Source organism: Mycobacterium sp. 852013-50091_SCH5140682 (assembly GCF_001665685.1).
Lineage (GTDB): Bacteria > Actinomycetota > Actinomycetes > Mycobacteriales > Mycobacteriaceae > Mycobacterium.
The window spans coordinates 112,822-170,492 of the sequence record NZ_LZTB01000104.1 but is presented as its reverse complement, the minus strand read 5'-3'; the positions used below and the strand labels follow the sequence as shown (position 1 = coordinate 170,492).

Sequence of the window (57,671 nt, the reverse complement as noted above, 5' to 3'; positions counted from 1 at the left end):
CCCGAGGATGCTCCAGTCTCCAGCATCATCGGCGATTACCGCGCACGCGGTGATGACGATGTCGCAGACTTACTCCTCGCGGCACGCGAAGACCTTGAGAGGGGGCGTGTTCCAGTACACCGACCCCACAAGGCCGAGGTGGACGACATTCTGGACCTTCTGTGACCGAGTACCCACACGGTCTCCGATCTCTCACACTGAATGACCGGTATCGAAGCGACCGAGAAGACGTCGTCCGGAACTTCTTTGTGCCCTCATTCACTGCAGCATCGAGCTACAGCCGAGCAGTGGGCTACTTCACGTCGACGAGCCTGGCACTTTACTCCCGCGGCATCGACATATTTGCAGAGCGCGGCGGATCCATGCGGTTGATTGCGTCACCTCACCTCAACGATGACGACATCATCGATATTGAACGCGGCTATGGCGTGCGCGAAGTTTTGGAAAGGACAACGCTGCGGGAACTCGAGATCGAGGATCAACCGGAAATGGTCCTGAACGGACTCGGGCTAATCGGGCGGCTCATTGCTGACGGTCGGCTCGATATCAAGCTTGCATTCGTCGAGCGGGAAGGCCGGGTCGGCATCTATCACGAGAAGATCGGGATCTTCCGTGACAATCTTGGTGACTTGATTGGGTTTACAGGCAGCAGCAACGAAACGTACGGCGGCCTGATGGCGAACTTTGAGTCGGTCGAGGTCTATCGGGGATGGGTCGCGGGAGACGGCACACGAGCTCTGCGATTGGAAGCCGACTTCCAATCACTGTGGTCGAACGAGACACCTTATCTCAGCGTGGAACGCTTCCCAGAGGTCGCGCGTGAGCGCCTCATCAAGCTAGGAAATGAGAGGCCACACCGTCCACCGCCGGCGATCGACATAGCGTTCGCGCCTGCGCCCGTGGAGTTCAGTAAATCAAGTCGTCTAAGGATCCCCGAAACACTCGAAGTCCGGCCCTATCAGCGTGACGCCGTGATGGCGTGGCTTCGACAGCAAGGCCGCGGCATTCTCAAGATGGCAACCGGCACCGGGAAGACTAAGACCGCCATGATCGCCGCTACGAAAATTGGCGATCTGTTGCGTGAACGCGAAGAACCGCTGGTTCTTCTAGTCTTGGCTCCGCTGACACATCTGGTTGACCAGTGGATCACCGAGCTAGAGGACTTTGGCGTCCGACCAATCACGATATATGAGTCGAGCGAGAAATGGCTGCCGGTCGTCGAGGAACAGCTAGCAGCAGCGCGCATGGGACAGCGACCCGTTGTGGCGATGATCGCCACAAATACTTCGTTCTCTGGTCAACGATTTCAGTCCATCTTGTCGCGCATTACACGAACACTCATCGTCATCGCTGATGAAGCACACAACCTGGGATCCGAGACTTTTCGATCATCCCTGCCTGAAAATGCGACCTACCGTCTCGGACTCTCGGCAACACCCGAGCGCTGGTTCGATGATGAGGGCACAGACGCCCTCACCGAGTACTTCGGCCCGGTCTGCTTCGAACTCGGGCTTGGTGAGGCGATCGCAATGGGTGCGCTCACTCGATACGACTACATCCCCAGACTCATCGAACTCAATGAGGCTGAGACCAATCTGTATGTCGATCTGTCCGCGCAGATCGCGCAACGCATCGCAGCGGGCGACGATTTAAGGGATGCCGATCCTAATTCGCCATTGGGATTCTTACTTCGGCAACGAGCCGGTGTGCTTGGGCACGCCGAAGGCAAGATCGCCGCTCTGCGAGCCGACCTGGTAATGCGACGCGATCAGTGGTTCCAACTCATCTACTGTGCCGAGGGCAGACGACCATCTGAGCCAGGCGAGCCTCCAGGTCCAAAACAAGTCGACGAGGTGATGCATCTCGTCGGCAACGAACTTCATTTATCAGGGCATACCTACGTATCGGAGACGCTGCGGCGTGAACGAAGGGTCCTCTTGCGACGATTCGGCAGCGACCGCGACCTCCGCACCCTGATCGCAATGCGTTGCCTCGACGAGGGAGTCGACATTCCGGACGCCCGAGTGGGCTATCTCCTCGCAAGCAGCAGCAACCCGCGACAGTTCATCCAGCGACGTGGCCGGCTGCTACGCCGTGCGCCCGGAAAGGAGCGTGCAGAGATTCTCGACTATTTGGCGATCCCCCCAGCGGCCGCGCCGGTCAACTTCAACATCGAGCGTGCGCTCCTCATCCGAGAACTCAAACGAGCCGACGAGTTCGGCAAGCTATCCGAAAATTATGAGATGACGCTGCGGGCTCTCCGCCCGTTAAAAGAGCGCTATCAACTAATGGATATGTAGGAGACGGACAGCGTTGAGAACGCCAACCATAAAGGAGGCAGCGTGACGGCCAAGCGTACCGAACGGCAGGTACTAGAAGAGCTGAGCCCGGAAGAGTTAGCGCTGCTCAAACGAGTGCTGGAGATCGAGCGGGCCAAACTTCACATCACCGCTTATGACGCAACAGACGATCTACTGGCGGCGGTAAAGGAGATCCTCCCGTGAAACTGCAATCCATCACGCTAACGAACTTCCGACAGTTCAAGGGGACACAGACCCTCGACCTCACATCGGATGCGATCAAACCGGTTACCCTCGTCTTCGGTGCCAACGGTGCTGGGAAGACGACGTTGCTAAACGCCTTCACGTGGGGGCTCTACGGCAACATGTCCGAAGATGTCGAACAGCAACACCGCATGATCACCGACAGCGTCTGGAGGGCATTGCCTATCGGCGATTCGATCGAGGTAGCGGTGGAGATCAAATTCGATCACGAGGGTCAAGATTTCCAGCTCCGACGAAGCGGTCACCTCCGAAAAGAGTCCGACCATCAGGGCCCTCTGACACCCGCCTTGCAACTCTGGACGACCAGAGCAGACGGTTCGTCCGAGGTCGTCGATGCCCCACAGGAGAAGATTCTCACCATCCTGCCGGTCGGCGTCAGCCGGTTTTTCTTCTTCAACGGCGAGCGAATCGAGAACCTGGTCAAGAAGGGTGCCTACGCCGAAGTTCAGAAGGATATCAAAGTATTGCTGGACCTGGAACAGGTAGAGCGCGCCATCACCCATCTGCCGAAAGTAAACCGCAAGCTCACCGACGAGCTCAAGAAGCATGGTGGCGAAACTGCAAGCGCCATACAGGATGCGCTCGATTCACTGACCGATAAGCAGTCAAAAGCCAAGGACGAACTGACATTCATCGAAAGCGACATAGCCACTCTGACTGACGAGCGCGACGGCACGTTGGACCTCCTGCGGCAACATAATGAAGCCGCGCCTATCCAGTCCGAACGCGATGCCGTTTCAAAGGAACTTGCCGAGGCGCGTACGTCCCGCGACACGGCCCTCACCGAGCGATCAATCCTGGTGGGGACAAGAGGCTTCCAGGCGTTCACTGAAGAACTGGGCGAGAAGACGAAGGCGATGGCCGACAACCTGTATCAAAAGGGAGCGCTACCTGCGCCGCTCAAGCGGGAATTCGTCGATCAGCTATTAGAAGCGAAGGCATGTATCTGCGGCACCCCCCTGGCCGAGCACAGCGCTCCGTGGGGCCATGTCAAGGAATGGCGCCAGAGAGCCGGCCTTCAGGCAGTCGAGACAGCTTGGCAGCGGCTCAGCGGCCAGATCGCTCCACTTACGGATGCTCGGGGAACCCTCAAAGATGCTCTTAGCGCGCTGCTGAATCGTATTGACACTGAGCGAGAACGTGTTTCACGGCTTGAGGCACGTAAATCGGAGCTCGACGGCAAGCTCAAGGACAGCCGGATGGAGGACGTCCAGCAGCTCGAGTCGAAACGAATCGATCTCGATGCGCGCATCGCCGCCAAGAACCAACGCAAGGGATCGATCCTGGCCGAACTAGATTCGGCGATGAGGGAGATCGAACAGAAGTCAAGGGACCGTTCCAGGGCAGAGGTGAAAGACGAACTGGCACAAAAGGCCCGGTCTCGTTCCGAGTTAGTACTTGCCGTAAAGAAGGCGCTCGAGGAGATCTTGGCCTTTCGCGAGGAGGACATGCGCCAGCGACTCGATGCCGAAGTCAAGGAGGTGTTCAAGGGCATAACCTTCAAGCCTTATGTGCCCACCCTCAACGAGGGTTTCGAGCTGACCCTCCATCAGAATGTCAACGGAGTAGAGCTCCCAGTGCCGAAATCTACTGGCGAGAACCAGATTCTAAGCCTCAGCTTCGTGGCTGCCGTCTCCAAGCTTGCTCGCGAAATCCGGAAGGGTGGGCGAGCTGAGGGCGCTGCAGCAGCAGATGCAGGCACATACCCGATCGTGATGGATGCTGCATTCGGCTCGCTCGATCAGGACTACCAAGAAGCAGTGTCACGAGCGCTGGCCAAGATGGCACCCCAACTCGTCGTGCTGGTCAGCAAGAGTCAAGGACTCGGCAAGGTAGTTACAGAGTTGCTGCCATACGTCAGCCATCTCGGTGTCATCGAGGCACACACCACGGCGGCGGGCGACGTCGTTGAAGATATCGAACTCGAAGGCATGTCATATCCCTACATCCGGTCCAACGATTCCGATCACTCCGAACTGAGGGTAATCAAGTGACAACCGCACAGGGCGAAGTTCGCGCGCGACGGCCGCAGCAACATGAAGCACTAATGCAGGAAATGCAGAGCGAGGCCAAGTTTCCAACCTATCGCGACATCCTTTTATTCGCCGCAGCAATAGGGTTTCACCAGCAACGTCGAGTGCCATTTACGGCCAGCTCAGGTGACCCCATCCGGTACGAGGTTCTGACGACTCCGGGATTCAGCGACACATTGATCAACATGATCGCCGCGAATGTCGTTTCTGACGATCCCGAGATCATGGATGGCACACGATTGGAGGAGCGCATAAAGATCTTCGAAGAGTTTGCGAACGGCGGTCTTGAGTACATCCAGGAACAGATCAATGTCAGGCGCCAACCGGTCGATCTGGTCGTAATCAACCTCGTGACCGAAGTTCTGTCTGACGAGCGGGGCGCGAAGCCGCTGTCGGTCGATGAGCTGCTTGGTGGGGTGACGTGGAGCTAGGCTCGGATCTCGAGGTTTTGCCATAGTAGACAATTACAAGAGCTTCGAGATTTTGTCCGGACGCTCGCAGCCGAAGTGGCTCGGCTTCATATGAATTATTTCGTATTGACGGCGTCGCGACTACTGTCGACGCTTCGGAGGAAAGGCATTGATCAGCCATGAATCGAACGTATCCGGCCGTGCGGCTCCGACAAACCGCGAGCTCAGGCGATCTCGTACTTTTCTCGGCGCCCGCAACTGACATCGATCATTGGTCCGGCGTGCCCCAGCGAGAACGCCTCGGAACCAACACAGAGGCGATCGGCTTCCAACGCGAAGAGAGCCCGAAACGGCTGCAAGAACTTGCCTCATTCTTCGGTAACCCCAAAAACGTAATCCAAAATCCGCTGCTGTGCGCAAGTCGGGACAGTGCGCGAGTGGTGTTCGAACCAAGTGACGCAGAAGCGGAGACATCAGCTGGCGTATTGACAATCGAATGGGACGACCTTCGCGAACTGCGCCTCGTAGAGCTCCTGCGCCGGGTACGCACATCACTCGAGCAACGATTGCCAGACCTCGCTCAAACCAAGGTTTCTGTCGACAAACTGGCCAGACTTAAGGAGCGCGCGAACATCGATCACCCCGACGTTGGCGTCATCGGATCAGACGTCGAGGTCGAGACGTCTACCGGTTTGTCGCTAGATGAAGAACCCGAGGGCGACGAATCCGCGCAGCCTGCAACTTCGGTGCTGTTTTCCGGTGAAACGCATATCGCAGATTTCTGGGAAGAGGTCGCGGCCCGGGTTCAGCTGCTCGAGGAGTCCGGCTCCGACTTCGACGGCGATAATTTCCTTGGCTTTTCAAAAGACGCGATGATCTCCTATCTCCAACCAGTCGTTGTTGTTGATGGACAGCACAGACTACGCGGTGCGATACTGGCAGCCGAGTATGCCGTAAATTCTGATGCTCTACAAACAGAAGTGGAAACCGCGATCGAATCGGGTCGCGATGCCGACGAAATTGTACAGGAATTAAGGCAACGAGAAGCACGGCTGCTGCCTGTGTCAATGCTTATGGAGTCTGCACCGGCGGAACATGTTTTTCAATTCGTAGTAGTGAATCAAAAGGCGACGCCTATTGGTCGCGCATTGCTAGGGACGATAGTATCTACAAGCTTGTCATCGGATGAGCTTGCCGGAGTTTCCGAGCGCCTCGAAGCGGCCGGTATCCCGCTTGAAGATTCTCAAGCCATTGCATATCTGACTCGACATCCCGATAGCCCATTCAAAGATCTTGTAGAAAAAGGGCTCACGAATGAAGGGCGCCCAGACTTACTGCAGTGGAATGTGCTGGGTGCCCTTGTAAAGATCTTCCGCGAACTGAAAGGTGGACGTCTTTTCGGCGAGAAGGTCGACTATGCAGATAAGTGGCGACGAAACCATCTCGATGCATCCGGAATTGTGGCAGACGCGCCGCCCGAACAGCAAAAGTTCGAATACTGGAGCCGGCAAGACGGTCCATGGAGGGATGTATTCATTGCATTCTGGGAAGCCGTCCGCGACCGATTGGCGACAACCGAGGATAAGGACGCCGGAAATTACTGGGGATCGCCCAGAAATTCCAACATTTTCAACAAGATCACGCTGACGATCTTGGCCGCAGATTTCTTCCAATACATCACGGATACCCGGCGCAGCATCGACACTCTTGAGGACGTAAGGGACTACGTTGCCGAATGGCTCGACGAAGTGAAGACAACGTACTTCTCCCGCGACTGGAAATTGGGCGGGATCAAGAAAGATGCACCAGGAACGAGAGCTCAATGGGCATATCTTTGGGTCCAGTATCGCAAAGATCCCCAACAGTTACCCGACGTCCGGACCTTTCGTCATCAGAAGGTGGTCTGAACGACGGTGGATGCGTCGATCCTCGGTTTTACTCAAGGCGCAGTTGGACAGAGCGCAGCACTTTGGGACGAATCATTGGTTCGTGAGCTCGCTACCAAAGTTGCACCGGAGGCGCTCGGAGGGAAGACGAGCTGGCTGCTCCACGGCGACGCCAACTATCTATGGGCTAGATGGTTCCTTGAAGGCCTGGCCGATCCGTTGCCCTACCTCGCGGGGAAGCTACAGTATCCGCACCTCTACCAGCGTGTGAGGAGTGCGCTTGCCGCCGACGCTGGTCAACTGCCTGCGGACGAACGCTCTAAACTTGCACGTGGGCTCGCGCAATTACTTTGGACAGAAATTCGTCGACGGGCCGTCGGGCGACGTATAACCGCCGACCGCGAGACCCGACTCTCTCTGTGGGAATTAAACCCCCGGTGTTGGATATGCGGAGCCGCATTTAGCGACTGGGCTAGGACAACATTTCTTAAGGAAGACATTGACGTCGACCCTCAGCCGCCACTATTCGTCGATTTCTACAAACCTCGTGGGGTCCACCTCTCCGATCTCAGGATCGAGGTAGAGCACGTGGTTCCCCATTCAGCCGGCGGTCGTAGTGAGATTCACAACCTTCGGCTAGCCTGCGGTTGGTGCAACCGGGCAAAGTCGAATCATGCGCTGCTTTATGATACTGAAGGGACTCCACGCACACGTCAGCATCCAATCCTTGGGATCGTAAGCGTGCCGCAGCCCTTCTGGGTTGTCCGCTTCCTGGCTGTGCGAGGACGATGCGAAGACCTCACTGGGTGTACCGCACGGACCAGCTCCGAGGAATTAACTGTCGCACCACGCCGGGCCAACGGTGCTCCCAATCCAGCTAATCTCGTTGTCGTCTGCCGCGAACACGACCCACTCCGAGAGGTGCGGTTAGTCGCACCTCGCTTTGCGCGAGACTATCGAGGTGCGTCTTTGTCCGATGTCAAAGACGCCTACGCCGCCGGTGAACGAGCAGGATAGTCATCCTGCTCTTCATCCACATACGCTTGGTCTTGGTGGGTGGCCTGACGCCTATCGACGGACGATTCGATGCCCCCGAAGACTGATGCCCGCCGAAGTTAGGATCGCCTGCCAGCCCTTCAAGTTTCCAATTTGCTCAGGATGTCCGTATAGGCCGGCCCGCATCTCTGCACGCGTAAGCCGTTCGTACAGAGGGCGTTTAGGATCATCAATGCCTAGGAACTCTTCTTTCCGATGAAGCAACGGAGGGTTCTCGCTGCGGCTATAGTCGCGCCAATCGACGCTGAGCTTGCGGAGGTTTACTGTGACTGCAGAGTGCAGCGTCGGGTGAGGATCCCTATCGAAAGTCGGATACGTCAAGTAGGAGACCTGGGGCTCAACAACTGACAACTTGATCATGTTGGCGTGTTCGACCGTGCCGGCAAGCACGCGGGCGCAGCCCTCGTATACCTGCAGCATCGGAGGAATTTCTCCCATGGCCGAACGATGGACGTATAACGCGCTTGGTGTTTGCTTGCCGACCTTCGAGCTGCGTGCGTTCACTAGGAGCAGCGCCTGGTCACCGCATGCTACGAGCATGCGATCCGCTTCAAGGCATACCTGCTGATAGGTGCCGAATAGCGTTCGGATATCCGTCGCTAGCACACGGTCCAACTGCGAAAAGCGCGGGCGTCGTCGGAACCTGGACAATGCGACGTAGATCAACAGCTCAGCTCGACGCTGGACCGTGACCTGATCCCAATAGCTGGCATCGGTAATTTGCCGGATCAATCGCTCGGCGCTGCCGATCCCGCCCAGCGCCTTACGGATTGGCTCCGTCACTTCCACGGGTAGTTCACCCGTCCGCGGTGCGCGCGCATGTTTACTCATGAAGGTGACGAGCGGCTCCATTACTTCGCGGTTGGTCTCGTACAACGCCTCCGGGGAAACACTAATGCGCGGACGGTACGTGTAGACCCGAGAAGCCAAGAATCTCTGCGCATCCGCTTCGTTCCGGAACAGATAGAAAATTCCAGGCGCAGCGGCGTGAGGATGCACTCCAACTACTTCTTCAATCCAAGCCGCGAGTTCGGGTTGCTGGTAGAACTTTTGAAACGTTCCCGAGCGGGTGAGCAGCCCGTCGCCCAGCGGGCGACCAACCAAGTCGCGGGCATCCCATGCCATCCGAGCCGAGACAATGAGAATTCGCTCCGCCAACCCCCAAGCGGTGCGTAGGGTTTCGACCCTTTCGGTTGGATTCTCGATCACGTTGATTACGTACCCAAGGTTCACAATCGATGCGGCCTTGCGAGGCGCAGTCGGCCGGTGCGTCGGATCCCAACCGTCGGCATCGTAACCAAGCGATCGCAGGTGGCGTACGTCGTCGCCCTTACCGCAACCGTAATCAAATACGGCACAGCCACTCTCCAACAAACCGTCAGTCATTGCCCGAGCAATCGGACGCGAGAGTGCCGTACGCGTCAGAGCGGTCTTATACCGAGCAACATCGGACACGCTCATTGCCGTGCCGGCACGCCCAATCCCACGCTCGCCAGGCCAGCAACGTCAGTGACACGTGGATCACCGATGAGATAGCTGATTCCGCGGTGAAGGTGAAGCCGAAACTGCTGGGTCAAGGTTTCTTCATCCAGATCCAGTCCATCTTCGTGACAGCGTAAACGAAGCAGCGCCCACAGAACATCTCCGTGATCGCCCCCAAAGGTCCGCCAATCCATCTCAACCGTGCTATCAAGAGTTAGCTTCGTGATGGGCGGCGGCGCAGCTTCCGCCAGAGATCGACATAACGCCCACCGGCACAGCACATTCCAATGTGCGACACCCGTTCTGCGTTTCAGCGTAATCAACTGGTCACGTGCCGTCTGTGACACGCGGATATGGTCAACGGGCATCACTTACCCCCAGAAATAACCGTTCTCGACGGACGTTGCGTTAGTAGCGGAATCGAACACGAGCTGATACGAGCGACCGACGTTCTTAGCAATCCGACTTAGCGCCTCATCGTCGATCTCTGTGTCAGTCGACAGCAGTACGACCTGGTGGCTCGCCCGTGGAAAGTAGCGTTCGAGCAAGTGCCTACGGTGCGTACCGTCCAATCGCCCAAGCGGCGTATCGATTACGACGGGCAGCGGCTGGCCGGCTGCTCTCGCCAACCCCCACAGCAGCGCGACAGCCAAGAGCTGACGTTCACCTGCCGACAAATCAGTCGCAGGCAACAGATGACCGTCCGATCCTGTCAATGAAACCGAGTGTGTCTCCGGGTCGATCTGGACATCTGCAATCAGGTTGTCCTTGCGCAGCAAGGCGTTTAATGCCTCCAAGACTAACTGGGAAATACGACCGAGGTGGTGCCGTGTTGCGGCCACTCGTAGGTGGTTCAGAGTTGCGCTGACCCGATCAGCATGGTCAACGAGTCTCCTGCCGTCATCTGCAACAAGATTCTCATTAGCCGCGTTGTCGAGCGCTGTCTCATACGCTGCGTGCGCCTTAATTGTCGCGTTGCGAGCAGACTCGAGTGACTCGCTAGCCAACTCTAGCGCCGCCTCCGCGCGATGTAATGCGATCCGCGCATCCTCGCGTCGTGCCAGCAGCTGAGCTATCGCCTCGCGATCGGGTATTGCGGCGAGCATCCGCTCCGTTTCGTCCACTTCACACACGAACTGGGAACGCCGTCGAACCAGACCTTGCAATCGGTTCAATGTGTCGGGGAGGACCGTTGATAACAGGGACTCGAGCGCAGGGGGGCCACCAAACCCAACGATAACGTCCGCCGTTGCTGATAGACCGCGTTCTACACGATCCGCGTCCAGATAGCGCTGGACTTCCTCGACTGTCGCAGGCTCGACTTGCGCTGCCCTCAGCTTGCCAAGTATCTCTTCATCCCGAGGGCGAAGAGCATTAACTACGAGAGCAGCCCGCTTGGTCTCCTCCTCAACCCTCACCTGGTCCAGCAATCGGTCTAGAAGGCTTCCCAGTTGCAGAAGCGGTGCAGCACCAGCCATTTCCTGACGGATTTCGTCTTCACACTGCGCCAAGTTGATGCGTGCTTGCACCGCGACGGTTTCAGAGGATTCGCGCATTTCCAGAAGATCTCCGCCGGCGGAGCGGAACTCCTCTGTCGCCTCGAAAAACAACTTCTTACAACGCTCGACATCGCCGCGTCTAGATGCTTCATCTTCAAAGCAAGCCTCCTCGGCTTGACGAAGAGCGGTGACGCGCTGCTTCTTCTCCTCAATCTCACGCCGTACGTTCTCAGTAAGCTGTGCACTTCGATGCCGCCGTTTGAGCACCGTCAAGTCCGTGGCAAGTCGATCAACGAGGTCAAGTCCCAGAAGAGCCGCGAGCGCCGAACGGAGCACTTGCCGTGAGCGTTCTAGGTCTGCGAGGGCTTCGATTTGCTCACCATCGAAGAAAAACAGTCCAGCGATGCCTCGGGGCAAGAACGTCTCGACATGTTCGCTCCAGGTCGCGGTCAGCGATTGGTTGTGCCTTCCATCCACCGAGACGTTCAATAGCTCACGTATCGAAGCCCCCGTGCTTTTCCAGCTGCGGCGCAACCAGTACGTGTGCGCGGTACCCTCCTGATGCGCCGTGAAGGTGAGTTCGATTGCCGCACCCTCGCTGATCGGCACACCGCGATGGACGAGACCTCGAAGGTAGTTGTCGTAGCTGCCGTTTCGTCGTGCCGATCCTTGCGCCAATGGGCCGTATAGGGCAAGCTGGATCGACTCCAAGATGGTTGTCTTACCTGCGCCGTTTAGTCCGCCGATCAGTATGATCGGCCTCTTAGCAGAAGTGGGAGTCAGGTCAATTTCATGTCGACCTGCGAATGTTCCGACGTTGTGGAGTACGAGTTTATTGAGGATCATGCGTCGGGGCCTGACGTGATCCTTACGTAACCATCTGCTATATCGAGAGGGTCAGGCTCCTCCGGAACCCGCTCCAAGGCTGCTTTGCGTTTCCGAGCTCGTGCAGCCGCATCAGCTTCGTCGTCATAGAAGCCGCGGCGAAGTGCCTTCTCCAATGATTCGAACAATCCGGCGCGACGGACCTGTGCTCGGTGCCGCTGTTCGATGTCCAACAGCTCACGCACCAGTTCAAAGTGCAGTCGATCGTCACCCGCCACTTCTCGAAGCGCACTGATCATGTCTGCTCCAAGCGGAAGGTGTTCGTCGAGTGGCCTTCCGGGGTAGCTATCTCCTATCGCTGACTCATAGATACTCGGGAGGTGATCTTCAAACTCATGCTTGTCGACGACCCAGATACGTCTGATCTCTTCTAGCTCAGCAAGGGTTATAAGGTCTAACCTGCGCACATAGTCTGGACCGTTCTCGCGAATCCACGCTTGGGCTTCCAGCAGCCGGCGGAGCCAGTCCTCGCGCGCTGCCTGCGTGTACGGTCCAGGAATCGGCTTGTCGTGAAACAGCTGAACGGACCCGTTCATCCGGCGAAAATCTCTTAGATGCCGGTCGTCGGCCACATCGAGTGCGTTGCGAAGGTCCAGGAGCGGCAGCATCCATTCCTTCTCCTCGTCGTTCTGGATCATCGCCGCCATCGACTTGTCTTGCTCGACGAGAGTGCATGTCCAGCAGCCGAATCGGCTGTCTCCGCAACTCGGGGTGCTGGCGTCTACGACCAGCGGGCACTCGCCGTCCGGCGACGCACCCTGGTACATCGTCAGGAGTTCTTTATTTGAGTACCCCCAGGGATTCGGCGACTGCATCAGGAAGGTCCAAACATCGTCGTTCGACCAGTTCTCGACTGGTGAGTAGACGAGTGCGTTTGGCAGGGATTCGTTCGGGCTCAAAAGTTCTCGAACGCGGCGCGATTCGAGCGCCGTCATCCGGGCTGACCGTCCAGAGCTTTCTGCCTTGCGCGTGCCGAGGACCAAAATAGCTTCGCCATGTGCACGAACCATCTCACGAATGAATGTGTTCGACGGCCTGATCTTCAAACGCTCCGTGCACCAACGGAACTTCGGTCTTGGAGCGGGATAACCCTTGCCAATCAGGTTGACCCAAAATGTGTCGGTTACTGCTGGTGTCAGGCGGTTTGGCGTAATCGGTAGACCTTGAGCCGAGGCTGCTTCCCCCATCACTTCAAGAGAATGTGTGACCCAGGCTGCGACGACCGGATTCTCAACGAGCGTATCTGTGCTGATGACATGAACCTGCTTGGTCCGTTGCCCTGGATCTAAACCCGCCAGTGCAAGCCAAACAATCTGTAGAACGGCGGTTGAATCCTTGCCGCCTGAGTAACCGACGACCCACGGCACACCATCTGCGAGATAGAGCTGCTGGGTTTGCGATACCAATGCATCGACGCTCCCAGCGAACCCCAGATCGTCGAATGCTGACCGTGGGCGAATCGGCAACTTGGTCATCATTTTCCCCCTTGAGTGAAGCTGTCTTCGGCGCGCTGTTCGTCGGGAGGTAGCGGCATGCCTAGCGCCGTCCTGATATAGGCGGTTGTCAGTTCGACGTTCGTGCGACTCTTGCTCACCTTGCCGGCCGTGGTGGCGCGGCCTTCCCACGTGCCAGCGTTGTTTCGATGCCAGTCAATGTTGCGCAACTTCTTCAGCCGCTTCTCCCAGGTAGAAGGCTCTGCACTGGTACGGATGAGCGAGTTGCCAACCCGGCCTAATGCGTGGAGGGCGATGCTGTGGGTGTGGATAAAGTCCTGGCGCACTTCACCTGCTGAGATCTCGCCGCGATAGACCTGCTGCCACGCGGGAAACTGATCAGCTATCACACGCCAGTATTGAGTCGCCAAGTCGACACGCTCAGTCAGTGACTCGATCTCAATCTCGTTTAGGAGCGCTGCAGTAGCAGTGTGTAGAGCGGAGAGTGTGAACAGCTTGCGTGATCGCGGCGCCAAGTTGCTCGTTTCCATCTCTGTCAGATCACTGAGCAGCGGGTTCTGCGAGACAACAAGTCGCGAGATCGCAGCCAGCGGATCGCGGTGATCGTAAAGAACGCCAATGGACTTTGCCGGACGAATCGCGTACCGGTTGAGGTCGGCGAACATCTGCTGGCATCGATCCAGCCCAATGTCGACATACATCACGATGGCGATAGTCTCGTCGCCAAGCTCCGGATTCTCGGCAAGCGCTTGTTGTATCGCGGCGCGTCTGTGTTGACCGTCATTGATGACGAAGGTCGCAGACCACGGAATCGTAAGTGTTCCGACACGTTCCGCGGGCCCGTTGCCTCCCGCAATGGATTCAAACCGCACATCCGCGTTCACTGACGCAGTCAAGGCGGAGAAGATGTAGCTCGTTGGGTTGTCGATGATGTAGCGCGCAATCTCGGGTACTCGCGCCTTATTGAGCTGACGCTGTGCACGCATCTCTGGAGGTAGCTCTTCTTCGTTGAACAGGAAGAGGCGAGGGATAAGCCGCAACGGACACATCGTGACGTAGTACTCGCGGCCAGCTTGGACCCCACGGATCGCCGGAAACACGTACTTGAACTCGTCGAGCGCACCGGTGTCCGTCGACTGTTGCGGAGCTGATGCCTCAGCCTGAGCCATGCTGTTGTCCTACCATGTATGGATAGAAACTTCCAAACAAAACGCGGAACTAGTTCCGAACTATTGTCCGTACTGGAAGCTACGCTGCTTGGCATGACGGTAACGATCGCCACCGACAAGTCCGCTGGCATGGCGGGTCAGACCCCTGCGCGACCGGTCTACCTGGACTTCAACGCCACCACGCCGGTCGACCGACGAGTCGCAGAGGAGGTGATGACCTACCTCTCTAATGAGTTCGGAAACGCGGGCAGCCGTACACATACCTACGGTCAGATCGCGAAAGAACGAGTGAACCGTGCGCGCACGGAGGTCGCGACAGTCGTGTCTGCGAAACCCGATGAAGTTGTCTTCACAAGCGGCGCGACCGAGAGCGATAACCTGGCACTCCTGGGTCTCGCCGCACATGGCATCGCAACGGGCAGGCGCCACATCATCTCAACGCAAATCGAACATAAGGCAGTGCTCGAACCACTTGAGGTTCTGAGTCGAAAGGGTTTTGAGGTCGAGCTGCTTCCGCCACACGAAGGCGGCTGGGTCTCGGCGGATCAAGTCGCGATGTCGCTCCGCCCAGACACGCTACTGGTCTCGGTGATGGCGGTGAACAATGAAACCGGTGTCATCCAACCTCTCAATGAGATCGCGGCGATCCTCGCTGGCCATGAGGCGTACTTTCATGTCGATGCCGCTCAGGCTTTCGGCAAGCTCGTCGACCTTCTCCGCGAGCCTCGTATCGACCTAATGTCCTTGTCCGGGCACAAGATCGGCGCACCGAAGGGAATCGGGGCACTTCTCACCCGCCGACGGGGCTTTAAGCGCCCGCCGCTTGAACCGCTCATGCACGGAGGCGGACAAGAACGCGGCCTGCGGCCTGGGACGCTTCCCGTCGCGCTGATCGCTGGCCTCGGGATGGCCGCAAAATTGGCCGCGGAGGAAGCCTCTGAGCGCACACGCGTTTGCCAGGAAACTAAGCGAAACCTGCTCAAGGCACTCGAGCCTCTTGACATCGTCCTTAACGGCGATCCTTCACGTACCGTCGCAAACGCACTCAATTTCTCGGTGCCCGGGATTGACTCTGAGGCCGCAATCGTTGCCCTCAAAGACGTTGTCGCTATCTCAAATGGCTCAGCCTGCACATCTCAGACCTACGAACCAAGCCATGTACTCACTGCGGCGGGACTGCCAGAGGCTCGAATCGCTGGCGCGCTCAGATTGTCATGGGGGGCCGAAACCACCGCCATTCCGTTCGATGAGGTCGCACGTCGCCTAGCTTCGCTCCAGGTATAGCGTAGAGAAACCCCGTCCCCGAGAGGTTGTCGATTCCCCTCCGTAGATCGAGATCGCCCTATCGCCACCCTTCGTCGTAATGCTGAGGACAGAGCGTCGATGCCCGTGACGTCGTAGCGGCGTTGCTAATTCGCCGTAGCTCCATTCGCATATTCCTTCATTTTTCGGAAGTCCCAAGTCTCAAACGGCACCCCAACAAGCTCAAAGAGCTCAGCAGCCAATATCGGATGCGCCTCTCCACCCTTGCCCCAATCACTCTTTTTATCTTCCGTAATTAGAACTGCTAACTCGAATTTATCGCCGCTGTCGCGGGCTTCGACCAGACCCAGCAGGAATTCAGCCCACACATATAAATCGCCGTCGCCCGCATCTTTGAAGCCAGGAGGCGTCTTCGTGGATTGACGTGCGTGCGCCAAACGTTCAATCAGTTCCTTTGGAAACTGTGGCTCTACTGCACGCTCTGCCAACGAATGGAATGTATCGGCAACCTTGGTTCTAAACGTTTCCGTCCAGATGTGGCCCGCCTCTTTTTCGAAATCGTTCAATATTTCCTGAAACCGCATTTGAAATTCTGCATGCTCGTCTTCGAGGTCGCTAACGACCTTGCTGAGTTGAGCGAAGGCGCTCTTGACTGGCTCAGCTACGCTCTGCATTTTCGATCGATTATTCCAGAATTCTTGTATTGCTTGCCCTGGGAGTATGAGCGGGCCAGTATGGAGGGATGTTAGATAGTCGGATACGACTACATGCTTGTACATCAACAGAATCACGTTCGCATCGAGACCAAATGCGATCTGACCGACTGAGCGCGATGTTCTCCTACCGCTCTCTAATGCACGTACAACAGAGGAAAGTGAATCGATTCGGGTTTCCCTAGTCAGAATTCGAACGATCCTGTCTAGCGCTTGATTTCGCGAATCAGTACCAGACATCCGCCGCCTCCTCAGCGAGACGAGACCCCCACGCGGCTATTGTTGCGGACGTCCACCGTTCGTGTTTTTCGAGGTATGACTTATGATGGTCGTCGATTACAGTTGGAATGAGGTTTCGTTTAGTTTCATCCCACCGCGCGCTGTTGCGGGGGCGCCTGAGAACTGACGTTAAGACCGTATTTCCTATTGTTCTGCCGAGTGCACCGAAGTCATCATCGGTAATATCGATCCAGTCATGGGCCACCTTGGGGCGAATAAGCTGCAAGTGGCCTTCTGGGAGCGTTATAATCGATTTCTGAACTATCGATCGCTGAATCAACTGAAGCGTTTGCTTTCGCAGCGCCCGTCTTGGCAGATCGTTGATGAAGGTATCTCGATCTGGTACTAATTGCACCAACTGCGTCTTCCAGTCGGAACCTTTTACTGCCTTGGCGGCAGCTTCGCTAAAGCGACGCTCCAAATTCGCTGAGCCGAGCGAAGTTACCGCTGCGATCTTAACCGTGCTCCGGAACACCTCGAGCAGTGGTTCGTCTTCGTCATGCCCAAAAGCTAGGAGTAATGGCCTTACAGCTGTAACGCCGAGTGCATTGAAGCCTGCATATACAGCAGCGGCAACTTCAGACGCCGGACCGCCGGTCGTCGGGTCAGCGATTTGGAGATACAGCTCCAAATGGGCTTCGAGCTCCGGAAGCAGATTGACCATTCCATTCGGGGCCTGCGACGTACGCGCCACCGTTCGATACAAGTCTCGCGGCAGAATGTAACCGCGCGTTAAAATTGCCACGTGGCGGATGTACTGAACAAATCCCTCGGGGGGACCGTCATCGAATTGGCGCCCTAGGAGCTGCCAGCGTTCGTACACATTGCGCTTCTGGTCGTCCGGGGTGTTTGCGATCAGATTGTTCTTTAGCAGATCAGCAGGTGTTAGTTCTTTCCCACGGTCGTTGATTACTTCGAATACTGTATACGCGGACGCCGGGTCTGGATGGACAAATACGGCAAAGTACAGTCTTTCGCGTAAGAATTCGACCCACTGCCCCAGCCGCTTAAAGGCGTCTTCGTCAATATCTTCTTGCAACTTCGAACGAAAGTACTGGTATGCCCTTTTCATTTGGTGATCGTCAGGCTGCAGTGACGACATCTTCGAAGTGATTATTGCCTCGAAAACCTCGCCATCGCCTTGATCGCTGAACTCGATTCTTGGTCGCTCAATCTCTGTCTGATAGTCAAGAGCGAACAGGAAGGTTGTATGTATCTGGCTTGCAAGAGCCGACCTCCTCCTGTCGTGAGATTCATCACGCAGGGCCGCTGAGAGTATTGAGATCGTGATGAGGCGTTGTTGTCCATCAACTACCTCTTTCTTGCGATCTGTTCTAGTTAAAATAATCAAACCCAGAAAGTACGACTGATCAGTGAGCGAACTTCGAAGATCGTCCCATAAGGCTTCGTATTGGGAACTACTCCACGCGTACTCGCGCTGGTACATGGGAATCGTAAATGTGGAGCTGCTAAATAGGTCGCCTGCTGAGCTTGAGCTAGCCGCGAGAATCTCGTTCATTCGGTATCATTCCTGAAGTCGGACCTTATATCTATCTCATAGTTCGCTCGTGCAATCTCGCGCGACCGTACTCGCGGAAAAGGCCGTGGCAGCGTTTTGGGCGAAGCAACAGCTGCACTCGTAGTATGCGTAAATCCGATCCTTTCCCATATCCCGCTGGTTAACGTGCAACGGTCATCGACCAGTCGGGAATTGTTCGGTGAATCCGCAAGACAAGCAGGCATATGAATGGTGGGTTTACTGAGTCCCAGGAACAGTACATGGTAGTCCGAACTAGCCACGCCGAGGGCTGCTATCATGCTGTTTACACTATTTGGTGATCGCCGCGCATCGCAATCGCCTGAGGCATGCCGACAGTCGTACCGATGCGTGGGTGGTAAAACGCAAAATGGGGACAGGGCAGTCCCGAGCACTGGCTGTGGTGACCCATCGGGGTGGGCACGAATCGCTCGCCTCTAGGCAAGAGGCGGTCCTACTCGCGTGCCCTCTCGCCGACAGGTGAGCCAGCAGTGCCGCGCACGTCGAAGCCGTCCCGCGCCCGAGTGTTTCGGCCGGCCGGACCACATCCGGCCGGTAAATCTTGCTCCGATGAATCTGACGCAAGTTCTGTTGCAGTTCCTCCTTGTCGACGCGCCCCTCAAGGATGTTGCGGACCAGCTCCTCCCGCGCTTCCGCACTACCGACGGCTTTCTGCTGCCGCTCAATCAGTGGCAGGAGGTGCCGAGCAATGCTCAACGCTTGTTCGGCGTCGTCGACCGTGCTGAAGTTGGGCTCCAGATCTGGACGTTCCAACAGAGCAGCATTGAGCCGCTCAGTAAGCAAAGATTCGTACAGTCCAACGTCCACGCCGGGAGAGTAACGCGGTGCACTGACGTTAGTGGTGCTTGTCCACAGGCGACAAGTCTTGCCGTCGCCAACCCTGGCACTGATCACCAGAAGGAAAGGCCCGAATCCCATCCCGCCCAGCAACGATTGCGCTTAGCCTGAGAAGGCCCGGAGCACACGCCCGCCGAGGATGTCAGTACCCCGCGCTACGTTCGCCTGTTCGCCAGTCGAGGAGGCTCAAGATGGTTGACAACAACACACGCGTGGGCACCACGTTCGGCAAATACAAGCTGACCGCGTTACTCGGCCGCGGCGGAATGGGTGAGGTGTATGAGGCGCACGACGGTGAGAAGGATCGAACTGTTGCCTTGAAGATCCTCCGTGAGGAGTACGCGGAGGACGAACGGTTCCGGGCACGGTTCCTCCGTGAGTCGCACGCGGCCGCGAACCTGCAGGAACCGCACGTCGTGCCGATTCACGACTGGGGTGAGATCGACGGCAACCTGTACATCGACATGCGTCTGGTCCGCGGGCAGACGTTGCAGGACCTCGTCAACGCATGCCCCCTCGACCCCCACCGCGCAGTAGCGATCATCGAGCAGGTCGCCGCCGCGCTGGACGCCGCGCACGCGCAAGGGCTGATCCATCGCGACGTCAAGCCCCAGAACATCATCGTCACCGACGCGGACTTCGCCTATCTGCTCGACTTCGGCATCGCTCAGGCACAAGGCGATTCGAGTCTCACCCAGGCAGGCATGCAGATCGGCTCCTTCGGCTACATGGCCCCGGAACGGTTCGGTGAGACGCCGTGCACGCCTGCCTCCGACATCTACTCCCTGGCCTGCGTGCTGTACGAAGCGCTGACCGGAGACTCACCTTTTCCGACCAACAGCTACGAGCAGCTGATCACCGCTCACCTCACCGCCCCACCACCGCGGCCGAGTCTTGTCCGCGCCGGCGTCCCCACCACCCTGGACGCGGTCATCGCCCGCGGCATGGCCAAGGAACCCGACGAGCGCTACGGCAGCGCCGGCGCCCTGGCCGCGCCGCCCGGCGCGCCGTGCAGACAAGCCCCGCAGAGGCGATCGAGGCGAGCGCCAACACGATGCTGGCGCCGAACACCGCACCACCCTTGCTCACGGCAACACCGACCGTCGCGCCGCCCGCGCCTGAACCCAGGCAACAATCGCTGGTTCCGTTGGCAGTCATCGGGCTGGTATCAGCGCTCTTGCTCGGCGCTGTGGGCCTCGTCATCGGACTCCTGGTGTCGAAGAACTCGACGCCGTCGGTCAGCTCCACACCGGTCGGAGCGACGACCGTCACCCCGCCACCGACCGTGACCGTCGCCGGCCCGACCGTCTACAAGACGGCGCCGACGGCGAAACCGTCGACGCCGACGTACACACCTACGGCGGTCCGCGATCCCGAGGTCTCGAGCGCTACCCAGCTACGCCAGATCGCCGGAGGCGACTACACCGTGGTCAGCACGCAAGGCGTTGACCTCTGGGTGCCGCAGTTGAGTTCCAAGCGCCCCGGCGTCGTCGATGAGGGCGTCGTGTGGAACAACGCCCTGACTTTGGAGGAGCACCTGCGGCTGCGCCAACGGTATGGCGCCAAGCTGCTGTGGTCGGGTGACTGGTCGACCTTCGACGCGTCCAACTTCTGGGTGACCATCGCACCGTTCACCTTCCCGACCGCGGACGGCGCCTTGGCCTGGTGCAGTGATCAGGGCTTCGACCGGGACCACTGCTACGCCAAGCTCATCAGCAAGACGCACGCCGTGCCGGGCAGCACCGCATTCAATTAGTCATAGATGACATCGAGCCCGCGCCGCCGAAGATCGGCCAACCCGTCGCGCATGGCTTGCAGTTGCTCGGGAGAGTGCCCTACCCAGTCGGTGATCTCCCCGACGATCCGCACCGGCTCGCGGGTCCGGTAGGAACGGGTCGGGTTGCCGGGGAGCTTCTTGTCCGTCACGTTCGGATCGTCTTCGAGCGGGCCTTCGGGTTCCACGATGTAGATGCGGCCGCGGCCCTTGCCGACAGCAAGCTCGGCACCCCACACCGCGGCATCCAACGTTTGAGTGACATAGACGTGATTCATGATCCGCCCCGCTTCGTAATTCGATTCGCGGCCGGGCACCAGCCGATCCCCCACCGCAAGATCAGCTTTGGTGCCGTGCAGGTAGGCACCCGACGGATGCACTTCAAAAGGCTTCGGCGTACTCGTCACAACATCCCCCATCAGCGGTTACTTCGCAGCCGGACGATTGTGCAGCAAGCACGGGGCCTTGCCGCAAGCCCAACCCCCGGCCCTATAGTGAGAGTGGGAACACCGTTTCCATTCGCCATGGCACCCAGCCAATCCCCGTGATCTGCTGATAACTCCCCCGTGCCCTGGATACGCTCCGAAGAGTCCTGACCGCCCTGTCGAAAGGACTCGATGGCCGAACTCGTGCAAGCGCTTGTCGGCGGAATCCTCATCGGTGGCCTCTATGTCGCGATCAGCATCGGGTTTTCGCTGTCGTTCGGAGTCCTGGACGTCGTCGATCTCGCCGTCGGAATGTGGGTGGTCATCGGCGCCTACGCCGCGATCGTGGCCAGCGAAGCGTTGAAGGTCGACGCGTTCGCCCTGCTCCCAGCGGTGTTCGTGGTGTTCGGCGTGGTCGGCTGGCTCATCGCGCCACTGATCTACCGAGTCCGAACCAGCAAGTACGCGCTGCCGGCGTTGATGGGGCTGGCGTTCACGTTCGGGCTCGCCACGCTGATCCGCGGCGGCCTGCTCACGGCGTTCGGGTACGACCCACGCACGGTGCGCACCAGCTTCTTTCCCGGCAACATCGAGCTGCTCGGCATCACGGCACCGGCGATCCGGGTGGCCGGCTTCGTGTTCGCGGTGATCGCGACGGGCCTGTTCTTGGCGTTCCTGTTCTATACGCGAACGGGTCTGGCCATAAGAGCTACCGCGCAGAGCAAAGAAAACGCCGGGCTGATGGGCATCGACGTCAAGCGGATCAGCAGCCTGGTCTACGCCATCTACACCGGCCTGACCGCGATGGCCGGAGCACTGCTGGGCGCCATCTACGCGATGACACCGGAAGTCGGTCTGCGCTATACGTTGTTCGCGTTTTTCGTGGTGGTGTTGGCGGGCCTGGGCTCGGTGGTCGGCGTGCTGGCGGCAGGCTTGTTCCTGGGCGTGCTGCAGTCGGTGGTGACGACGTACGTGGGCGCCAACTACACCCTGCTGGTGGTGTTCGGCGTCTTGTTCCTCGCGCTGTTGCTGTTCCCGCAAGGCATCTCGCGGCGGGGCCTGGCATGAGAAACAGGCCGGCATCCGGGGGCAACCCGTACCTCAACCTGGGTGTGCTGGCCGTCGTCGTCGCGGTCATGTGCCTGCTGCCGATGCTGACCTCGCCCTACTACATCCGCGTAGCCACGGGTGTCGCGTTGTGGGCCGGGATCGCCTTGTCCTGGAACGTGATCTGCGGCTACGCCGGCTACATCAGCTTCGGCCACGTCGCGTTCTTCGGCATCGGCGCCTACACCACGGCGATCCTGATGCAGCCGCAGCACCATTGGAACTTCTGGGCGACGCTGCCGGTCGCAGCCGTCATCGCCGGTGCCGTTGCGGCACTGGTCGGGTGGCCCGCGCTGCGCCTCAAGGGCGCGTACTTCGCCATCGCGACGTGGGCCCTGGCCGAGGCGGTCCGCGAACTCACCACGGTCCTCGGGTTCACCGGCGGCTCCGCCGGTCTGACCACACCCATCCGAAACGACGACAACTTCTTCTTCTACACGATGCTGGCCGCCGCGGCGATCGCCTACGCCGTGTGCTACCTGCTGCTGGAAAGGTCCCGCTTCGGTTTCCAGGTGAAGGCGGTGCGCGACAACGAGACTGCCGCCCGTGCGCAGGGCATCAACACCACGCTGGTGAAGATCGAGGCCTTCGTGCTCAGCGCAATCATCCCGGCTGTGCTCGGCGGTATCAACGCCTACTGGATCACGTTCATCAACCCGGCCAGCGTGCTGAACACCCTGATCACCGACCAGCTGGTGGTGATGGTGCTCGTCGGCGGCCTGGGCCACGCTTGGGGTCCCGCACTCGGCGCGACGGCGTTGTTCCTGCTGCAGGAACAGCTTCGGGTCAGCTACGGCGAAACCACCGCCTACATCATCATCGTCGGCGCCCTGGTGATGGCCGTCGTGCTGTTCCTGCCCGATGGCCTGGTCAGCCTGGTGCGCCGGGCCCGACGAATGCGCTTGGTACGCCAGCTGCTTGGCCGCGTCGTACCTCAGAAGGCCCGATCGTGAGCGTATTGCAGGTGAACGAGCTGTTCCGCGCCTTCGGCGGCATCCGGGCCGTCGACGGCGTCACGTTCGCGGTGGAGCAGTCGGAGATCGTCGGCATCATCGGCCCCAACGGCAGCGGCAAGAGCACGCTGTTCAACCTGCTCACCGGCGCCGTCAAACCCAACGCAGGCACCGTGACGCTGTTCGGCAAGAACACCACCCGGCTCGCCCCGTACAAGATCGCCCGGGCCGGGCTCGCCCGCACGTTCCAGATCCCGGCGTTGTTCGTGAATATGACTGTGCGGGAGAACCTCTGGACCGCCGCGGTGCAGTTCGACTGGGACAACGCCCGCGCCGACGCCGACGCGGTGCTGGATCGCCTCGAACTCACCCACGTCGCCGAGGATCTCGCGAGCAGCCTCTCCGGTGGTCAGCAGCGGCTGTTGGAGATGGGCCGGGTGCTGATGCGCAAACCCAAAGTCGCGCTGCTCGACGAGGTGGCCGCCGGCGTGCATCCGCGGCTGCGCCAGATCATGCTCGACGCGATCCGCGCTCTCCGCGACGAGGGTACGACGTTCCTGATCATCGAGCACGACATGGAACTCGCGCAGGACATCTGCGACCGGATCCTGGTGATGGATGCCGGAAAGATCGTGGCGCAAGGCAGCTTTGACGAGATCTCGCACGACCCGCACGTCATGGAGGCGTATCTGGGGGTGCCGACGAGTGAGTGAGATTACCGTCGAGAACCTCGACGCCGGCTACGGCGCCGTGCAGATCCTGCACGAGGTGTCGCTGACGGCGCGCACCGGCGAGGTCACCTGCATCTTCGGCCCGAACGGCTGCGGCAAGAGCACGCTGCTCAAGGCGATGGTCGGCGTGATCGACCCGTGGGCCGGCCGGGTCGCCATCGACGACGACGACATCACGCATCTGCCGTCGCACCGCACGCTCGGGCGCGGGTTGGCGATGATGCCGCAGGGCGGCGGCGTGTTCCCTCATCTGTCGGTACGGGACAACCTGCGCATCGGCGGCTACACGATCCGCTCCCGCAAGCAGCTCGACGGGCGCATCGACGAGCTGCTCACGGAGTTCCCCCGGCTGCGGGAGCGCTATGGCGTCCCGGCAGGCCAGCTGTCGGGCGGCGAGCAGATGATCCTGTCGATCGCGCGGGCGCTCATCTTGAACCCGCGGTTCCTGCTCTTCGACGAACCGTCAGCAGGCCTGTCCCCCAAGCTCGTCGGTGACGTGCTGGCCCGCGCGGCCGAGCTGTCGCACCGCGGGGTCGGCGTGATCATGATCGAGCAGAACATCCGCGAAGCCATGCGCGTGGCCGACCGGATGTACGTCCTGGTGGCGGGACGCAATCGCTTCGAGGGCACGCCCGCCGACGTGAAGGACGATCGCGAACTCATGCACCTCTACCTGGGGGGCCGCTGAAGAGAGGAATCACCATGTCCCACAACATCAACCGTCGAGTCTTCCTGACCCGGGCCGGCCTCGTCGCAGGCGGCGTGGTGGTCGGCCCGAGCGTGCTCGCCGCATGCGGCGGTGAAAAGGGCGGCGGCGGTGGAACATCGGACACGTTCAAGGTCGGCGCCGTCCTCGAACTCTCCGGGGAATCCGCGACCGGTGGCCAGATCGCCCAGCGCGGCTACCAATTCTGGGCCGACACGGTGAACAGTAAAGGCGGCCTGGCGATCGGCGACAAGAAGTACAAGGTCGACTTGATCGTCCAGGACTGTAAGAGCGATCCGGCCACCGGTGCCGACTCGGCATCGCGGTTGATCACCCAGGACGGCGTCAACGCCGTCTTCGGCGCGTACACCAGCGGCGTGCAGCTCGCGATGGACCCGATCTGCGCCAAGTACAAGGTCCCCTGTATCGCGGGCTCGGCGGAGTCTCCCAACATCTGGAAGAAGCAGCCCGCGTTTACCTTTGGCGTCATCCCTGCTGTCGATCTGACGGCGGCCCGCTCGATCCAGTCGATCGTGGACACCGCGAATCCCAAGCCGGTCAGCGCAGCCGTCGTCGGCGCCAACGAACCGTTCTCCAGCGACACCGCCAACGGCTTCCGCTCGGGCGCCGAGGCGGCGAAACTCAACGTGCTGCATTTCTCGCTGTTCCCGCCGAACGCCGACCTGGCGCCCGTCGCGCAGGTGGTCGCCGCGCAGAAGCCCGACATCGTGGCGGTCGGCGGCCACGATGTGCTGCTGGTCGACTTCGTCAAGGCCATGGCGGCGACGGGCTACACCCCCAAGGCGATCATCGAGCACTACGGCATCACCGATGCCTCGTTCGCGAAAGCGCTTGGCCGCCAAGCCGACGGCGTGATGGGCATCTCGGTGTGGCTGCCCACGGCAACGTTCAAAGATGACCTGTTCGGCTCGGCCGGTGACTACGCGAAGGCCTTCGAGCAGAAGTACGGCTCACCGCCGGACTACACGGCCGCCGGATGCAGCGCGGCCGGGCGCGTACTGCAGGCCGCCGTGGAGAAGTTGGGTGAGTCGCCGTCGCTGTCGGAGGACGCCCGTGGCAAGCTCAACGACCTGATCGCGGGCACCGATCTGCAGAGCTTCTACGGGCCGATCAAGTTCGCCACCGAGGGCGACCACTTCCACAACAACACCGCCCTCAACCCGATGCTGGTGCAGATCCAGGGCGGGCAGGTCAAGGCGATCGCGCCGCCGGAATCCGCTCAGGCGCCGATCATCTACCCGCTGCCGCCGCTGGGCTGAACGAACCGCCACGGCGGTGACAACATTGATATCAGGAGGTGGTCGGTGTGCCCGATGTGCTGATCAGAGGATTGTCCGAGTCGGCAGTCGCACGTATCGATGCCGATGCAGCCGCAGCGGGGCTGTCTCGAAACGAGTTTCTGCGGAGGAGGTTTGAAACCGAACGGTCCCAATCGGGAAGCGACGCGGATATCACGCTCGTGGATCTGCGCCGCGCAGCAGATGCGGCGAAAGACCTCGATAAACGCCAAGTGATGGAGAATGCGTGGCGGTAACTACCTGGCTGATCGACAAGTCCGCATACACCCGTCTCGCCGACTCGAGCGACGTCGAACAAATGGATCGACCGCATCAGGCGGGGCCTCGTGCGCATCAGCACCGTCACGCGGCTTGAGACCGGCTACTCGTTTCGAACCGCACACCAGGCCCGCTCCGAGCCGACCTCCCCACCGTTGGCGCTCATGCCAGTCGAATACGTGACTCCGGCGGCAGAAGGCCGGGCCATCGAGGTCCAACTCGCGCTCGCTGATCGCGGGCAACACCGGTCGCCGTCGATTCCCGATCTCCTGGTCGCTGCGGTCGCCGAGACGTCGGGGCTCACAGTGTTGGCCCTGGACAAGGATTTTGAACTTATCGCACAGATCACTGGCCAGCCGATCGATCGGCTCCAGATCAGGTCTTAGCTTCTTGGGGAGGACCGTCAAGAATCTTGACGATCGCCGACAGCAATCACCCAGACTGCACGCGGATCGCATCGTCGACGCAACGGCCGGATCGGCCGGCGGGCGAGGCCCAACACCTGACGAGGTCAGGACGCGTCGGCACCAACCCGGGCATACGCCGGGCGCAGGATCTCCGCCAGCCCCCGTCCGCGCACAACGACCGGAATCTCGGGCAGCTGGTCCAGCAGGGCTGTCGGCGACGTCTTCGGCGGACTCGACACCCGCACGTCGGCCTGCCGCACGAAAAATGAGCCAAGACAATCGGAAAGCTGTAGCCCCGTCGGCTCGGACCGGTCGGCGGCCGGGCTTGCGGACCGGGCGGCGGCCAGATTTTCCAGCAGCTCCTCACGGTGGCGGCCCCGCCATGCCAAGATCTCGAACGGATCCTCGTCGAACGCCTCCGCTAGCAGGTAAAACGTCGCGGCGAGATGCTTGCACGGCACGGCGATATCCGGGCACGAACAGTCCAGCGACAACTCCCGGATTTCGTTGGGAAACAGAGATAATCCCGCCGAGCCGAACACGTCCTCGATATCCGACGGCATCTCATTGGACAGCAAAGAGGCGGCATACCAGGCATTTTCAGCCAATACGCCCTCTACCTGCGCCCACTCACTCTTCCCGAAGGCGGCAATGCCGATCCGTACTCGATAGGGTCGGACCCGGCTCCCCTGTACCTGCGCGGTCACGAGACCGGGACCGACATCGAGCGAAATCACCTGTCCCCGGCGGGCATAGTTGCGGCCCCGCTGTAGTCGGCTGCCGATACCGATGGCCTCCAGCACCTCGATGAACCGCTGCGACCACCAGGTCTGGCCGATGTCACCACGCGTGCTGCGGGCCTTGACACCGCCGTCGACCTCCAGCGGCCGCGACGCCGGATACCAGTTGTTACTCACCGACAGCCCCTTCCGACAGGGTGAACAGCGTGCGCAGATCGCCGGTGGACAGTTCGGTCAGCCACCCTTCGCCGTCGCCGACCACCAGGTCGGCCAGCGCCTTCTTCTCCTCGATCATGTCGTCGATCTTCTCTTCCAGCGTGCCGGTGCAGATGAACTTGCGAACCTGCACCGAGCGCTTCTGGCCGATCCGGAATGCCCGGTCGGTGGCCTGGTTCTCGACCGCGGGGTTCCACCAACGGTCAAGGTGCACAACATGGTTGGCGGCGGTCAGATTGAGCCCGGTACCGCCTGCCTTCAGCGACAGGAGAAAGATGGACGGACCGTCGCCGGCCTGAAAGCGCGTGACCATCTCGTCGCGGCGTTTCTTCGGCGTGCCGCCGTGCAGGTAGGCCACATCCTGACCGAACCGCGCAGCCAGATGCGGCACCAGCATCTCGGCGAACTCGGTGAACTGGGTGAAGCACAACACCCGATCGCCTTCGGCGAGAATCTCTTCCAGCACCTCTTCGAGCCGAATCACCTTGCCCGAGCGGGAACCGATCGACGAGCGGTCGTGCAGCAGTTGTGCGGGATGGTTGCATACCTGCTTGAGCTTGGTCATGGCGGCAAGGACGTTGCCGCGCCGCGCGATTCCGTCGGTGGTCTCGATCTTCTCCATCATCTCGTCGACGATGGATTGATACAGCGACGCCTGCTCGGTGGTGAGCCGGCAGTACTGCTTGACTTCGATCTTGTCGGGCAGATCGTCGATGATCGTCGGGTCGGTCTTGAGCCGCCGCAGGATGTACGGGCGGGTGATCTTGCGCAGCCGCTCGGCCGGCTCGGTGTGACCGTATTTCTCGACCGGAACGGCATACCGGGCCCGAAATCGCTCCGAGGAGCCGAGCAGCCCCGGGTTGAGAAAGTCCATGATGGACCACAATTCGGCCAACCGGTTCTCCACCGGGGTGCCGGTCAGCGCCACCCGGTGATCGGCGTCAAGGCGCCGCACCGCCTTGGCGCCGCGGGACAGGCTGTTCTTGACCGCCTGTGCCTCGTCGAGCACGACCCGGTTCCACCGGTACGAGGCGAGTTCGTCGATGTCGCGGGTGGCGGTGCCGTAGGTGGTGACCACCAGGTCGACATCGTCCAAATACGCGCGCAGCGCGTCGTCGCGCAACCGGCCCGTCCCGTGGTGGGCGTAAACCCGAAGACCTGGAGCGAATTTCGCGGCCTCGCGCTGCCAGTTGCCGACCAGCGACATGGGGCACAGCAACAGCGTGGGCACGGTATCGGGCTGCTCGTGACGCTGCGCGGATTCCAGAGCTAGCAACTGCACGGTCTTACCCAAGCCCATGTCGTCGGCCAGACAGCTGCCCAGACCCAACGACGACAGGAAGGCCAGCCAGGACAGCCCGCGCTGCTGGTAGGGCCGCAACGTCGCTGCAAAGTCCGGTGCCGGCTCCACCGGTGAAAGTGATTGTGCTGCAGCGCCGTTGAGCAGATCGCCGAGCCAGCCATCGGCACGTACCGCGGTGACCTCCAGTGGGGTGTCCGCGTCCTCGGGATGGGCGGCCGCCAACGCCAGGATCTCAGCGGTGCTGGCCTGCCCCGATGGGTTGCGTTCAAGGAATTCCAACCCGCGGCGCAGCTGTTCAGGATCCACCGCGACCCACTGACCCCGCAGCCGGACCAGTGGAGCCTTGGTCTGGGCGAGCGCCGCGATCTCGTCATCGGTCAGGGTGTCGTCGCCGACAGCGAGTTCCCACCGGAAATCCACCAATTGCTCACGGCCGAACCGTCCAGCCGACGCCACCACACCGTCGACGGGGGTGGACGCCGACACCGCGAGGCCGAGCTTGCGGCGCCGGTCCCACCACGACGGCAGCAACACCCCGAAACCAGCCTCGTCGAGCAGCGGCGCGGCGGTAGAGAGAAACCGATATGCCCCCTCGGCGTCCAAGTCGATCCCGCACGGGCGGGCTGTGCGCAGCCCGGGCGCAAGCTCGGGGTAGATCCGTACGGCGCGTCCGAGTTCACCGAGCAGCAGCTCCTCGGGACGATCCAGCCAACGGCGCAACCCGCCGCCGTCGTCCCAGGTTTGCTCAGCGGGAACCAGCAGGCTCGGATCGGCGACCGATTGCAGCAGGAACTCCAGCCGCCAGGCCGGTTCATCCGCCTGGAGCTCGGTGAGCCGAAAGGTCGCCCGCGCCGGGCCTGGCTCGTCGACGCCGAATTCGTTCCACGGCGCCAACGCGTCGGCCAGTGCGTCTAGCTCATCCGGATCGGCGTCGACCCTGCCGTCCGGCGCTGTCAATGCCGTCAACCAGGCTTCCTCCGGCGGGAGCCGTTTCGGACGGCGGCCCCGCCGCGGAGGAAGCAGATCGTCGGCCACGGGCATCACCGCACGTCCGGCCGCATCCACGAATGCCTGCAGCGCAGACGTCGCCAGGTCATGGGCGCCCGGCGCGTCCGGCTCCGCGCGGCAAACCGGCGGCATCGCTGCCACCAGCGCATTCAATGTCACAATGTCGGCGCCCTGCACCACCGGCCGCCAGAACGCGAGCGGCCCGTGCGCGTCGTAACCCAGCGCCGGCAACAGTCGCCCTCGCTGTACCAACTCGTGCGCGAAGGACGCCACATCGGCGAAGTAGCCGACCGACTCGCCGTAGCGCACATCGTCCGCGGGCTCGTCGAACACGCTCAACGCCGCCGCGGCCGAGAATGACAGCACCGGAACGGTCCACAGCAGCAGCGCGGGTTCGCTGCGGGCTGGTGGCCGCGGTGTGATGCGGAGCAGACTCGGCGAGTCCAGCGGCGCGCTGCGCAGCGACGGCAACAGCAGCACGGCACTTCCGGGCTTGCCGGCATGAACCGCGGCGACCACGTCGGTCGACGCCGCGAACGGGTGCGGCCGCGCTGCCCGCAGAGCCTGGCTCGCACTCTTGACCGGTCGCGCGGAGTCCTCGCCCCACAGGCACAGGCCACCGGAGGACCAGAATCCGTGCAGAACCAACATGACCGTGTCACTTTCCACTCAGTCCGGGCCAGACTAATGATTTCCGATGGCAGCCGTGTGCCGCCGCGCCGCCTGACCGACTTTCGCCACCACAATTGGTGACTCCTGAGACACCTGATACAGCTGGGAGCTTTGAGTCAGAGTTGGCCCACGAGCCGATCGACGATTCCGCTCAGCTTTGCGAAATGTGAACCACGCCAGTAGATCCGCCCGCAGTCGATGCAGCTACTGAATTCGTCGTAGTAGCGCCGGGTCAGCGGCTCGAGCTGGTCCAGCACCTCCTCCTTCGGCACCGCGGCCAGCGTGCCGTTGCACCGCACGCACCGGGTGAACGGCGCCAGCTGCTGCTGCAAATCCAGGCGCCGGATCACCGAGAGGGTCTGCTCCTCCGCCTGTTGGGAATGGACGAACAGGCCGTGGGTGATCGCGCGACGTTTCAACAGCCCACGGTCGCGGGTCAGCAGGATGCGGTGCTCGGACAGGCTGATGTCGGCGAGGGTCTGATCGTCAGCGTCGTTCGACCACCACACGTCGAAACCCAGCAGCCGGAGCAGCCGCGCCAGCCGACCGAGGTTGACGTCGACGACGAACCGCGGCTCCCGCAACGGCACGGGCCGCAGCCGGGCCGTCGTCCCGATGTCGAGGGCCTCGAACATGGGGTACACGGCGATGCGGTCGCCGGTGGCCGGGCGGTGCTCGAAGCCCGCTGGATTCCCGTTCACGAGGATGAGGTCGACCTCGGTGTGCGGGATGCCCATGGCCTCCAGCACATCCTTGACCGTCTGATGGCTCCGACACGGGCGGCGCACCGTCAGGCCCCGGGACTGTGATCCCAGGAAGTCGTTCAGCTCTGCGTAGGCCCGGACCGTCACGAAGCCGGTCATACCGCCATGGTCCCATCCGGCATTGACGGTCTGGGCAACCTCGAACGATCGGCCTACCGTGGAGTTATGACAGAACAGTCATTCGCGGTCACCCCGGCTCACCCGTCAGCCACGATGCTCCGCGTCGTCAATCCCGCCATGCGGTTGCTCTTGCACACACCGCTCGCCGGCCCCATGCGCAACGAGCTGATGGTGGTGACGGTACACGGTCGAAAGACCGGTCGGCAGTATGCGATCCCGTTGAGCGCCCACCACGTCGACAACACGCTCTACGCCTTGACCGAAGCAGCGTGGAAGAACAATTTCCGCGACGGCGCACCCGCTGAGGTCCTCTACAACGGCAAGACCACGACCATGCACGGCGAACTGATCGAGGACCGCGCGACCGTGGCCGATTTGTTCGAGCGCTGCGCCCAGTCCTACGGCGCCAAACGTGCCCAGCGGATGATGGGCCTGGCGTTCCGCGACCAGCGGATCCCCACGCTGGAGGAGTTCACCGAGGCGGTGGACCGCTTGCACCTTGCCGCCGTCAAGCTGACGCCCGCCGAATAGTCCCTCTGGTGCGCACCGCCTTTCGGACGGTCGCCATACGGTAGTGCCCGGGGAGTGAAGTCCTAACCCTGCGCCGTGCGCTCGTCGACGAACGCCCGCAGCGCATCCCGGTCGACCGGCTTACCGTCGAGCATCTCGGCGAGCGAGGCGCCGCCGATCACGTCGTAGACAGCCAGCCGCGCCAGCCGGATACCCGAACCGACCGCGGCGATGTCGCGCATCACGTCATAGAGTGCGCGCTGCTTCCAGCGTGGCGAGCCGGCACCGTCGAGCATGCGGGCGGGCCCCGCAGGCCCGAACAACCGCTCCGTCGCAATGCTCGTCCAATAGCTGCCCCAGCCCCGCTCCGCGGCGCATGCGCTCTCGTACTGCACGCAGTACCGCATGTAGGTCTCGCACCAGGGAAGCCGCTGCGCCCACGCCTGTTCCAGCGTTTTCCTGCGGTACCTGTTGAAGTGCTGACTTTCGTCGAGCTCGACGATCAGGCCGCCTTCTAAGACACAATCCCACGGGCCCGGCCGCAGCCGCGGCTCATCGAGAGTGCCACCGAGCGCGCGATACAACCGCAGGATCTCTTCCTGATCTTGCGGTCGCAAGCTTTTCAAGTGTGGGCGCATGGATCGCGTCTCTGCCCGCGTATAGCCCGCCTCGACCAGAATGTGTGCCAGCGCATCCTGCCGAGCTCCCATGCCGATCACCAAACCTCAATCCATCACATGAACCCGACCATCGTTTCAATACCCACCGACAAGTGGACGCAACCGTCCACTTCGGATTTTGTCCCAAGCCTGCCGCGTCGTCCCACGCGTCAATATCCGCCGTTCGGACGACCCGTTATGCAGCGCTGATCACTTGGCGTGGTTGCGCTGGTGGTGGTGATGCACCGCGGTACCCGGCTTCGGGGTGTTGTCCTGATGCGGGAAGGCCTCGTGGTGGCTGACCGACGGGCCGTGGTTGGCCACCGACGCGTCAGCGTGGGCCGAGGCGGCACCAAGGAAGATGACCGCGGGGGCGGCGACGAGGGTGAAACCGGCGGCGATGCGGCGGGTGATGGTCATGTCGACTCCTCTGTCGGATAAGGCTTTTCGGATTTCATCCGGTGTGTTCCGGCGTTGACACAAGAATGCCGCCACCCGAGGCCGCCAACCATCGACCGACCGGACCATGCACCAGCCGAATCCCCTGTCCCCCGATCGGGGGAACGACTCGCGTCGGCGCCGTACGTGCCCGGAATTGCCGCGTCGACGGGCCGGCAGACGGGCATAGGATCGGGCAACAGATCTGAGGGGACCCGTGACGGGAGATCAACACCACCATGGGCATCAGCAACACCGTCCGCCCCACGAACACCGCCAGCCGTAGCACCCGGTGAGCGACAACGACGAGGTGCTCGCACGCCTGCGCCGGGGCATCGCCGACATCGAATCGACCGGACCGGTCGACAAGGACGCGGCCGCTGCGGCCCGCAAGGCACGCAAGGAGAAGCCGAAGCCGCCACCGGATCCGCAGCCCTATCCCGGAATGCCCGAAGGCGATGACTGGATGGACAACCTCCCGGCCTGGCTACGTGACGGCGAGAATGGCTTCGACCGACGCTTGATGGCGGACCTCGCCGCCGTCGGATACCGCTGTTACACCATCAACCGGCTGCCCGGCCGCACCGTCCCGAAGGCCATACCCATCGTGCTGGACTGGCTGGAGAACCTTGAGGAACGAATCCCCGGCGCGGAAACACGTCACCGCGAACTGATCCGTGGCGGGCTGGTGTGGCGCCTCTACGATCCGGCAGCACGCGGCAATCAGCGCGCCATCGATCTCGTCATCACGCAGATACGCCGGCAGCACCCGCCCCTGCCGTCACCGTTCTCGGACGGCGCCGGTCAAGTGCTGGCCCGCATCGCGTTGCCCCCGCACTTCGACCAAATGTGCGAACTGTTCCATGAACTCGACGACGACAACAGCGCAAAGTTCTTCCTCACCGAATACTTCGGAAAGGTGAAGACCACGCAGTCCCGCGACATCGTCCTTCCCTATCTCGATCGGTGGCCGAGCATCGTGATACCCACCCTGATCAAAATGAAGGCCACCGGTGTGCGCCACCTGATCGAACCCCACCTGAAAGACAGCTGGCCGCCGACGCGCAAGTACGCACGCCGCGCAATGGAACGGCTCACCTGACCAAACACAGTTGTTCACAGCACTTTTCACCAGCTTGTGAGGAAGGCTGGTCACCAGACAATTAGCGGAGTAATGTTCCGAAGCGGCGTATGAAGAAGCGGTACGTCAGTCAGCTATCGGATCCTGCCAATAGACGGGCGGCGGATAGTGACAGCTACCCGATGCGATAAAACCAGAACACCTTTCATCGGCGCACGTCCCGGCGAGCGGCACGGTTCGACGGCGGCCGAAGTCCGCTCTCATTACGACTTGTCCAACGATTTCTTCCGGTTGTGGCAAGACCCCACCCAGACCTACAGCTGCGCCTACTTCGAACGTGACGATATGACGTTGGAGCAGGCACAGATGGCGAAAGTCGACCTGGCCCTTGGCAAACTGGGCCTGAAACCCGGGATGACGTTGCTGGACATCGGTTGCGGCTGGGGCTCGACCATCATGCGCGCGGTCGAGAAGTACGACGTCAACGTCATCGGATTGACACTCTCACACAATCAGCTCGAGCATATCGAGCAGCGTTTCGCGGAGTCTGACAGCAAGCGCAGCAAAGAGGTTCGGCTGCAGCCGTGGGAAGATTTCACCGAACCGGTCGACCGAATTGTGTCGATCGGGGCGTTCGAGCACTTCGGCTTCGAGAAGTACGACGACTATTTCAAGAAGACATATGACTTATTGCCCGACGACGGTGTGATGCTGCTGCACACCATCGTCTCCACCAGTAAGGAAGAGGTCGCCGAACTCGGGCTGCCGACCACGATGTCGCTGATGCGGTTCTTCAGGTTCATCGTCACCGAGATCTATCCGGGCGGTCGGATACCGTTGATCGCGATGGTCGAAGACCACGCCACCACAGCAGGTTTCGCCGTGACCCGCAAACAACGCCTGCGTCCCCACTACGTCCGCACCCTGGACACCTGGGCCGCCAATCTGGAAGCCCATAAAGACGAGGCCATCGCGATCACCTCCGACGAGGTCTACGAGCGGTATCTGAAATACCTGACGGGCTGCGCGGACCTGTTCCGCAAGGGCTACACCGACGTGTGCCAATTCACCTGCGAGAAAACATAACTCAATCACAGAGGGGGTCATCCGATGGCTGAGAGCAGCACAGCTACGGCGCAGATGCGGCCGTACTTCGAGGATGTGCAAGCCCACTACGACCTCTCGAACGACTTCTTCGGACTTTTCCAGGACCCGTCACGGACATACAGCTGTGCGTTCTACGCGCGCGACGACATGACGCTCGAAGAGGCTCAGCTGGCCAAGATCGACCTCGCCCTCGACAAGCTCGGCCTGCAGCCCGGCATGACGTTGCTCGACATCGGATGCGGCTGGGGTGCGCTGATGAAGCGCGCCCTCGAGAAGTACGACGTCAACGTCGTCGGCCTGACCTTGAGCAGGAACCAGCACGCGTACACGCAAAGCCTTTTGGACACGGTCTCCACCGATCGATCGCATCAGGTGCACCTGCAGGGCTGGGAACAGTTCGACGGTCACGTCGACCGCATCGTCAGTATCGAGGCCTTCGAGGCATTCGGAAAGTCCCGGTACGCAGCGTTTTTCGACATGGCGCACCGTGTTCTGCCCGCCGCAGGATCGATGGTGCTGGAGACCATCTTCACTCATCCGATCAACTACTGGCGCGAGCACGCGATCCCCGTGACCATCAGCGACATGAAGTTCACGCGGTTCATCGGCAAAGAGATCTTCCCCGGTGGCCAGCTGCCCTCCGACGAGGATGTGCTCGAATACTCGTCCGGTTCCGGCTTTTCCACCGTTGAGCTGCAACTGATGAATCCGCATTACGTGCGCACACTCGACACCTGGGCGGCGAATCTGGCCGAGCACCGGGACGCCGCGATCGCCACCACCTCAACCGAGGTGTACGAGCGCTATATGCACTACCTGACCGGATGTGCCGACTTCTTCCGCCGCGGTATCGCCGAGGTCGCGCAGTTCACGCTCGCCAAGCGAAGCTAGTACGCGCCGAAGGCCAACGCGACGTTGTTGCCGCCGAACCCGAACGAGTCGCTGATCGCATAGCGCAGGCGGCCGCGGCGCGGCTGGTCGGCCACCACGTCCAGATTGATCTCGGGATCGTGGTTCTTGTGGTTCAAGGTGGGCGGGATGACACCGTCGCGCAGGGCCTGCACCGTCAGCACCGCCTCCACCGCACCTGCGGCTCCCAGCGAGTGGCCCAGCGCCGCTTTGGGCGCGTACACCGCGGGTGTCTGGGCGCCGAGGGCGCGGTGGATGGCGTGCGCCTCGGCCTGATCACCGGCGACCGTTCCGGTCGCGTGAGCATTGACGTGATCGATGTCGGCCGGGGTGAGGCCGGCCAGTTCGATGGCCCGGCTGATCGCGGCGCCGGCCCGCTCCCCTTCGGGGTCCGGTGCGATGGCGTCATGGCAGTCGCACGTGATACCGACTCCCATGAGGCGAGCAAGGATAGGGGCGCCGCGCGCCTTGGCATGTTCCTCGGTTTCGATGAGCATCAACGCGCCGCCCTCGCCGAACACCATGCCGTCGCGGTCGGCGTCGAACGGACGGCACGCGGCAGACGGATCCTCGTTGTAGGTCGACAGCATGCCCAACCGGCAGAACGCCGCGATAGGCACCGCCTCGATCCACGATTCGACGCCACCGCAGATGGCGATGTCGGCGTCACCGAAGATGATGTGCCGCCACGCATGACCGATGGCCGAGGCTCCTGACGCGTCGGCCATCAGCGGCGAGATGACGCCCGCCTTGGCCTGCCGCTCCAAACCGACCGCGGCAGCCGCGCCGTTGGGCATGTACTTCGGGATCGCGGTCGGAGGCACCGCACGCAGTCCCTTTTGCAGCCAGGTGTCGTACTGGAGGGTGAGTTCTTCGGTCGAACCTAGCGCCAGACCGATCGAGACGAGCAGCCGCCGCGTGTCGACGTCGGGCGCACCGGCGCTCTCCCAGAGTCGCCGGCCGAGCACCGTCGCCATCTGCCCCGTGTACGAAAGCCGCTTCCGCTCAACACGACTCAGAATCTCGTCGAGATTCTCGGTGAGCTGCCCACCGATCCGTACGGGCGAATCGAATTCGGTCACGAACGGACTGTCGAGATCGCGAATGCCGGTGCGGCCCTCCAACAACAACTGCCAGGTTTCCTCGGCGTCGGCCGCCAGCGCAGTCGTCGATACCGCCGCCGTAACTACGACGTCGGCCAATCCATCGCCTGTAGTCTTTGCACCCATCATGGCCCCTTGAGGTGACAGCAATAACTGTAGGACTACCCAGACCAGCGTGGGTCCAAATCAGCACAGTCGGGCATTCATACGCCAGGCTGAGTTCAGGACCGAACCCGCCGCCCGCCCCGACTGGACGCAACCGCGCGAAATAGGCCGCCTGGGCGCCTCAGCTTGGCATCTGCCGAATGCCGGAACGCCAGCTTGTTCGAATGCCACTCCAGCCGCTGTCCGGGAGCGCGAGCTTGAAAATCGTTCTCAGTGTCTGCAGGTACTGATGAGTGAGCGGTCCGCTGGTATACGGCACGCCGTACTTGTCGCAGAGGTCCCGTACCCGCACGCTGACCTCGGCGAGTCGGTTGCTCGGCAGGTCGGGGAACAGGTGATGTTCAATCTGATAGCACAGGTTGCCGCTGGAAAATGCCAGCACGGGACCGGCTTTGAAGTTCGCCGCACCCAACATCTGACGCAGATACCACTCGGGTCGCGTCTCTTCCTGCAGCGTCTGCGGTGTGAACTTCTCGGCACCATCAGGGAAATGGCCGCAGAAGATCACCACATACGCCCACAGGTTGCGCAGCAGGTTGGCGGTGAGATTGGCGGCCAGGGTCCGCCGCCACCGGCGCAGGCTCAGCGCGGGCAACACCACGTAGTCCTTGCCCAGCTGTCTGCCGATCTTGGCTCGCAGCGTTCGCCGTACCGCGTTCTTGGCTGCGTCGGTATCCGCCCTGTCCCGCGCGGAATAGAAATCGTGCAGGGCGATGCCCCACTCGAAGATCATGGCCAACAGGAAGTTTCGCACCGGCTGTATCAGATGCTGAGGCTGCCATTCCTGGTCGCGGCTCATCCGCAGGATGCCGAAGCCGAGGTCGTCGTCCACTCCGAGCACGTTGCTGAACACGTGGTGGCGGTAGTTGTGTGAGTAGCGCCACTGTTCGGACGGGCCGACCATGTCCCATTCCCAGGTGGTCGAGTGGATCTCCGGATCGTTCATCCAGTCCCACTGGCCATGGCATACGTTGTGGCCGATCTCCATGTTCTCGACGCACTTCGCGTATGCCAGCGATATCGTCCCAGCCAGCCAACCAGCCTTGGAACGGCTACCTGCGATCAGTAGCCGAGCGGCCACGTCGAGCGTTCGTTGAAAGATGATCGTCCGCCGGATGTACGCCGCGTCACGCTCACCGAGCGACGCTTCGATATCCCGACGGATTGTGTCGAGCTCGGCCCCAAACGCGTCGATGTCGGCCTGACTCAATTGCGCGTATGCCGCGATGTCGCTGATTGCCACGTGTGTTCCCGGTCCATTCATTGCGGCGGCATTGTCCGGGCCACCTGAGTCGTGATGCCTGCCAGCGTAGCGTCCACCCCGATTCGTGCGGTTTCCGAGGTCGATGGACCAGACTGGGCCCATGACCGAACCTGCTGCCCCTCGCGTCGCGGTCTACCTCGACTTCGACAACATCGTGATTTCACGGTACGACCAGGTCAACGGGCGGAATTCGTTCCAGCGCGACAAAGCCAAGGGACTCGACGCAGACCGGCTGGTCCGGTCCACCGTCGACGTCGGCGCCATTCTGGACTTCGCGTCATCGTTCGGGACACTTGTCCTCACCCGGGCGTACGCCGACTGGTCGGCAGATGTTAACGCCGGGTACCGGCAACAGCTGGTGGGCCGGGCGGTCGACCTGGTGCAGCTGTTCCCGGCCGCGGCCTACGGCAAGAACGGCGCAGACATCCGCCTGGCAGTCGACGCGGTCGAGGACATGTTCCGGTTGCCGGACCTTACTCACGTGGTTATCGTCGCCGGCGATTCCGACTACATTCCGCTGGCCCAGCGATGCAAACGGCTCGGACGCTACGTAGTGGGCATCGGTGTGGCCGGATCGTCGAGCCGGGCACTGGCCGCGGCGTGCGACGAGTTCGTCATCTACGACGCTCTGCCAGGTGTGCCGACCGTGGAACCCGAACGCTCCGCCGAGCAGGAGCCGCCGAAACGCACCCGACGGACCAAGGCAGCCGAACCCATAGAACCCGAGGAGCCCGACCCGCAGGCAGCCGCCACCGCACTGCTGACGCGGGCGCTACAGATCGGGCTGGAGAAAGACGACGTCGACTGGCTGCACAACTCCGCGGTGAAGGCGCAGATGAAACGGATGGACCCTTCGTTCAGCGAAAAATCCTTGGGATTCCGGTCTTTCAGCGATTTTCTGCGGTCCCGGTCCGATGTTGTGGAGCTGGACGAGAGTTCGACGACCCGCATGGTGCGGTTGCGTCACGATGAGTGACCACCGTCGGGCCAACCAATTCACCAGTACCGCAGTGGAACTCGTTTGTCGCGCGGGGTGCGCTGATCGCGCCACGCGTCGGGATCCGGATCGGAACTCAACGCCCCGGGTCGCATGACCCCGCCGGCGTGCGGCATTGCCGCCTGGACCGGCGACATTGCAGCGCGGTGGGGCGGCGCGTAGGGTCGAGGAACTGGGACCACTGCAGGCCCCCACATCAAAGAGGCTAACCATGCCCGATAAGTCGCCACGCCAGAGTATGACCAAGAAGTGCGGTAAGTCTCTCAAAGAAAAGCGGGCAGCCAAGCGCGCCAAGACAACCGACATATCCACCGACAACGTGTTGCATTCCAAGAAGCGCTGATTTTCTAGTTTCGCTGCGGCGGTCGTCAGCAGCCAGTAATCGTCGGCCCCGCCCCACTTCCCGCCTGCGTTCTGGTGATCGTCGGGTCTTGATAGCCCGCGTCGGCGATCGCGCGGCGCACCGCGTTACCGACGGCGTCGGCCCGCTCGTCGGGTACGAGCGCGATGACGCACCCACCGAAGCCGCCACCGGTCATCCGCGCCCCGAACGCGCCGGCCCGCACGGCGGTCGCCGCGATGAGGTCGAGATGGCCGGTGGTAATCTCGAAGTCGTCGCGCATCGACGCATGCGACGCGGTCCACAGCGCACCGGCTGCGGCGAAGTCCGAAGCAGCCAGCGTCGCAACGCATTCGAGTACACGGTGATTCTCGGTGACGATGTGCCGGGCACGCCGCGCGTCGACGGGATCCTTGACGGCCTCGAGCGCCGAGACAGCGGAGACTTCACGCAGCGACGCCACGCCGAGATCGGCCGCTGCGCGTTCACACGACGCGCGCCGGGCCGCGTACTCGCCGCCGGCGTGGGCGTGCCGGGCCCGCGAGTCGATCAACAGCAGCGCCGTGCCCGACGCTTCAGGGTCGAACGGCACCGACTGGACGGTGACGTCACGAAAGTCGATGAGCATGGCCTGCGCGGGCTCTCCGAACAGGGATGCCAGTTGGTCGAGCAGACCTGTTGGCGCGCCGACGTACTCGTTCTCGGCGCGCTGGGCGATGCGGGCCTGCTCGATACGGTCGAGTTCGATCCCCGCTGACGTGAGGAGGGCACCGAGGACCGCGCATTCCAGCGCCGCCGACGACGACAGCCCCGAGCCCACCTCGACATCGCTGGTGATCGTCATCGTCCCACCCGGTACCGCATGCCCGGCGCAGCGCAGCGCCCACACCACCCCGGCGACATAGCCGGCCCAGTCCGAGACCTCGCCGGGCGTCGTCGCGAGCGGAATCCGCACCGCGCCGTCGCCCAACGCACTCGAAACCTGCAGCACGTCAGAGGCATCCGGGTCGAACACCACCGAGGTGCGCTGCGGCAACGCGATCGGCAGCGCGAACCCCAGGTTGTAGTCGGTGTGCTCGCCGATCAGGTTGACCCGGCCCGGCGCGGAGTATCGGACGGTCATGCCAGTTCCCGCAGCCGCTGCGCCACGCTCTCGGGCGTCACGTCGCCGATGAACGCATCCATCGCCGATTCGGAACCGGCCAGGTATTTCAGCTTGGTGGCGCTGCGGCGGATCGACATCAGCTCGACGTGAAAGTAGCCGTCGCCCTGCACACCGGCGCCCGAATACTGGTGCAGCGCCGATATGTACGGCAGTGGCGCCGAGTACATCCGGTCGAAGCGGCCCAGCACATCGAGATAGATCGCGGCCAGCGCGTCGCACTCAGCGGCGGAGAGTTCAACGGCGTTGGGCACCAACCGGTTCGGATAGATGTGCACCTCCACGGGCCAGCGGGCCGCGAACGGCACGAAGGCGGTGAACAGGTCGTTCTGCGCCACCAGCCGCTGGCCGTTCGCCTGCTCGGCGGCCAGCAGCGACGCAAAGAGGTTGCCACCCTGCGCCTCCCGGAACTCGGCGGCCTGCCGCAGCATGGCCTCTGTCCGCGGCGTCAGATACGGGTACGCGTAGATCTGGCCGTGCGGATGGGTCAGCGTCACGCCGATCTCCTCGCCGCGGTTCTCGAAGCAGAAGACCTGCTCGACACCGGTCCGCTTGAGAAGGTCGGCGGTGCGGTGCCGCCACGCGTCGACCACCAACCGGGCATGCGGAAGAGGCAACTCGGCGAACGACCCGGTGTGGTTGCTGGTGAAGCAGATCACTTCGCAGCGCCCGTAGCCCTCTGCGGCGACGAATCCGGCGCTCGCCGGCGGTGCCACCACGCCATCCCCCGACAGGCTAGGGAACCGGTTCTCGAACACCGCCACGTCGTAGTCCGCCGCAGGGATCTCACTGGTCGACCCGGTCGGCCCGGGACACAGCGGGCATTGATCCGGCGGCGGCTTGTAGGTGCGGTCCTGGCGCGCGGCTGCGATGATCACCCACTGCCCCGTCGTCCGGTCGAACCGCAGTTCGGTCGGGTGCGACCCGCCCGGGCCGAGCGGCCGCTGATCGGGCACCGGGGCCGGCACATGGCCTGGCAGCGCGAAGAAAAACAAGTCGCGCCCGTCGGCCAGTTTCCAATGTGTCGGCTCTGTCACACTTCCGAACACTAGTATCTTTCCTGACCTCTGGACGAAGGAGCGAAAACGAATACCAGCGTCCTGCACTTGAACGTCGGCATACTCGACTATGCGCTGATCGCGATCTATTTCGTATTCGTGCTCGGCATCGGCCTTCTGGCCCGCAGCCAGATAACATCCAGCCTCGATTTCTTCCTGTCCGGCCGCCGGCTACCCGCGTGGGTCACCGGCATCGCATTCGTGTCGGCGAACCTGGGCGCGGTCGAGATCATGGGCATGTCGGCCAACGGCGCCCAAATCGGCCTGGCCACAATGCATTACTACTGGATCGGCGCCGTCCCGGCGATGCTGTTCCTGGGCGTCATCATGATGCCGTTCTACTACGGCTCCAAGGTGCGCAGCGTCCCCGAATTCATGCGCCGACGCTTCGGCCCCGGCGCCCACCTGGTGAACGCCATCAGCTTTGCCGTTGCGCAGGTGTTGATCGCCGGCGTCAACCTGTTCCTGCTGGCGACAGTGATCAACGCGTTGCTCGGTTGGTCGCAATGGGTTTCGCTGATCGTCGCCGCGGCGATCGTGCTGACCTACACCGCCCTGGGCGGGCTCTCGGCGGCGATCTACAACGAAGTTCTGCAGTTCTTCGTCATCCTCGCCGCACTCGTGCCGCTGACGATCTTCGGGCTCATCAAGGTGGGCGGCTGGAACGGTCTGCGGGACAAGGTGATCAACACCGTCAAGGCCGACGGCTCGGTGACCGCCACCACCCACGAGCAGCTCACCACCTGGCCCGGCCAGGCGCTCAGCGGTTTCACCAGCCCCGTGTGGTCGGTGATCGGCATCGTGTTCGGCCTCGGGTTCGTGCTGTCCTTCGGCTACTGGACCACCAACTTCGTCGAGGTGCAACGCGCCATGGCGTCCAGCTCGATGTCGGCGGCGCGCCGCGCGCCGATCATCGGCTCCTTCCCGAAGATGCTCATCCCGTTCGTGGTGGTGCTGCCCGGCATGATCGCCGCGGCCACCATCGGCGACGTGATGCAGCTGAAGTCCACCGGGAGCGGCCAGGTCACCTACAACGACGCCATCCTGCTCATGGTGCGCGACATCCTGCCCAACGGCCTGCTGGGGGTGGCCGTCACCGGCCTCATCGCGTCGTTCATGGCCGGTATGGCCGCCAACGTCTCGGCGTTCAACACGGTGTTCAGCTACGACATCTGGCAGCAGTACATCGTCAAGGATCGGCCCGACCACTACTACATCCAGGTCGGCCGGTTCGCGACCGTCGCCGCGACAGTGCTGGCGATCTTCACCGCGCTGATCGCCTCGGGCTACTCGAACCTGATGGACTACCTGCAGACGCTGTTCGGCTTCTTCAACGCGCCGCTGTTCGCGACGTTCATCCTCGGCATGTTCTGGAAGCGGATGACAGCGACCGCCGGCTGGACCGGTCTGGTGGCCGGAACACTCTCGGCCATCACCGTTTTCGCGCTGTCCAAGGCCGGGGTGATCGACTTGCCCGGGCAGGGCATGCCGTTCCTGGCGGCCAGCGCCGCGTTCGTCGTCGACATTATCGTCAGCGTCGTGGTGAGCCTGGTGACCGCACCCAAACCGGAGGCGGAGCTCACCGGGCTGGTGTACTCACAGACCCCGGTGAAACTGTTCGGCGATCCCGAGGATGCCGGAAAGCCCTGGTACCTCAAACCCGTTCCGCTGGCCAGCGTGATGCTGGCCTGCGTCGTCGTCCTCAACATCGTGTTCCATTAGGAGGTGCCCGTGTTTGCGCGTCTGTTCGACATCCGCAACATCGTGGGTGCACTGCTGGGCATCTTCGGCGTGCTCCTGACCATCGCCGGATTCGCGCCCGCGATTCTCGGTCCGCACGAGCCGTCCACCGCGCACAACACGGTCGACCTCTACGTCGGTACCAGCGCCAACTGGTGGGTGGGCCTGGTGCTGATCGCCGTATCGGCCACGTTCATCGGGTGGGCGCTGCTGCGTCCTGTCCCTGCCGAACAGATACCGGCCGAGACGCCTACCGACACCCCGGACTGACCTTCAGCAGCGTCACCGTGTGCGGGGGCACCGGTTCCCAACCGATGACGTCGAGGGTGTGGGTCTTGGTGCGAGCCCACAGATCTCGTACCGCGTAGCAGGTTGCCGGGCCCATCCCGATCTGCACGGCGGTCGTGGAGATCATCTGCGGGGTGTCGTCCGAGTTGTACAACGCGACCGCCACCGTGCCGTCGGAGAGCGGCTTGACCAGGACCCGGGGGTCGGCCATCGGCCGTGCAGGCCCGACCGCGGGATCTTGGTCGATTGCGATCACGTCGGGGTTGATGAGAATGTCGCGCGTCTGGGCAGTGATGGACCGAACGTCGTTGCCCGCGATCAGCGGTGCCGACAGCATGGCCCACAGCGACAGGTTCGCCCGCTGTTCGTCGGCAGTCATGTCGGGTTGCCGCAGCAGCAGTCGGCTGAGCTGAGCGTCGGGCAGCTGGGTTGGGCTGAACTTCAGATGGTTGCGGACCGAGGGCAGGTGGTGTGCGACGAAATCGCTCCAGCTCACCCCGACGACGAGAGCGTCGGGATCGGTCCAGTACCCGCGCTTGCTCGGCCCGACAACCTTTGCAGCAGCTGCGAATTGGTCGGGTGCGCCGAGGAAGGCGTGGTCGTCGAAAGGGTCCGCCGGCCCGAGCGAGGGCATGCTGTCCCGCCATACCGGCACCAGATCGGTTGTGGTGCGGGCCATGTCGGCGACGTCCGACCAGTCGTAGCGTGAGCCCGCGGTCGGATCGTCGGAGCTGTTCGGGTTGATGCTGTACAGGATGGGACGGCCGGTGGCGCGCAACGCGTCCCGCATGGCGGTGAACACCTTCACCTGGTGGGTGTGATCGGCCTCGTCGCGGCACCAGTCGTACTTCAGGTAGTCCACACCCCAGTCGGCGAACTCGTGCGCGTCGGTGTCCTCATGCCCGACGCTGGCGAGTGCGGGCTGGGCGCTGCACCGTTCGTCGAACGGGCTGGCGTAGAGCCCGAGAAGCATGCCGCGGTCATGAGCGTGCCGGGCCACCGCGGCCATACCTTCGGGGAACCGTACCGGGTCCGCTTGCAACTCGCCCTTGGAATCCCGTTGCGGCGCCGCCCAACCCGCGTCGATGTTGACGTAGCGATAGCCCGCCTCACGCATCCCCGACGACACCATCGCATCGATCGTGTCGTCGATGTTCTTCTCCGTGAGCACGATGCCGGAGTTCCACGAGTTCCACCCCATCGGCGGGGTCGACGGTATCGGCGCCGCCGGCGCCGACGGGTGAGCCGTCGCGCAACCCGCCTGCAGCGCAACGATCACGCCCAGCACGACCATCGCCCCCGACAATCGGTGCATCGCAGGTCAGCTTCCCCGATGATCCGCGCGGAAGCGCTCGATGTAGGCCGGCCAGTTCCAGGTGGACAGGAAGTCGGTGGCCGCCTGATACCCGTTGTCGTAGAGCACCTCGGCTTCGTCGCGGGTGATGTCGAAGTCGAGCACCCCGGTAGCCGTCGAATCCACCTGGATGGCCCGCACCTTCACCCACGGTTGGTTGAGGTAGGTCTGGTCGTGGCCGACCAGCATGGTGGTGATCAGGCTCTCCAGCAGCGGCGGCCCGTGCAGGGGCGCCAGCCCGGGAATCAGCTGCTCGATGGTCGGCGCAGGCAGGTACGGAATCACGGTCGCGCCGAACGTGGGCCACCGCGGCACCTTGCCGTCGGTCCGGTCGAAGGAATCGATCGGGAAGTTGGACAGCACGCCCCCGTCAACGAGCGTGTACCGCTCCCCGCCGACGCCTTCCAAGGTGACGGGCTGGAACAGGAAAGGGATGGCCATCGAGGCGCGCACGGCGTCGGCTACCAACTGCTCATCAGGGTCAAGACCGTAGAGCCGTCGATAATCCCAGGGCAACCGCACCAACTGACCCGACGTCAGGTCGGTGACGGTGACGACCAGGCGGTAGCGCCGCTCCGGCGGCAGTTGGTCGTCGTCGATGGCCATGTCGCCAAAGGTGCTGACGCCCAGGTTCTTCAGCTCGGTACGCATCCAGTCGTGAGCGAAATCGCCTCGGTAGATCCCGGTCTCACGCAGCAGCCCCCAGGCCGGCCCCAGGATCGGGATGCGTTCGATGGGCCCGCTGTCGCGGAACTTCCGATAGGGCACGCTCAGCGCCAGTTCCCGCAGCTGATCGCTGGTCAGCTGATCGCCCTGCGTCGCCGCTGCCACCACCGCCCCGACCAGCGAACCCGCCGACGTGCCCGATATCCGCTGGAGCTCGTATCCCGCGTCCTTCAGCGCGACGACGGCACCCACCAGTCCGATGCCTTTGACGCCGCCGCCGGACAGGACGAGGTCGGCGCGCAGCGGCGAACGGCGCGCAGTGTGATTGGCAGCCATAGCCCCAGCCTGGCACGCAATGCTGGGGATCTGCTCAGATTCGGGCTGCCGGAATGAGAAGAGCCCGGACGATCGTCCGGGCTCCTCGGGCAACGCAGATCAGGCGTGGTTGTTCTGGTGGTGGTGATGCACCGCGGTGCCGGGTTGCGGGAAGTTGTGCTGACCGGGGAACGCCTCGTGATGGCTGACCGAGGGACCTGTGTTGACCGCGGAGGTCTCGGCCTGGCTGGCGGAGGCGGCGCCAAGCGCGATGATCGCGGGAGCGGCAGCGAGGGCGAAACCGGCGGCGATGCGGCGAGCGATGCTCATGATCAAATCCTTTGTGTCAGTGTGCTTTTGAAGTTCTCATCCGGTGTGATCCGGTGTTGATACAAGAATGCCCCGCCGCGGCGCGCATCAGTATCGGCTGACCAGCCCACGCGTCGGGTGAACCCGTTGTCCCCCGATCGGGGGAAGGCGCCACCCCAGCGCGAGCAGCCACCGCGGTACCGGAAACTCGGCGTGTCGCGGACTTGTGTGTCTGTTCGCGAGAAAAGGCAGGCGCCCGAGGGCCCGCCGCTACGCAGGACCGGGCCCACCAACGACAAAGAGCCCGGGCAGATGCCCGGGCTCTTGGCGACGTGCGGTTACGACCCGTCGACCTCTGCGGCGTCGACGCGTTCCCCGACCGGGACCGTGATCCGATCGCGGCACCTCACGTACACGGCCACGCCGAGAATGCCCAAGCTCACCAGGGAGATGACCATGCTCCAATTGACGAACCACGGCTGCCCAGGCTGCATGCGCGGCCACAACACGTTGAGCACCTCGAAGGCCAGCCACGCGGCGGCCGCGTACGTCACCGGAGCACCCCAGCGCCCCAGCGTGAACACGCCGGGAACCCAGCGCCCGGCGAGCCGGGTCAGTGCGGCGGCGAAGACCGGCACGGCGAACGCGATGTAGGGACCCATCACCGAGAAGTTGACCAGCACGTTGTACAGGTCGGAGCCGGCGAACAGCAGGAAGAACGCGGCGACCACCGCGGTCAGCCCGATCGCGCGGATCGGCATCCGCTCGGGGCCACCCAGCTTCGACAGGAACGCGGCACCGGGCAGAGCGCGGTCACGCGCCATCCCGTACACGGCCCGCGACACCGCCGACTGCACCGCCAGGCATGCCGACATGAAGCCGATGACGAACATCAACAGCAGCGGCTTGGCGATCGAGGAGCCCAGCTGCGCCGTCAGGGTCGCCGACACCGGATCGCCGCTCTGCGCGCTGAGCACCGCCGACAGGTCAGGGATCGCGAGGATGACGGCAGCCGCGGAGTACATCACGATGATGCCGACCAGCAGCAGGGCGAAGACGATGGCCTTCGGCACGTTGCGTTCGGGGTCTTCGACCTCCTCGGCGATCGACCCTGCCGACTCGAAGCCCAGGAACGCCCAACCCACGAAGGCGACCGCGACGAGCATGGTGCTCAACGTGCTTCCGGAGCCGTCCGGGAGTCCCTGGAAAAGCGTCGACACCGGGTTGACGCGATGGAACAGCAACAGCACAGTGCCCAGCCCGACCGAGCCGACGATCTCGCAGATGATGCTCGCGACGATCATCACCTTGAGGACCTGGCGGCCGATCATGTTGGCGGCCGCGGTGAAGCAGATGACGCCAATCGAGACCGCGGCAAGCAGCCAGCGGCTGGGCGACTCGACTCCGAACACTTCGAGAATGAACCCCGCGGCGGCATAAGCCATCGTGGAGAGGGTCAGGGTGAGGCCCCAGATGTAGGCCCACGCCGCCGTCCAGCCCCACGTGGTGCCCTTGGCGTGCCGCGCCCACTGGTAGACGCTGCCCGCGTACGGAAAACGCGAGGCCAGTTCACCGAAGACCAGCGCGACGAGCAACTGCCCGCACAGCACGATCGGGAAAGCCCAGAAGAACCGGGGGCCTGCCGCGAACAGGCCGAGCGCGAAGATCGCGTACAGCGCCACGATCGGCGAGATGTCGGCGAACGCGAGGGACAACGCGGCACGGAAGCCGAAGCCGCGGTTCAGAACATCGTGACCGGTCGTGCGCGACGGCGTCACCGGATCGTCGGCAACACTCTCTGGGCTTCCAAGCGCCACATTTCCTCCTTGAGCCGAAGTGGCCCAATCGTGACGAGCGGCGTGGCTGCGCGCCAGCCGCATCGCGGCACATCCTCGCTCGGGAAGTTTGTGCGAATGTCTAAGAGAGGGCGCGCGGGGACCCTGCTCAAGGGTGCCCACACAAGTGAAGAGCCCGGACAATGTCCGGGCTCCTCGGGCAACGCCTATCAGGCGTGGTTGTTCTGGTGGTGGTGATGCACCGCGGTGCCGGGCTGCGGGAGGTTCTGCTGGCCCGGGAACGCCTCGTGGTGGCTCACCGACGGGCCGGTGTTGACAGGCGAGACATCGGCGCGGGCCGAGGCAGCACCGAGGAAGATGAGGACCGGAGCGGCGACGAGAGTTACACCAGCGGCGTATCCGGCGGCGATGCGGCAGGAGATGCTCATGATCAGATCCTTTGTCTCAGTGGGCTTTTGAAGTTCTCATCCGGTGTGATCCGGTGTTGAGAAAAGAATGCCCCACTGCGACACGCGTCAGTATCGACCGACCGGCCCACGCATCAGGTGAACCTGCTGTCCCCCGATCGGGGGAAGGCCGCGAACCCGCGCGAACAGACACCGCGGTACGGGAAACGCGGCGTGTCGGGATACGTCCGCGTCTGCTCGCCGGAGAAGTCCGCTCGCGGGTTCTCAGACCATGGCGACGTACTAGGTGTATGAGGCCATGACGTTGGTGACGTTGTTCGCGAGGGCCGCTGCCGGCAGTTGTCCGCCCACTGCACCGTGGGGACGGTGGTAGTTGTAGTGCACGTTCCAGATACAGAGGCCCTCGGTACGTTGGTGTTCTGATAACCAGACCTGCGCGTAGAGGAACTCCTCTGCGAGGATTCGGTTGTAGCGCTCCACCCTTCCGTTGTGGCGCGGTGTGTAGGGCGTGATTCGTTGGTGGCGGGCGCCGAGCATCGCCCGGTCAAACGCCGCGGCCCGATAGCAAGCGCCGTTGTCGGTGATGATGCGCTCGATCCTGGTGATGCCGTGTGCGGCGAACCACGCTCGTGCCCGATGCATGAAACCGATAGCTGCAGTTGCCTTTTTATCTGGCAGCGCTTCAGTATAAGCGAGGCGGGAGTACCCATCGATCGCGGAGTGTAGGAAGATGTAGCCTCCGCGTGCGCTGTCGACCCTTTGTCGGGCCACTGCGCGAGAGTGATCGCTGCCGCGCCCATGGATGCGCTATCCGCCGCCGTCGGGGATCCGTCCGACTTTCTTGACGTCAAGGTGGATGTGGTGCCCGGGACGTTTGGCGATGATCGGCCTTGACTGCCGGTTAGTGTCCCCGTTGGGATCGATGAACCGTCGGCGATTCAGACCGAGGTACGCCAGATGGCGGGTGACGGTTCGGCGGCTGATCACGATTCCGTCGTTGTTGAGTCCGAAGGCGATTCGCGTCGCGGACCATTTCCGTGTGCGCCGCAAATGTTCAATCGTGTCGATGACCTCAGCCGGGATCGCTGTCGGCTGGCGATGCGGCGTTGACGATCGATCCTGTAGTCCGAGTTCTCCATATTGGCGATGGCGGTTGACCCACTTTGATGCACACGACCGTGATATGCCCATCTCGGCTGCGACATGCGCAATCGGGCGATCCTGGCAGCGCTCCACTAGACGGCGGCGACCTTCTGGAGAGAGCGGGGCGTTGCGATGGGACATGATGAACTCGCTTCTCGAACGGGGTGATCTGTTGCAAATAGGCAGGTCGCTCTGGTCCTGGTGTCAGCGCTGGCTGACCGTGAGATGTTGGTTCGCCCTTCAGCGACGTAGGGGGATCAGCTGAGCGGCTTGGTCTTTACGAACTGGTCGATGGCTTCAGCGAGGAGTTCGGGTTGATCCTCGGAGATGAACGCTCGCGTGCGCGGTATGAGATCGAGTTGCGCATCTGCGAGTAGTTTTCGCAGCAGGTGGGCGTGCCGGCGGGGGAAGATGACGTTGCCGGATGCGCTCCAGGCGATCAACGCAGGGCCAGTGAATCGATGTAGTTGACGTGCGGCGGTGATGGCGGCGCGGGGACGTGCAGCCCGCAGTAGTTTGACGAGGTCGCGTCGCAGTTCCTGGTCTTGGGTTGCTGGTCGGAACCATGAGTCCAGCACCGCTTCCGCCGGCCGGGTTTTTGTTAGCGGCGTCATGATTAACGATCGTCCGAGGCCGCTGTTCCAGAAGCGGGCGATCACATTGATCCCGCCGGGGAGTTGGCTGAGTGGACGCATCCACTTGATGGGTACCGGTAGAAAATTCCAGATCACGTCGCCGGGGGTCAGGACGAGTCGTGCCAGCTTGTCGGGGTGGTTGGCGACAAAGACTTGGGTGTAGGCGATACCTGTGTCGTTAGCAATGACGGTGACGTCACTGAGACCAAGGGTGGTGATGACGTCGGCGATAAGGTCGGCGATACCGGTTGGGGTGAGGTCTGCGGTCGCGGCCATTGGGTAGGCGTGCGCGCCGAGCGGCCAGTCGACGACGATGCACCGATAGCGTGCGCACAACTGCGGGACTACTTTTCGCCATAGGTCGGCGTTGACGTAAAGCCCGTGGACGAAAAGCAGTACTGGGCCTTGGCCACGCTCCCGGTACTGAATGCGACCTTGCGGCAGCACAATCGTTTGTGGTTCACCCAGTTCGATGCTGCGCGATCCACCAACGCGACCACCTGTCCTGACGTTCACGCTGCCCAGTAACGGTTCTTTCGCTGTGGCATCGGTCGGGTGAGTGGGTGCGTCGATGTTGTTGTCGGGTTGATTGCTCACAGCCATGACTATTCGAGTCTTCCGTTCGGGTTTTCGTGCGCAAAGGCAGGGTCGATGTGGGGGTGCGTGGGTTTCCTTGCCGTGTCGGACATTTCAGTTTGAGTTGGGCCGCTCGCCGATGCCCCAGGGTGTTGGTTGACGTCGGGATGGTGGGCATTGCTCAAGCGGGACGCAGAGCAGGCGTTCGATGACATCGGCGCCGAATTGCAGTGCCGTCAACGGAATTCGTTCGTTCGGGGCATGGATCAGTTCGGCGGGATTGAAGCCGTCGGGAAGCTTCATCGGCAGGTATCCGTAGCCTTGGATACCGAGACGGGCCAAAAAGCGTGCATCGGTGCACCCGGGCAAGATAAACGGAACGGGGCGAGCGTCGGGGTTGACGTCTGTGATGGCCTGGGCGAGAGTGTTGAAGATGCCGTAATCGTCGACCGGACCCGCGGTTTCGTAGACGTCGGTCAGATCGACCGTCGCGTCGGTTCCGCAGACGTGTTGGACTTCGTTGGCGAGTTCAGCTGCAGTACGCCCGGGTAGGACGCGGCCGTCTAGGTCGACGGAGATGGCCGCCGGTACGGCGTCGATCCGGGTGCTGGCGTGAATGCGGGTGGGGTTGACGGTGTTATGCAACATCGCGTCGAACGCGGCCAATTCGCGTCCACCGATCCCGAGAAGACGATCGGTGAGGATCGGCCGTAACAATGCCTGCAAGGCCATCCGCTGTGGCAATGGGAGTTGGTCGGCGATGCCGGTGACCATGTCTTGTGCTGTCGGGGTGATGTGAACGGGTAACCGTTGCGCGGCCAGCCGGGTCAGTACGCGTGCCAGTTTGGGCATCGCCCCGTCCAGCACGGGCACCGACCCGTGCCCGGGCGTGCCTCGCACGGTGACTGTCAGGGTGCACCATTGTTTCTCGCACACCGCGATCGGATAGAACCGTCGACCCGACACGGTCGTGGAGAACCCGCCCATCTCGCCGATCGCGTAGCGCACCCCGCTGAACAGATCCGGGCGGTTTTCCAGGACGTGGGTGGCGCCGAATTCGCTGCCCTCCTCTTGGTCGGCGAACGCGGCGAACACAATGTCATGTGATGGTCGTATGTTGTTGTCGCGCAGTCGAAGAAGGGCTTCGAGCATCATTGCGAGACCGCCCTTCATGTCAAGGGCTCCTCGTCCCCACAGGGCATCGTCGATGACACGGGCCTCGAACGGAGCCACATCCCACGGTTGACCCGCGGTCGGGACGACATCGACGTGGCCGTGCATCAGTAACCCTACTTCGGACTGCTGACCTTCCAGCCGGACAACGAGATTGGGCCGCTGAGGGTCCTCGGCGACGATGTGGGGTTCTAGCCCAGCGCCAAGAATCAGTTCGGCGATGTACTCAATGCAGGCTCGTTCGTTGCCTGGTGGGTTGGTGGTGTCGAACCGGATCAGCTGGCGCGCGATCTCGACCACGCGGGCGTTGTGGGCGGGCCGTGCGGCGATATCGCTCATGACCTGGTCTCCGACGGACTGGTGGTGCCGTGCTCGAGGTCGAACCCATCCAGGGCACCCAGCAGATGATCGAGGTCCAGGACCTGGGACGGAGCGAGAGTGCCGGTAGAGGTGAAGTTCTGCTGGCTGGCCCGAGTGGCGGCCTCGGCGGTAATCGGCGCGGTGATGTCGTAGATACCCCGGCCCCTTATCCATCCTCGTGCGGTTCCGGTTTTCCCGCGGGCGTGGACGGCCACCATGAACCGGGTGGGATCCCCCTCGGCGATGCCGCTGGCCGACCCACGCCACATCGCGGCGACCCCGCGCTCGATGAGCGGTCGAGCCGGGGTGCGCATCAACGCGCCGGCAGTGTTGGCGATGGCAGGCAGGAACCGCCCCAGCGGCGCCGGCCCGAGCGTTGACGTGGTGAGTCGGGTGGTGAGCCGGTCGACGTCGATGTGCCAAGGAATGGTGAACACCTCAGCCACTGGGTACAGGCCAACGCGACGGCGCCCGATCGGTGGCGGGAAATCGAAGAAGCTGGTGCGCGGAAAGCGTCGGCGTGAACGTGGCACGCCGCGATCGTGTTCGAACCATTCTTGGCCCATCGCCTCAAAGCGCGACACCAAGCTGGCGCCGATCGGCCGCCAATCGTCGATCCAATAGGCCACCTCCACCTCTGCGATTGGTCCCAGGCCTGCACACGCGCGTTCGACTAGTAGGTCAGCGAGCACGGAGTAGAAACCGAACGATGGGAGCAGCGCAACCTGGCCGGAGCGGGCGAGAGCATCCCCGTCCTGGTAGCACCACCGACTCCCGCGTTGCTCGGCGGAAATGTCGACATAATGCGCCTGACCGGCAATGGCTGCTTCGGCGATAGGGCGGCAGCTGTTCACAAACGGGCCCACACAGTTGACGATTACCGATGCTCGCGCTGCTAATGCCGCTAACGCTTTGCGATCGTCGAGCGCGGCCACGTGCACTCTCACCTGCCCGCCGAGTTGGTCGGCGAGCGTCTCCAAACCGGCTCGCGTGCGGCCGGCCAGCATCACGGGATAGCCGCGCTCAGCCAACGTCTGGGCGATCTGTCGGCCGGTGTAGCCGGTAGCTCCGCAGACCGCTATCACGACGCTGCCATCGGTCGTGACGCCGTCGCCCACCAAGAAGGAGCTTGCGGACCGTGGCAATTGCCCCTCACCGGCACTTCCATATTCCTATTACGTAACATGACTACGTAATAGCATAACGAAGATACGTAAGGCAAGTATGTAAACTTGACGGATGGCTCGTACGCAACATGACCGCACCGCGGCGACGACGACAAAGCTGATCGCTGCCGCACGCGAACTGTTCGCCGCACAGGGCTATGCCGCGACACCGCTCGACGATGTGGTGCGCGCTGCCGGGGTTACCACCGGAGCGCTGTACCACCATTTCCCGAACAAGCTGGAGCTCTTCGCAGCCGTGTACGAACAGGAGCAGCAGCGGCTCGCCGAACTGTCGATCGCTGCCCACGCTGCCCGGCGTGATGACCAGGACGGATTGGAAGCCGGTTTTCGAGCCTTCCTCGAAGCATCCCGAGACCCCGGCGTTCAGCGCATTACCCTGCTCGACGCGCCGTCGGTACTGGGCTGGGAACGGCTCCGCGCTATCGAAGATCGCTACACAATCGCCATGCTGAGAGTCGCACTACAACAAGCCGTAACCACCGGTCTGTTCGACGAGCGACCTGTCGAACCGCTTGTCCAAATGCTCAACGGAGCCCTCTGCGAGGCGTCCTTGCTTATCGCGCGCTCCGAGAACCAGGACGAAGTCACCGAACAAGTACTGCTCGAACTACGCGTCTGGCTCGGCGTCTTAAGAAGGCGCACCCAACTCATTTGACCGCCGACCCCGGCCGATGCAAACCGAACCCGCTGCGGCACAGGTCATTGCCGTCAACAACGTCTTGTCCAGCAACAACTAGGCCTTGGCAACGCAGCGCTATATGGCCTCACCGATTACATGGACCCAGAGGAGATGCAGATTCAGCTCAAACCAGAACTCAGGGACCGCAGAGACCGCTGATCTTGTCGGCTGTGCTCAGCAAAACGTATCGTGGCGGTGAAATATAGTCCAGTGCAATACCTTTCGAGACGCACATCTCGGCACGGGCACCGAGAGCCTACTCGTGGACAGTGCTCGCGTGGCCACAGGCCGATCACATAGTTCCGACGGCAACTCACCAGCTCATCTGCGGTGTATGCTCGCCGCCGCGAAGCAGGTCATGGCGCCTTACTCGATGAATGCAGCACTGACCTTCAGCGCAAGCTGTAGCCGCCGTCAGGATAGAGCGTCGAACCCGTAGTAACGCCATTGAGGAACAAATATATTACGGCTGCGGCGATTTCGTCCTCCTGAGCTAGCCTTCCGATGATCGACGCGTCGACGAAGTGGTCAAACGCGGCCTGCCGGACGGGTTGTGGGCGACGGTTCCACAGATTGCCATCCACGGTGCCGGGCGATATCGCGTTGACTCGTACTGGCGCGAGTTCGACGGCAAGTCCACGGGCCAATCCCTCAATCGCCGCGTTGACGGCGACATAGGCGGACGCAGCCCCAGCTGGCCGTGCACCGGCCGCTCCTGCCATCAATACGACGGATGCGTCCTCAGTCAGCACCGGCAACGCGGCCTTGACGACGCGGTACTGGCCCCAGAACTTTGAGTCGAAAGGTGACGCGGCATCCTCTAGGGACAGGTCGCGCAAGGATCCCGTGATGTAGGTAGCTGCCGTGGTGAAGATGGCGTCGACCGCGTCAAGCTGAGCGAACAGGGCCTCTACAGTGGATTGATTTGCGGTGTCGACGATCTGCCACGTCGCGGAGGTGCCCAGCTTGGCAGCGGCCTCTGTGAGCGTATTGACGCGGCGCCCACCCAGAACGACCCTACCTCCACCTGAAACCACCATTTTGGCGACTGCGAATCCGATCCCAGATCCGCCGCCGATCAGAACAACGGTTCGATTCGCGAATGCGTCAGCAGCAAGAAAACTCTTCACATCCACGAGCTTTCGCGCTGACGCCGGTGACGCCAATCCATTTGCTCAGCGAGAATCGCACGATCGTGGGCGACGGTTCCCGCCTTATGTCGCTACGCGCTTTACTCGCCGTATCGTCAGCACCGAACTACTCGTACTGGGGGTCAGACCCCGGAGGCCGTCAACCACTCGCTGTAGAAGAGCGCGATCCCGAGTCCGCAAGCGATGGCGGTGATTAGCCAGAACCGGATGGTCAGCGTCGTTTCCGGCCAGCCCATGAGTTCGAAGTGGTGGTGCAGCGGAGAATTTCGGAACACCCGGCGGCCGGTGGTGCGGAACGAGATGACCTGGATGACTACCGAGCTGACTTCGGCGACGAACAGCGCGCCCAGGATGATGGCCAGAACCTCGGTGCGGCTGGTCACCGACAGCCCGGCGATGATGCCGCCCAACGCCAGAGAACCGGTGTCACCCATGATGATCTTGGCGGGTGCGGCGTTCCACCATAGGAATCCGATGCAGGCGCCGGAGGTCGCGGCGGCGACAAGGGCCAAGTCCAGCGGATCTCGGACGTGATAACACCCGGGTGCGAGGACGCCCCCGCATTGGTTTCGAAACTGCCAGAAGGTGATCAGGACATAGGCGGCCGTCACCATTGCCATGGCGCCTGCGGCGAGCCCGTCGAGACCGTCAGTCAGGTTGACGGCATTCGACCAAGCCGAGACGACCATGGTGCAAAACAACACAAACACCATAGGCGGCAGAGCAACCGCAGCGATGTCGCGGACGTAGGACAGCTCAGCGCTGCCAGGGGTGAGTCCGTGGGCGTTGCGGAACTGCAACGCCAGAACGCCGAAGATAATGGCCGAAACGAACTGGCCCGCACTCTTGGCTCTCTTGTTCAACCCCAGGTTGCGGGCACGCCGCAGCTTGAGGAAATCGTCGGTGAAGCCGACTGCACCAAGTGCGGTAGCCAATCCCAGGATAAGCAGCCCACTTGCAGTCGGCCCCTCAGCACCAAGCGCAAGCTCAGACACAAGGGTGGTGCCCAGGTAGCTGACCCACATCGCGGTGAGAATCGCCAGGCCACCCATCGTCGGCGTTCCACGCTTCCGCTGATGGCTTTTCGGGGCTTCGTCGCGAATCGGCTGGCCTAACCCGAGCCGAGAGAACACCAATATCAACACAGGAGTCAGCATTGTCGCGACCACCAGGGCAATACCCGCGGCGATAAGGATCGATGTCATAGATCGATGCAGCCCTCTCGCGCGCAGGCCAATCGGTCACAGTGCCACCGCGTCGAATCCCAACCCCCCACCACCATCAGGCAAGTATGTCGAAGTCCCCGGCGACGCCGCCCCACCGATGTCCGGTGTCTCGTGTTTAGAGATTCGAGGTCGGTCAGATCCTGTCTCATGCGGCGTGATGGATCTACCAAAGATCTCCGGCTCGCCAGTCACAAATCAGGGCGGTTTCGCTGTTGAATGTGTGGTCCGGATCGCTGGGGTTCAGAAGGTAAATCCGGTCGGCGGGGTCGTAGGTATTGATGA

General features: G+C 62.2%; 51 protein-coding genes and 3 pseudogenes (2 of these 54 only partly in view). 25 read left to right on the top strand and 29 right to left on the bottom strand.

Going from position 1 to position 57,671, the window contains the following annotated elements:
• The 7 genes from A5784_RS27645 to A5784_RS39880 form a co-directional block, all read left to right on the top strand.
• Positions 1 to 165 carry the 3' end of a sigma factor-like helix-turn-helix DNA-binding protein gene (locus tag A5784_RS27645; RefSeq protein WP_082945109.1) on the top strand. 2,052 nt of this gene lie to the left of the window's left edge, so 165 of the gene's 2,217 nt are visible here — the last part of the coding sequence; its start codon lies off the left edge, out of view; the stop codon is at positions 163 to 165.
• Positions 166 to 287: 122 nt separating this feature from the next.
• On the top strand, positions 288 to 2,300 hold the full coding sequence (locus A5784_RS27640) for a DEAD/DEAH box helicase family protein (RefSeq protein ID WP_197514890.1): 2,013 nt from the start codon (positions 288 to 290) through the stop codon (positions 2,298 to 2,300).
• A 42-nt stretch (positions 2,301 to 2,342) separates the two neighbouring features.
• The gene (locus tag A5784_RS38520; protein WP_156750810.1) at positions 2,343 to 2,504 is read left to right on the top strand and encodes a hypothetical protein; all 162 of its coding nucleotides are present in this window, start codon (positions 2,343 to 2,345) and stop codon (positions 2,502 to 2,504) included.
• On the top strand, positions 2,501 to 4,558 hold the full coding sequence (locus A5784_RS27635) for an AAA family ATPase (RefSeq protein WP_064948041.1): 2,058 nt from the start codon (positions 2,501 to 2,503) through the stop codon (positions 4,556 to 4,558). Before A5784_RS38520 ends, A5784_RS27635 begins: the two co-directional genes overlap by 4 nt.
• Entirely contained in the window at positions 4,555 to 5,028 is a 474-nt protein-coding gene (locus tag A5784_RS27630; protein ID WP_156750809.1) for a DNA phosphorothioation-associated protein 4, read from the top strand. Before A5784_RS27635 ends, A5784_RS27630 begins: the two co-directional genes overlap by 4 nt.
• Positions 5,029 to 5,186: 158 nt before the next feature.
• Positions 5,187 to 6,914, top strand: coding sequence for a ParB N-terminal domain-containing protein (locus A5784_RS27625; protein ID WP_064948039.1), 1,728 nt, complete (start codon positions 5,187 to 5,189; stop codon positions 6,912 to 6,914).
• A 6-nt stretch (positions 6,915 to 6,920) separates the two neighbouring features.
• Positions 6,921 to 7,910 carry an HNH endonuclease gene (locus A5784_RS39880; protein WP_082945107.1) on the top strand — a complete coding sequence of 330 codons (990 nt, stop codon included), beginning with the start codon at positions 6,921 to 6,923 and terminating at the stop codon, positions 7,908 to 7,910.
• Positions 7,911 to 7,961: 51 nt separating this feature from the next.
• Here the strand turns inward: A5784_RS39880 and A5784_RS27620 are convergent, their stop codons facing one another.
• The 5 genes from A5784_RS27620 to dndB are packed head-to-tail and all read right to left on the bottom strand — an operon-like array spanning position 7,962 to position 14,438.
• Complete coding sequence (locus A5784_RS27620) at positions 7,962 to 9,410, bottom strand: DNA phosphorothioation-associated putative methyltransferase (protein WP_064948038.1); 1,449 nt, start codon at positions 9,408 to 9,410, stop codon at positions 7,962 to 7,964.
• Entirely contained in the window at positions 9,407 to 9,778 is a 372-nt protein-coding gene (dndE, locus tag A5784_RS37850; protein WP_232006265.1) for a DNA sulfur modification protein DndE, read from the bottom strand. The genes A5784_RS27620 and dndE overlap by 4 nt, the downstream gene beginning before the upstream one ends.
• A gap of 24 nt (positions 9,779 to 9,802) precedes the next feature.
• Entirely contained in the window at positions 9,803 to 11,776 is a 1,974-nt protein-coding gene (gene dndD / locus A5784_RS27615) for a DNA sulfur modification protein DndD (protein ID WP_064948037.1), read from the bottom strand.
• Positions 11,773 to 13,293, bottom strand: a complete 1,521-nt coding sequence (gene dndC / locus A5784_RS27610) for a DNA phosphorothioation system sulfurtransferase DndC (RefSeq protein WP_064948036.1) — start codon at positions 13,291 to 13,293, stop codon at positions 11,773 to 11,775. The genes dndD and dndC overlap by 4 nt, the downstream gene beginning before the upstream one ends.
• On the bottom strand, positions 13,290 to 14,438 hold the full coding sequence (dndB, locus tag A5784_RS27605) for a DNA sulfur modification protein DndB (protein ID WP_064948035.1): 1,149 nt from the start codon (positions 14,436 to 14,438) through the stop codon (positions 13,290 to 13,292). The genes dndC and dndB overlap by 4 nt, the downstream gene beginning before the upstream one ends.
• Before the next feature lie 93 nt (positions 14,439 to 14,531).
• Between dndB and dndA the strand changes: the two genes are divergently transcribed.
• Positions 14,532 to 15,722: a cysteine desulfurase DndA gene (gene dndA, locus A5784_RS27600; protein ID WP_064948034.1), complete on the top strand. Its 1,191-nt coding sequence runs from the start codon at positions 14,532 to 14,534 to the stop codon at positions 15,720 to 15,722.
• Positions 15,723 to 15,847: 125 nt separating this feature from the next.
• On the opposite strand, the gene A5784_RS27595 is transcribed toward dndA, so the two are convergent.
• Both A5784_RS27595 and A5784_RS27590 read right to left on the bottom strand, forming a co-directional pair.
• Positions 15,848 to 16,654: a PIN-like domain-containing protein gene (locus A5784_RS27595; protein WP_156750808.1), complete on the bottom strand. Its 807-nt coding sequence runs from the start codon at positions 16,652 to 16,654 to the stop codon at positions 15,848 to 15,850.
• Entirely contained in the window at positions 16,641 to 18,212 is a 1,572-nt protein-coding gene (locus A5784_RS27590) for a DUF262 domain-containing protein (RefSeq protein WP_064948032.1), read from the bottom strand. Before A5784_RS27590 ends, A5784_RS27595 begins: the two co-directional genes overlap by 14 nt.
• 588 nt (positions 18,213 to 18,800) lie before the next feature.
• On the opposite strand from A5784_RS27590, the gene A5784_RS27585 reads away from it, so the two are divergent.
• Both A5784_RS27585 and A5784_RS27580 read left to right on the top strand, forming a co-directional pair.
• Positions 18,801 to 19,199, top strand: coding sequence for a hypothetical protein (locus tag A5784_RS27585; protein WP_064948031.1), 399 nt, complete (start codon positions 18,801 to 18,803; stop codon positions 19,197 to 19,199).
• 80 nt (positions 19,200 to 19,279) lie between these two features.
• Positions 19,280 to 20,844, top strand: a pseudogene (locus A5784_RS27580) (serine/threonine-protein kinase).
• Here the strand turns inward: A5784_RS27580 and arr are convergent.
• Complete coding sequence (gene arr, locus A5784_RS27575) at positions 20,841 to 21,281, bottom strand: NAD(+)--rifampin ADP-ribosyltransferase (RefSeq protein ID WP_064948030.1); 441 nt, start codon at positions 21,279 to 21,281, stop codon at positions 20,841 to 20,843. The pseudogene A5784_RS27580 and the gene arr overlap by 4 nt on opposite strands.
• Before the next feature lie 198 nt (positions 21,282 to 21,479).
• Here arr and A5784_RS27570 point away from each other — a divergent pair, with 198 nt between their 5' ends.
• From A5784_RS27570 to A5784_RS27540, 7 genes and pseudogenes are all read left to right on the top strand, one after another.
• On the top strand, positions 21,480 to 22,355 hold the full coding sequence (locus tag A5784_RS27570) for a branched-chain amino acid ABC transporter permease (protein ID WP_064948029.1): 876 nt from the start codon (positions 21,480 to 21,482) through the stop codon (positions 22,353 to 22,355).
• Entirely contained in the window at positions 22,352 to 23,347 is a 996-nt protein-coding gene (locus A5784_RS27565) for a branched-chain amino acid ABC transporter permease (RefSeq protein ID WP_064948028.1), read from the top strand. Before A5784_RS27570 ends, A5784_RS27565 begins: the two co-directional genes overlap by 4 nt.
• Positions 23,344 to 24,060: an ABC transporter ATP-binding protein gene (locus A5784_RS27560; RefSeq protein ID WP_064948027.1), complete on the top strand. Its 717-nt coding sequence runs from the start codon at positions 23,344 to 23,346 to the stop codon at positions 24,058 to 24,060. Before A5784_RS27565 ends, A5784_RS27560 begins: the two co-directional genes overlap by 4 nt.
• Complete coding sequence (locus A5784_RS27555; protein WP_064948026.1) at positions 24,053 to 24,766, top strand: ABC transporter ATP-binding protein; 714 nt, start codon at positions 24,053 to 24,055, stop codon at positions 24,764 to 24,766. The genes A5784_RS27560 and A5784_RS27555 overlap by 8 nt, the downstream gene beginning before the upstream one ends.
• Positions 24,767 to 24,780: 14 nt before the next feature.
• Positions 24,781 to 26,064 (top strand): amino acid ABC transporter substrate-binding protein, encoded by a 1,284-nt coding sequence (locus A5784_RS27550; RefSeq protein WP_232006264.1) that lies wholly within the window; start codon positions 24,781 to 24,783, stop codon positions 26,062 to 26,064.
• 47 nt (positions 26,065 to 26,111) lie between these two features.
• Positions 26,112 to 26,339 carry a type II toxin-antitoxin system VapB family antitoxin gene (vapB, locus tag A5784_RS27545; protein ID WP_064948071.1) on the top strand — a complete coding sequence of 76 codons (228 nt, stop codon included), beginning with the start codon at positions 26,112 to 26,114 and terminating at the stop codon, positions 26,337 to 26,339.
• Positions 26,330 to 26,747 (top strand): annotated as a pseudogene (locus A5784_RS27540) (PIN domain nuclease). Before vapB ends, A5784_RS27540 begins: the two are co-directional and overlap by 10 nt.
• A 125-nt stretch (positions 26,748 to 26,872) precedes the next feature.
• Here the strand turns inward: A5784_RS27540 and A5784_RS27535 are convergent.
• The 3 genes from A5784_RS27535 to A5784_RS27525 form a co-directional block, all read right to left on the bottom strand.
• On the bottom strand, positions 26,873 to 27,685 hold the full coding sequence (locus tag A5784_RS27535; protein WP_064948024.1) for an SWIM zinc finger family protein: 813 nt from the start codon (positions 27,683 to 27,685) through the stop codon (positions 26,873 to 26,875).
• A complete protein-coding gene (locus tag A5784_RS27530; protein ID WP_064948070.1) occupies positions 27,678 to 30,686 on the bottom strand; it encodes a DEAD/DEAH box helicase in 3,009 nt (1,002 codons plus the stop codon). The genes A5784_RS27535 and A5784_RS27530 overlap by 8 nt, the downstream gene beginning before the upstream one ends.
• 137 nt (positions 30,687 to 30,823) lie before the next feature.
• A complete protein-coding gene (locus A5784_RS27525; RefSeq protein ID WP_064948023.1) occupies positions 30,824 to 31,570 on the bottom strand; it encodes a Mut7-C RNAse domain-containing protein in 747 nt (248 codons plus the stop codon).
• A gap of 66 nt (positions 31,571 to 31,636) precedes the next feature.
• Between A5784_RS27525 and A5784_RS27520 the strand changes: the two genes are divergently transcribed.
• A complete protein-coding gene (locus tag A5784_RS27520) occupies positions 31,637 to 32,122 on the top strand; it encodes a hypothetical protein (protein WP_064948022.1) in 486 nt (161 codons plus the stop codon).
• Between the two features lie 62 nt (positions 32,123 to 32,184).
• Here A5784_RS27520 and A5784_RS27515 read toward each other — a convergent pair whose 3' ends face one another.
• Complete coding sequence (locus tag A5784_RS27515) at positions 32,185 to 32,718, bottom strand: DUF7255 family protein (RefSeq protein ID WP_232006263.1); 534 nt, start codon at positions 32,716 to 32,718, stop codon at positions 32,185 to 32,187.
• 252 nt (positions 32,719 to 32,970) lie between these two features.
• Positions 32,971 to 33,180 (bottom strand): hypothetical protein, encoded by a 210-nt coding sequence (locus tag A5784_RS27510; RefSeq protein WP_064948021.1) that lies wholly within the window; start codon positions 33,178 to 33,180, stop codon positions 32,971 to 32,973.
• A gap of 310 nt (positions 33,181 to 33,490) precedes the next feature.
• Between A5784_RS27510 and A5784_RS27505 the strand changes: the two genes are divergently transcribed.
• The 3 genes from A5784_RS27505 to A5784_RS27495 all read left to right on the top strand — a co-directional run bounded on the left by A5784_RS27505 (position 33,491) and on the right by A5784_RS27495 (position 36,277).
• Positions 33,491 to 34,300 (top strand): hypothetical protein, encoded by an 810-nt coding sequence (locus A5784_RS27505; protein ID WP_082945106.1) that lies wholly within the window; start codon positions 33,491 to 33,493, stop codon positions 34,298 to 34,300.
• 186 nt (positions 34,301 to 34,486) lie between these two features.
• Positions 34,487 to 35,365, top strand: a complete 879-nt coding sequence (locus tag A5784_RS27500; RefSeq protein WP_064948067.1) for a cyclopropane mycolic acid synthase family methyltransferase — start codon at positions 34,487 to 34,489, stop codon at positions 35,363 to 35,365.
• A 24-nt stretch (positions 35,366 to 35,389) separates the two neighbouring features.
• A complete protein-coding gene (locus A5784_RS27495; protein WP_082945105.1) occupies positions 35,390 to 36,277 on the top strand; it encodes a cyclopropane mycolic acid synthase family methyltransferase in 888 nt (295 codons plus the stop codon).
• Here the strand turns inward: A5784_RS27495 and A5784_RS27490 are convergent.
• Both A5784_RS27490 and A5784_RS27485 read right to left on the bottom strand, forming a co-directional pair.
• On the bottom strand, positions 36,274 to 37,524 hold the full coding sequence (locus tag A5784_RS27490) for a KasA/KasB family beta-ketoacyl-ACP synthase (RefSeq protein WP_064948066.1): 1,251 nt from the start codon (positions 37,522 to 37,524) through the stop codon (positions 36,274 to 36,276). The genes A5784_RS27495 and A5784_RS27490 overlap by 4 nt on opposite strands.
• Before the next feature lie 160 nt (positions 37,525 to 37,684).
• A complete protein-coding gene (locus A5784_RS27485; RefSeq protein WP_064948019.1) occupies positions 37,685 to 38,806 on the bottom strand; it encodes a fatty acid desaturase family protein in 1,122 nt (373 codons plus the stop codon).
• 121 nt (positions 38,807 to 38,927) lie between these two features.
• Here A5784_RS27485 and A5784_RS27480 point away from each other — a divergent pair, with 121 nt between their 5' ends.
• Positions 38,928 to 39,803, top strand: a complete 876-nt coding sequence (locus tag A5784_RS27480; RefSeq protein ID WP_064948018.1) for an NYN domain-containing protein — start codon at positions 38,928 to 38,930, stop codon at positions 39,801 to 39,803.
• 389 nt (positions 39,804 to 40,192) lie between these two features.
• On the opposite strand, the gene A5784_RS27475 is transcribed toward A5784_RS27480, so the two are convergent.
• Positions 40,193 to 41,287 carry a galactokinase gene (locus tag A5784_RS27475; RefSeq protein ID WP_064948017.1) on the bottom strand — a complete coding sequence of 365 codons (1,095 nt, stop codon included), beginning with the start codon at positions 41,285 to 41,287 and terminating at the stop codon, positions 40,193 to 40,195.
• Positions 41,284 to 42,363, bottom strand: a complete 1,080-nt coding sequence (galT, locus tag A5784_RS27470; RefSeq protein ID WP_197514889.1) for a galactose-1-phosphate uridylyltransferase — start codon at positions 42,361 to 42,363, stop codon at positions 41,284 to 41,286. The genes A5784_RS27475 and galT overlap by 4 nt, the downstream gene beginning before the upstream one ends.
• Before the next feature lie 30 nt (positions 42,364 to 42,393).
• Between galT and A5784_RS27465 the strand changes: the two genes are divergently transcribed.
• Both A5784_RS27465 and A5784_RS27460 read left to right on the top strand, forming a co-directional pair.
• The gene (locus A5784_RS27465; protein ID WP_064948015.1) at positions 42,394 to 44,106 is read left to right on the top strand and encodes a sodium:solute symporter family protein; all 1,713 of its coding nucleotides are present in this window, start codon (positions 42,394 to 42,396) and stop codon (positions 44,104 to 44,106) included.
• 9 nt (positions 44,107 to 44,115) lie between these two features.
• A complete protein-coding gene (locus A5784_RS27460; RefSeq protein ID WP_232006261.1) occupies positions 44,116 to 44,394 on the top strand; it encodes a hypothetical protein in 279 nt (92 codons plus the stop codon).
• Here A5784_RS27460 and A5784_RS27455 read toward each other — a convergent pair.
• The 9 genes and pseudogenes from A5784_RS27455 to A5784_RS27415 all read right to left on the bottom strand — a co-directional run bounded on the left by A5784_RS27455 (position 44,375) and on the right by A5784_RS27415 (position 54,264).
• On the bottom strand, positions 44,375 to 45,727 hold the full coding sequence (locus A5784_RS27455) for a glycoside hydrolase family 27 protein (RefSeq protein ID WP_064948013.1): 1,353 nt from the start codon (positions 45,725 to 45,727) through the stop codon (positions 44,375 to 44,377). The two genes, A5784_RS27460 and A5784_RS27455, sit on opposite strands and share 20 nt — an antisense overlap.
• A gap of 6 nt (positions 45,728 to 45,733) precedes the next feature.
• Positions 45,734 to 46,768: a patatin-like phospholipase family protein gene (locus A5784_RS27450; RefSeq protein WP_064948012.1), complete on the bottom strand. Its 1,035-nt coding sequence runs from the start codon at positions 46,766 to 46,768 to the stop codon at positions 45,734 to 45,736.
• Positions 46,769 to 46,867: 99 nt separating this feature from the next.
• Positions 46,868 to 47,077, bottom strand: coding sequence for a hypothetical protein (locus tag A5784_RS27445; protein WP_064948011.1), 210 nt, complete (start codon positions 47,075 to 47,077; stop codon positions 46,868 to 46,870).
• 317 nt (positions 47,078 to 47,394) lie between these two features.
• Positions 47,395 to 48,873 carry an amino acid permease gene (locus A5784_RS27440; RefSeq protein ID WP_232006260.1) on the bottom strand — a complete coding sequence of 493 codons (1,479 nt, stop codon included), beginning with the start codon at positions 48,871 to 48,873 and terminating at the stop codon, positions 47,395 to 47,397.
• 188 nt (positions 48,874 to 49,061) lie between these two features.
• Positions 49,062 to 49,280, bottom strand: a complete 219-nt coding sequence (locus A5784_RS27435) for a hypothetical protein (RefSeq protein ID WP_064948010.1) — start codon at positions 49,278 to 49,280, stop codon at positions 49,062 to 49,064.
• Between the two features lie 261 nt (positions 49,281 to 49,541).
• Positions 49,542 to 50,543, bottom strand: a pseudogene (locus A5784_RS27430) (IS481 family transposase).
• 116 nt (positions 50,544 to 50,659) lie between these two features.
• Complete coding sequence (locus A5784_RS27425; protein WP_197514888.1) at positions 50,660 to 51,634, bottom strand: alpha/beta fold hydrolase; 975 nt, start codon at positions 51,632 to 51,634, stop codon at positions 50,660 to 50,662.
• Between the two features lie 93 nt (positions 51,635 to 51,727).
• Positions 51,728 to 53,125 (bottom strand): M20/M25/M40 family metallo-hydrolase, encoded by a 1,398-nt coding sequence (locus A5784_RS27420; protein ID WP_064948009.1) that lies wholly within the window; start codon positions 53,123 to 53,125, stop codon positions 51,728 to 51,730.
• The gene (locus tag A5784_RS27415) at positions 53,122 to 54,264 is read right to left on the bottom strand and encodes a saccharopine dehydrogenase NADP-binding domain-containing protein (protein WP_064948008.1); all 1,143 of its coding nucleotides are present in this window, start codon (positions 54,262 to 54,264) and stop codon (positions 53,122 to 53,124) included. Before A5784_RS27415 ends, A5784_RS27420 begins: the two co-directional genes overlap by 4 nt.
• A gap of 121 nt (positions 54,265 to 54,385) precedes the next feature.
• Here A5784_RS27415 and A5784_RS27410 point away from each other — a divergent pair, with 121 nt between their 5' ends.
• The gene (locus A5784_RS27410) at positions 54,386 to 54,988 is read left to right on the top strand and encodes a TetR/AcrR family transcriptional regulator (protein WP_064948007.1); all 603 of its coding nucleotides are present in this window, start codon (positions 54,386 to 54,388) and stop codon (positions 54,986 to 54,988) included.
• Positions 54,989 to 55,404: 416 nt separating this feature from the next.
• On the opposite strand, the gene A5784_RS27405 is transcribed toward A5784_RS27410, so the two are convergent.
• The 3 genes from A5784_RS27405 to A5784_RS27395 all read right to left on the bottom strand — a co-directional run.
• Positions 55,405 to 56,142: an SDR family oxidoreductase gene (locus A5784_RS27405; protein ID WP_064948063.1), complete on the bottom strand. Its 738-nt coding sequence runs from the start codon at positions 56,140 to 56,142 to the stop codon at positions 55,405 to 55,407.
• A 143-nt stretch (positions 56,143 to 56,285) separates the two neighbouring features.
• Positions 56,286 to 57,368, bottom strand: a complete 1,083-nt coding sequence (gene mraY / locus A5784_RS27400; RefSeq protein ID WP_064948006.1) for a phospho-N-acetylmuramoyl-pentapeptide-transferase — start codon at positions 57,366 to 57,368, stop codon at positions 56,286 to 56,288.
• A 184-nt stretch (positions 57,369 to 57,552) separates the two neighbouring features.
• A protein-coding gene (locus A5784_RS27395; RefSeq protein WP_064948005.1) for a GNAT family N-acetyltransferase crosses the window boundary here: on the bottom strand, positions 57,553 to 57,671 show its end. It continues 424 nt past the right edge of the window; 119 of the gene's 543 nt are visible here — the last part of the coding sequence; the start codon falls outside the window, past its right edge; its stop codon occupies positions 57,553 to 57,555.

Coding starts and splice junctions, on each gene's coding strand:
- mraY (WP_064948006.1), bottom strand. CDS start 57,368: ATGACATCGATCCTTATCGCCGCGGGTATTGCCCTGGTGGTCGCGACA.
- A5784_RS27565 (WP_064948028.1), top strand. CDS start 22,352: ATGAGAAACAGGCCGGCATCCGGGGGCAACCCGTACCTCAACCTGGGT.
- A5784_RS27410 (WP_064948007.1), top strand. CDS start 54,386: ATGGCTCGTACGCAACATGACCGCACCGCGGCGACGACGACAAAGCTG.
- A5784_RS27590 (WP_064948032.1), bottom strand. CDS start 18,212: ATGAACGAGATTCTCGCGGCTAGCTCAAGCTCAGCAGGCGACCTATTT.
- A5784_RS27525 (WP_064948023.1), bottom strand. CDS start 31,570: ATGACCGGCTTCGTGACGGTCCGGGCCTACGCAGAGCTGAACGACTTC.
- dndD (WP_064948037.1), bottom strand. CDS start 11,776: ATGATCCTCAATAAACTCGTACTCCACAACGTCGGAACATTCGCAGGT.
- A5784_RS27435 (WP_064948010.1), bottom strand. CDS start 49,280: ATGAGCATCTCCTGCCGCATCGCCGCCGGATACGCCGCTGGTGTAACT.
- A5784_RS27620 (WP_064948038.1), bottom strand. CDS start 9,410: ATGAGCGTGTCCGATGTTGCTCGGTATAAGACCGCTCTGACGCGTACG.
- dndC (WP_064948036.1), bottom strand. CDS start 13,293: ATGATGACCAAGTTGCCGATTCGCCCACGGTCAGCATTCGACGATCTG.
- A5784_RS27420 (WP_064948009.1), bottom strand. CDS start 53,125: ATGAGCGATATCGCCGCACGGCCCGCCCACAACGCCCGCGTGGTCGAG.
- dndB (WP_064948035.1), bottom strand. CDS start 14,438: ATGGCTCAGGCTGAGGCATCAGCTCCGCAACAGTCGACGGACACCGGT.
- A5784_RS27550 (WP_232006264.1), top strand. CDS start 24,781: ATGTCCCACAACATCAACCGTCGAGTCTTCCTGACCCGGGCCGGCCTC.
- A5784_RS27520 (WP_064948022.1), top strand. CDS start 31,637: ATGACAGAACAGTCATTCGCGGTCACCCCGGCTCACCCGTCAGCCACG.
- A5784_RS27455 (WP_064948013.1), bottom strand. CDS start 45,727: ATGCACCGATTGTCGGGGGCGATGGTCGTGCTGGGCGTGATCGTTGCG.
- arr (WP_064948030.1), bottom strand. CDS start 21,281: ATGGGGGATGTTGTGACGAGTACGCCGAAGCCTTTTGAAGTGCATCCG.
- A5784_RS27475 (WP_064948017.1), bottom strand. CDS start 41,287: ATGACCGTCCGATACTCCGCGCCGGGCCGGGTCAACCTGATCGGCGAG.
- A5784_RS27450 (WP_064948012.1), bottom strand. CDS start 46,768: ATGGCTGCCAATCACACTGCGCGCCGTTCGCCGCTGCGCGCCGACCTC.
- A5784_RS27510 (WP_064948021.1), bottom strand. CDS start 33,180: ATGACCATCACCCGCCGCATCGCCGCCGGTTTCACCCTCGTCGCCGCC.
- A5784_RS27625 (WP_064948039.1), top strand. CDS start 5,187: ATGAATCGAACGTATCCGGCCGTGCGGCTCCGACAAACCGCGAGCTCA.
- A5784_RS27445 (WP_064948011.1), bottom strand. CDS start 47,077: ATGAGCATCGCTCGCCGCATCGCCGCCGGTTTCGCCCTCGCTGCCGCT.
- A5784_RS27530 (WP_064948070.1), bottom strand. CDS start 30,686: ATGTTGGTTCTGCACGGATTCTGGTCCTCCGGTGGCCTGTGCCTGTGG.
- A5784_RS27585 (WP_064948031.1), top strand. CDS start 18,801: ATGAATCTGACGCAAGTTCTGTTGCAGTTCCTCCTTGTCGACGCGCCC.
- A5784_RS27495 (WP_082945105.1), top strand. CDS start 35,390: ATGGCTGAGAGCAGCACAGCTACGGCGCAGATGCGGCCGTACTTCGAG.
- A5784_RS27595 (WP_156750808.1), bottom strand. CDS start 16,654: ATGTCTGGTACTGATTCGCGAAATCAAGCGCTAGACAGGATCGTTCGA.
- dndA (WP_064948034.1), top strand. CDS start 14,532: ATGACGGTAACGATCGCCACCGACAAGTCCGCTGGCATGGCGGGTCAG.
- A5784_RS27480 (WP_064948018.1), top strand. CDS start 38,928: ATGACCGAACCTGCTGCCCCTCGCGTCGCGGTCTACCTCGACTTCGAC.
- A5784_RS27570 (WP_064948029.1), top strand. CDS start 21,480: ATGGCCGAACTCGTGCAAGCGCTTGTCGGCGGAATCCTCATCGGTGGC.
- A5784_RS27490 (WP_064948066.1), bottom strand. CDS start 37,524: ATGGGTGCAAAGACTACAGGCGATGGATTGGCCGACGTCGTAGTTACG.